Origin of the sequence: Ornithinibacillus massiliensis, from assembly GCF_018310345.1 — a bacterium.
GTDB lineage: Bacteria > Bacillota > Bacilli > Bacillales > Amphibacillaceae > Ornithinibacillus > Ornithinibacillus massiliensis.
Map to the genome: position 1 here is coordinate 807401 of NZ_JAGXBY010000001.1, position 57671 is coordinate 865071.

A 57671-nucleotide genomic window follows, 5' to 3' on the forward strand; every position below is an offset into this window, starting at 1 on the left:
ACTTTTGGTCATTGACTTTATTGATATTATTTATTGGATCTATATTACATGAAAGGTTTAAAAATAAATTTGTTGATTACTTATAAGCAATTAATTAAGCAGAGCTTGTTTTATAAAATAGATGAGCTCTGCTTAATTAATGGAAAATTTTAGATTTTAATAAATTCATTCGAATATTATTAACTTAATTTTAAGAGATTTTCAGTTAATAATATTGTACGCATTAATCTATTAATTTGAGGAAGTAAGGGAATCCGTTAAGTTTAATATATCGTGTACAAATACAGGTAGGAGTAGAAACCCTCTGAAGAGATAAGGGGTTGCATTAATAATGAGAATATTATTTATGTTAATAAAAAGTTGATTCTGACAATGAAAGTTAATTTATATTGGTTAAGTTAGTTAGATAAAACAGGTTAGAAAGTTAAGCATTAATATAATATCCAGTTGGGGAAGGTTATTAGTATCGTAACGTAACTATAAAGAATTTTTAACCATCAACTAGATACTTATGTTATATTGAAAATAAAAAAGCATCAGTTAGGGGATCTAATAAATTATGAATTTCGAGGAAACATTAATAGACATAAATGATTTAAAAGATTATAAAATACCATCTTCTTCAGATCCATTTATTTTATCAATTAATAACAATAAGGTAAAATTTGAATTCTTAATTAAGAATATAGAAGAGGCGAGTAATATACTTATTATGGGGTCAGGTTCTTATGATCCAAATAAATTTAACCCGCCTGTTTTCCAACGCCATGCATGGATAGAAGACTTTTCACATACAGTTATTATCTATAATGATCCTACGCTTTATTTAGGGAAAATTACAATTGGTTGGGGTAATGGGACAGAGGACCGGCATTATTTAAAAGAGGTATCGGAAATTTTGGAAATCCTTTTGGGAAAATTAAATTATAAGAATGAAAACACATACTTTTACGGAAGTTCCGCTGGTGGATTTATGTCCCTCGTATTATCTGGTTTCTTAAAGGGATCGACAGCTATTGTCAATAACCCGCAAACAGTTGTTGCAAACTTTTGGCCTGTTCCTGTTAGAGAAATGATTGAGGCTAGTTATCCTTCTATGGAGTTAGAAGATGTTGTAAGTCGGTTTCCAGAACGAATGAATGTAATTGAGTTTTATAAATCGATTAATTATGTTCCGCCCATCAATTATTTACAGAATGTAGCAGCAACACGAGATGTTGAAAAGCATCTGATTCCTTTTATTTCCGAAATAAATACTTTATCATCAGAAATTTTCACTAAAAACGTTAAAATTGAATTATATTCAGATGAAGAAAAGGGTCATAAACCTGTATCAAAGAAAGAAACTATTAAATATATAGAAAATATCATAGCTGGACGATGAATTGGTCAATTACTTAAAAGCATCCTAACGGGTGCTTTTTATTATGTGTGTGGTTCTGTTTATGGGAGTTGAGTAATCACATTATTAGGCCTCAATTTATCTAATAGCTTGAAATCTGCTAGAAATATAAGTATTTACTTACTTGTTAATATATGTGAATATAATTAATAGTGAATAGTCTAAGGGAGGATTTGTATTGAATTCATACTCACATTTGCTGTTTAAAAGAGGATTTTTGTTAACGGACTCTTTACATTTAGAATTTAAAGATGAATTAACACAAAATACTGTTGGTAAGTGGAAATTATATAATATAGGGAAATTCAGATTGTATTATGATGGTTGTTTACCTATGTCAGTTGTAGAGAACAACAGATATAAGGTTGCCTTACTTGGTTTAGTACTTAATCCGTTTGATGAGGTAAATGACATACACTTAATAGCCAAAAAACTATTATCTAAAATGAAAAAGGGCGAAGAGGAATTCTTGGATTACTTAGATGAACTTTCAGGAAGGTTTGTAATTATTACCCAAACCCCATATAAAACAGAAGTTTATAATGATGCGTGCGGAACGCGTACAGTGTATTACAATACTAAAGGTATTGGAACTACAATATCTTCTCATTCAAGTATAATTGCAGATTTATTTGGGTATAAAAAATCTAAAATTGCATCTGATATATTAACCAGTAAAGATTTTATAGGTCGAAAATACTTACCTGGTCTAATGTCTCCATATGATGAAATTAAGCCTCTAAGTCCAAATACCAAGTATCATATTGAGAAACGTTCTGTAATAAGAATTTTTCCTAGAGATCCATTACCTGAAAACGTAGACACAGAAGAACTCGTAAGTGACCTTACTTCCATTATGAGAAAACAAGCGAGTTTGCTGTGTGAAAATCATAAAATCAGCATTTCTTTAACAGCGGGACTCGATAGTAGATTAACTTATTCTACCTATAACAGTATTGATGGCGATATTAACTACTTTACTCATATGAATATTAATTCCACAAGTGCGTATAAAGAAGACATAAGAATCGGTTCCGAATTAGCAAAACTAAAAAATGTACCATATACAATTTATGAATACCCGTCTAACAATAATAGAGATGAAATTTCAGACTTTAAAGTAGTATGGGAGAAAAACTTAGGATTTAATAGAGGGTCGATGCTACTCTATAAAATGTACGCTGATAAATTCCCGGAAAACAGGGTGCATGTAAGATCTAATATTGCTGAGATAGCTAGGGTGTTTTACAAAAACAGAACTGAAACTTTAAACCCTAAAAAATTAGCAAGATTATATACTAGATCTACAATTGGACAAGATCCTCATGTGATTTCTAGCTTTCAAGACTTTATTAATACTGCCAAGTTTAGAAAAGATAATTTTTTTAACTTTGAATATCAGGATTTATTTTACTGGGAGCACAGAATGCCAATGTGGCATAGTTGGATAGTAAATGAGAGTGATGTTGCCTATGAAACCTTCGTTCCTTACAATAATAGAGTTTTACTTAAAATGATGCTCTCAGCGCCTTTTGAAATTAGAGGATCAGGAGAATTATTTGTTAGAATGATAAATGAAATGTGGCCAGAAACGCTTCAGTTCCCAGTAAATAAAGAAATTATGGTTTAAGAAACTTCACAACAATCATACTAAATTAAGTATAAAATTAGTTGTAATAAGGGAATTTACTTTTATCCAACTGCTCAATTTGAGGGAAGAAGAATAAAAGTTACTAATTTACTAGTTAATTTTTTTTAATTGTGCGCTAATAATAAATGAGCAGTTAGTAAATTGTTGTTTAATATATATATCCACTCAAGAGTTTTTTATTGATTTCGAAGGAAATGAATGCATGATATAATTAGAACCTCTCACTTTAGAGACAAAAGACATCAAACGTATAAAGGTATTGGTCGATGCGTAATTTGAATCATGATTGGAAATGTGGAAATTATGTTTTTGTAATATCTAATAAATAAATGATTAAGTGGGTAAAAACTATGAAAAACCTAATTTCAATTTAGGAGATTATGAAATACATAGTGAATTAGCTAAATATTTTCCGTCTTTTTCAGAATATATTTAGATTTAATATTTTAGGAGAGAGAGGATTAATTAAGGACGTTCTACTACATTCAAATGAATGAATTATGACCGATAGAAAGAAGGAATAGCCCAAACCTTGTTTAGTACCGACCTTTGAAAAATAATTGTAAATCTATTTATCGGAGATTACTACCATTTTGGGTATGGGCTATTTTTATCTATATTTAAATAACTAAACTATACTCTTGCCCTTTAATATTGATTGTCAAAACATCATTATCCTCGTTAACACTTACATTTTCAAGTTTCTTTTCACCTTTATCCAATAAAATTGCAGTTAAAAATTTCACATTAGACCCTTTGGTAGAGAATACAATTTGAGTGTTATCAATAATCTTACCAAATTTTTCTGAAATTACAGCTCTAGGAGTTTCTCTATCGCCATTAAATTGTTGTACTTGACCAGTTTTTATAAATTGCTTGAATACTATTTTACTGTTACTTGAATTACAAACAACTTTTTCTCTATTCTTACTTAAAACTTCTATATGTGGTGCAAGATTAAAATTTTGTTGGAATATTCTAACCTCATTACTAATTGCTTTATCGTAAATAAGAATAATATCTGGCTTGAAAAAAATAATTGATCTCTCTAATGAAAAACCATCATAGCCTTTATGAATCCCTTTAACATAGTCATACAATGAATTAGAGGAATAATTTACTGTTTTTATAAGCTCTTTATTTTCGTGAGGTGGTTTTATTTTATAATTTTTATTTTTCTGTATTATGGTAGAATGTGATTGTGGAGACAAAATATATTGTCTATATTTATCATATAAATCATAATTATACTGGCCTGAATCAACTAGTATATCTTCCCCTTTATAATACAAATTAATCGATAAATCGTCCCTATGTTTATGTGTTTTGCTTCCATACCCACATATAAAGGAAAGCCAAGTACTGTCTAAATCATTTTTATTTTTACTTTGCATAATAGTTATTCCAGCTTCAGAATCATGAAATGATTTAAAGGTCTTTTTAACGTTTAATTTGCTTAAAGCAGTATCACCAATAGTTGGTAGATATCCATTAGGCTTTAATATGTATTTCAGATAATTCTTAGTCATTTTTAGTTTTTCACTAATATCATCACCAAGTGTTAGATTATGTTCTATAAGGAAACCTTGAATTTTTTCGAACATAGTTTTAACCATTTTATGATAAGCTGGAGAATTTTCTAAATGTACACCTTGGAAGCTAAAGTCTCTTAGAAATGCATCTCTTACACGTAGTTTTGCTTTTTCGAACCATCTTGGAGATTCATCATGATTATTAAGGAATACTGACAAGACTAACAAGGAACGATCAACCATAATTCCATGATTGTTTTTAACATAATTCTTATCGTCGTATAAAAAATGCCCATGTTGAATTAAGATGTCAGCAATTATTGATTCGTCGATATTAATTTCATTCTTAGATAAGTTAAAGAAATAAATAATATTTAGTGTCCTATTAGCTACTGTGTGATCTACCCATTTATAAAGATTTTCATGTTTATCAGTTTTGATGTATAGTATCCAATCCAATAATAAAGTATAAGCTTTATACAAATAGATAGTCTCTTTGGTTTCTACAAAAGCATCACATAGATAACTAATTACATTTAAAGTTTGTATGTATAGTTGATATGTATTAGCTGCATTACTATGTTGATAATTCCAATCGATTTCCGTACCAAACTGAATCTTTTCCAGATTTCCGAGAAAGAAAAATTCATTTTGTAAAATACCATCTGCTATCTCAATGCTCTTATGACTAATCTTAGTAGTTTTAATCAGTTTCTCAATCGGGATTTCCTGGTAATAATCAAACTGATTGTTATGCTGTGTAAGATACTGAACCTTCTCCACATATTTTGGAACAGCTTGTTTTAATTCTAGACATAAAGTTTCTTTAGCACTTTTTTGCATGGATTAATTAGCTCTCCTATTCTTATGATTGACTTAATTCAAGTTATTTTGATAGATGAGTATATGTTATCATGTTTTTATTACTTATTCCAAACACTACATATATTTATAAAGTACTTATCGCTTTTAGTATATCGGCATATATACTAAATAGTTTAGAAACAGTAACCTAGTAATAGTTATGTGATATAATGTTTTTTGCAATCTATCCAATTAATAGAATATGATTTTTCTAGAATTATGGAGGTCCAGAATGAAACATCCAGTAGTGACGTTTAACAATGTTTCCAAGACATATAATTTATTTAAAAAAAAATCAGACCAGCTGTTAGCACTATTTTCTATAAATAAAGGTAGAAGGAGTTTTTCTGCCTTATCTAATATATCTTTCGAGGTTTTTCAAGGGGAAACTATTGGAATAATTGGAGTCAATGGTTCTGGTAAATCAACACTTTCAAGTCTTCTAGCTCAAGTTACTCCTCCTACTTCTGGTGAAATAAAAATAAATGGAGAAACTTCATTGGTTGCAATCTCAGCGGGATTAAATAACTTTTTAACTGGATTTGAAAACATTGAGTTAAAATGTCTTATGCATGGTTTGACAAAAAGTGAAATAGACAAACTTACTCCTTTAATTATCGAGTTTGCTGACATTGGCGATTTCATTAATCAACCGATAAAAAGTTATTCAAGCGGAATGAAATCTAGATTGGGGTTTGCTATATCTGTTCATATTCAACCAGATATATTAGTAATTGATGAAGCTCTATCGGTTGGAGACTCAACATTTTATCAAAAATGTTTAGATAAATTTGATGAGTTTAAGAAAGAAGGGAAAACTATCTTCTTTATTAGCCATTCACTTTCGCAAGTACAATCTATATCTGATCGAATCATGTGGTTGAACTTTGGACAAATTCAAATGTTTGATAATAAAGAAATTGTAGCGAAAGAATATAGTAACTTTATTAATTGGTTTAATAAATTGGATAAAAATGAGAAGAAAGAGTATAGAAAAAAGATGCTTGAAACTCAAATAGAGAGTACTCCGCTCAATTTTTATAGAGATAAAAGACTGGGTAAGAAAGAAAACATATGGAAAAACTTTAATGTAAGCTTTCAATTTACTTTAATTCTAATATATTTTATTATTGCTACTGTATTAATGTTTATAGACAATCCTATTAACATTATTCATGGAGAAAAAACTAATAATGGAAATACTGAAGAAATAATTGGTGATGAAAAGGAATTAAATAGTAATTTAGAATCTAATTCAATAGAGAGTTCCACGGTCGAGAAAAATGGTTTCATCATAAGTGGTGATGATGTAAGTGTATATAGTAATACGAATCTTAGTAACTTGGTAACTAATCTTCCTTTTTCTACACAAGTATACATAATAGAAGAAATTAATGAAACAATTTACAGAATAGAATTTCCAGGTGGTATGGGTTACATTGAAAAAAGTAAAGTAACTCTTTTGGATGAAAATGACTTAATAGTAAATATTTCTTATGAGGACTTACTGCCTTTATTACCAACTTCTTTCCAAAACTCCCATAGATTTTTCTTTAGTTTCCTGGACGAGGATATCGAATCTATAAAAGGGTCCTTACAAGGACTGTCAGATGAGTATCAAAATGATAATGGAGAAGTTGTTATTGAGTATGGACAAGAAGGGGTTTCGTATCAAATAAATAATAATTCTCGTGCATATGCGATAGAGATAAGTGACATTAATTTGGAGAGCGCAGAGGCTGAGTGGGTGTTATCTAATGCTTCATTAGTTTCTTATGAAGAAGACTTTCTTTTTTATCTTACTAATAGTTATAAGATAGTAGTAAATGTGGAAGAGAGAGTAATAAGATTTGAATTGTTACAGTAATAACTATTATAATTTTAAGGTGAAATTTTTCAGAGCCTCGCTAATATTAATCTAAAAAAATACAATTTATAACTTCATTAATAAGGATGCGTCTTTTTGATATATCTAGTTTGATATAATTTTGATGAAGTGTAAAATAGTCCACATCGGGAGTGTAAACTAAACTGCTCTTACTTCGCAGTTTAGTTTTTTTTATTGCTAAACTATAAATGGATGGGAAGTTATTTATATTAGAGAAAATGAAACATGATCCAAAATTAATGGAGTTAGTAATAGAATTATAGGACAATACAAATTGAGTCCTTACAAGACATGCAGAATACACTAATAGATATATTTAATTCTATGTTTGAAGCAATGTTAAAAAGGAGAAATGAACCATCACTTAGGCAATAACTCAAACGATAATGGGGAAAAACAACACAGAATAGGCGATTGGGGACGGAAGAAAAACGGTGAAAACGAGTACTGGCGAGAGCGAAACGGCGGTACACCCTTTCACCAAAGAGACAACGAATACATTACAAAAGAATAGTTTCTTCCTCAATAAATTTATTCAATATAATAACATATGGGTGTTAAGATTACAGTTTGTTGAAACTAGTTGATCTATTAATCTTTCTAATAAAGAACATGAACCTAAAAAAACATAGGAACCTCAGTAATTGCACAAAATTACTTAAGCAGTTGGAGTTTGTTCCAAACGGTGGGGCATCTCTTCATCAACAATAGCTTTTTCATAGAGTATAGGTTTTAAAGGCATAGGAATAACCGAAGATTTAACTTGTATTGCTACTCTCTAAATGAAATTATTACTAAAGAATAAAGTGACTTTTGTCTTTTACTTTTATCAATAGATAAAATGATAATAAGAATTTCACTTGAAAAAATAAAAGACTAATGATGATAATATATTTGTTTCATAGGATCAAATCCCCACAATGTATAAATTTGGTAAAATGCTCGATGAATAGTTATATAGCGATGTTCTAAGCATAGTGAAGTAATATTTTCTCACAAGATCCTCAGCCCCCAAAACCACGAGGCGGGACAAGAAACCTGTCTCCGCGTCCCATCTATTTCTGAAACAAAAATGAATTAATAATAGCAAAGTATTCCCGAATATGCGTTTGAACAAGAATGTGTTTTGGTGTTTTGGATGGTGCTGCATATACGGTAAAACCAACTCGGCTACCAATCATTTTGGCCCGAAACATATGAAAATCATTCGTGACAACAATGATTTCTGGATTTAATTCAGAGGGCGCGAGTAGTTCCTTCGAAAAAAGAAAGTTCTCATGTGTGCTCGTTGACTTATCTTCTACTAAAACATCCGTTGGTTCTACCCCAAGAGAAACTAAGTACCTTTTCATTGCTTCACCTTCGGAAATTTGCTCATTGTAATCCACTCCTCCAGAGGTCACAATAGTGGTTGGATTCTGCTGATAGAGTTCATACGCTTTATTTAATCTCCTTTTTAATGTTGGAGATGGTTCTCCGTTAATCAAACCAGCACCAAGTACTAAGATTGGAGCATCGGAACTGGGAGGTGGATCTTCTTGTGCCTGATACATTAGAATTTCGAGAAACACAATCATAACTACAGATAGCACGATAAGTACTGTGAGCATGTTTCGTAGCCACTTTTTCTTTCTTATAAAAGAAAAAAATCTTTGATGAAATATAGCTAATAATAGAAAGATAATTCCCATCACCGTAATAACGATAATACCAAAATCAATATTCCCACTTACATAATAAAGGGAAAAAACATAAAGAAAACAACTAATTGCCAATAGGCCGAAAAGAATAGACATAGGATACAACCTTTCGTAGTTTACTAGAATATATGTTAAAGAATATGTAGATCAGGCTAATAGTCCCTATTTATCTCTAAATTGGTCATGCATAATCTCTTTATAGTATTCCGCATAACCAACCATTCCCAGTTCCTTTGCTTCCCTAAGCTCTGTCTCTCTGTCATAAGGGACACGTACAAAGTTAATCGAATTCGCCCCATACGAACCATCAACGATGACATAGGTAGCGTCCACCACATCTAAACCGACACTTCCAACATTGCAAAGGATTCCAATATCGTAGGTTCTAAGCCAGGTCAGGTGAATATCACCATAAAACACCATATCAGGCTTACGAGTGGAGTGAAGGGATTCGGTTTCTTCACTATTCTCAAAAAGGGACAAACACTTTTCAGTTGGATGATACTCCGGGGCAATTCGTTCAAAAACGCTCCTCGGTGATGCATGGAAACAACGTGCTAGTTTGCCGTTCAATTCAAATTCAATATAGAAAGGCAAGGAAGCAAGATACTTATAATCCGCTTCTGTTAAGCGATTCTGAATCCAATTAATCGATTCATGATCAATCTCATCCCGAATAAATACATCCCAATTACCATAAATAACTTGATCGCAATGCTGTTGAACAAGTTCAATACATTCCGAACCACGTGGCCCCTTTCCAACCAAATCCCCTAAGCAAAATATCTGATCAACACCACGCTTTTCAATATCTGCAAGAACCGCCTTTAGAGCCGTTAAATTACCATGAATATCTGAAATGATAGCAATCTTTGACAAACTAGCTTCCCCCTTTGATAGCCTTGATTTTAGTTTATACTAATTTTTGGAAAAATTGAAGAAGGGACAGAGGTTTAGGTTTCTCGTCCAGTAGGACAACTAACCTATCCCTATGTCCCACCGTTTACTTCGCCTACCCGAATCAATTATAATGTATTAATTAGGAGGGGATGGTTATTCAACACGAGAAACATTATGAGGTTATGAAGAATCCAACAGGTAAGCAGCGGTTAGGGTTGGCCTTTTTGCTTGGTCTGTTATGTATGTTAGGGCCATTTAACATAGATATGTACTTACCGAGCTTTCCAGACATTGCCCAAGATCTGAATGTCCAACAATCACTTGTGCAGTTAAGTTTAACTGCATGTTTAATCGGCCTTGCTGTGGGGCAACTTATTGTCGGACCAATTAGTGATGCAAAGGGAAGAAGAAAACCGATATTATTATTTATTAGTTTATTTGCTTTAGCTTCTATTCTTTGTGCACTTGCACCGAATATTATAGTTTTAGTGATTGGTAGATTTCTACAAGGATTTACTGCATCAGCTGGTATTGTTTTGTCTCGGGCTGTTGTACGTGATGTCTTTACTGGTAAAGAACTTACGAAGTTTTTCGCATTATTAATGGTTATAAATGCAACAGCACCAATGGTTGCGCCAATTAGTGGTGGTGCATTATTACTTTTACCATTTACTTCATGGCATACGGTCTTTATCTTTTTAAGCTTACTGGGTGTTGCAATAGTTATTACCGTAGCTTTTAAACTAAAAGAAACGTTGCCAGAAGAAAGACGACAACCTAGTTCGATTGGAAATTCGCTAAGAACGATGGGGAGTTTGTTTCTTGACCGTTCGTTTATTGGTTATGCTATTGTTGTCGGCTTTGTTCAAGGGGGAAGTTTTGCTTACGTTGCTGGAACACCATTCGTATACCAAGGGATATATCATGTTTCACCACAAGTATTTAGTATTTTGTTTGGAATAAATGGGTTAGCTATTATATCAGGAAGTTTTTTAGTTGGACGTTTGAGTGATATTTTTGAAGAAAGAAGCTTACTTCGTACAGCAGTATTAGTCTCCGTTAGTGCGAATGCAGTCTTACTTTCGATGGCTATTCTAAAAGGACCGCTATTTATGATTGTTATACCGATATTTATTCACATGATAACGATTGGAATTATTTTAACGAGCACATTTACATTAGCAATGAAAAATCAAGGTCATCGTGCAGGAAGTGCCAGTGCTTTATTAGGCATGTTTCCTCTAGTAATTGGGGCAATCGTAGCTCCCATTGTTGGAATTGATGAAACAACAGCAATTCCAATGGCAGCTATTCTATTTAGTTGTTCCTTCATAGGGTCCATCGCATTTTTTGCATTAACTAGAAAGTTGGACAGCCATACAGAAAGTGCTGAATTAGTTGCAGAGGGTTAAAGTATTGAAGTGAAGCATAGGGGAGGTCCCTGTGCTTCACTATTTTTATTAGGGGGACAGTCCCTCCCTGCTTAAGCGGTAAATCGTTGAGGGGATTGTCACCTCTCATCAACTTCTAATCTTCTTCTCGTTTTTCTCTAATTATGATGGTCTAAAGTTAAGATATCGAATATGAAGGAGGAAATTAAAATGAATAAGAAATTAGTTACAGGTGTGTTGATTATCGGTTTATTATTAAGTGGTACGACAATTGCAGCAGCAAACTTGAATGATAATGCAACAACAACGAAGAAAGATGATACGGTGAAAACAGAAGTAGTGAAGGAGAAGGAAGGGATAATTTCCCTAGAAGAAGCGATAGAAATTGCATTAGCTGAACATGATGGATATGTGGAAAGTATTGAGTTAGAGAGAAAACGTGGTAAAGTTTATTACGAGGTGGACTTCGAAAACCCCGATGTGGATGTATATATTGATGCTTCTACCGGTGAAGTATTACGAGTGGATTGGGATGACGATGATGATCGTTATGACGAAAACCATAAGCCAAACATGGAGAACATTATATCAATAGAAGAGGCGAAAGAAATTGCTGTTGCTGAAGTTGGTGGAAAGGTTATTGAAATCGATCTAGATAAAGATGATGGTCGATATGAGTATGAATTGGAATTAAGAACAGATCGTGGCGAAGCAGAAATTACGATTGATGCGGAGTCTGGAGAAATTGTAGAACTGGAATTAGACTAACGTACCCATGGTTCCGCCAGAAGAGTTTGGCGGAACCTTTCTACTGCATTTGTTTATGAAATTAGTAGGGTTTTATAATTGTAGGGTTACTAATAAAAGTCATGAAATAGCGTTCTTATAGCAATAATAGATAAACAACCGCCAACCAAGTGAAAAATGGATTCCCTGAGAACCGGACTATCCACTTTTGTGGTTAATCATTCAATTCCAACGTCTCATTGATATCTGTTGATTTAGAATCTTGCCCGGTCAAGCGTTTATAGTAATAGGCAATCTTCTTTATAAGATTGCCGCTTTCCCAATATTCTGCTGCTTCCGCATTGACTTTTAACAGGATAACGTTAGGATCATCATACGAAGTTTGCATGATTTTCTCGTGTACTTTGCTCCAATATTCTTTTTTCTTATCTGTATCTTCCACGATTTCCGCCTTTCCACGGACGGAAACATAAGATTTACCTACATATGCTACATTAACATCTTGGTTATGTAATATTTCCTCATATTTATCTGTCGCTTTTTTAGTGAAAAACCATAAGTCACCGTCAAATTCTACTTCTTGTGTTTTCATGGGACGAGAAACAAGCCCTTCTTCCGTAGCCGTAGTCAACATGGCCGTGTCTACATCTCTAATTAACTCTCTTAAAGTTTCAATTTCTTCTTTCTTCATCTTGTTAGACATTTTTACCACCTCTTTCATGGTTATATACTAACCTGGATACCAACTTTTATTCAGGTATTACGGATTACTAAACATACGCTTAGATCTTGAAAATGTTTGATCTTTTCCTGTTATACTTCTAGTTTTATTTTGTGAATATTATGTTATTATGGAAGTGATAAAAATTATGGGTTCATTTTTAGTCTTTGTTCTGATTATTTTAACCGTTGTGATTGATTTTTATTGGTTGGATATAGATCGTAAAAGATGGGGTTGGATGAATAATTGGTCTAACAGGAATAAAACATTATTTTTAATCGGTTTTATTGTAGTTTCCAGTTTGATCTATTTCGGCTTGAGTACTAAGTACCTTAGGAGAGGATAGATGTACCTTGGACCCGGGAGGTGATGGGGGAAAGGACCGTTAGACCTGTCCCTATGGTCCATCTTTGAGATAGACGTTATGAAGCTAACGAAGCAATTTAGTGAAAAAGCAATTAGTAGAAATATTTTAATAGTTGCACCCCAACAAAGTTTGGCGAATTTCTTGGTTCCTCCTAATAGTAATATTTTTATATTTTTGGGAAACAGGTCTTCGTTCAAAAATTGGAAATGGATTGTATAATAATCGAGGGCGATTGTTGGAGTGTTGAGCAACTTATATGGTTCACGTGGTCCACGAAAATATCAAGTAGAAATGAGGAATGAACCATGAAGATATTAGCACTATGTAGAAGGTCTCGAACGAAGAACTTTATAGATAGATCAACTTACAGAGGTGAAGTCGTGAAATATACTTGCCCTTGCTGTGGTTATAAAACATTGGATGAAGAACCACCAAACACTTACGACATTTGTGAGATTTGTTTTTGGGAAGATGATGGCTACCAATATAAATATCCTGATGAAACAGGCGCCAATTATGTTTCCTTTAGGGAAGCACAACAAAACTTTATTAAATTTGGAGCTAAAGGTAAAAGAAGTCTAAATTTTGTAAGACCTCCAAAGAAATCAGATAGGAAAGACGCTAATTGGAAACCGTTATAGTGTATAATGTTTTTCTTGTTCAACTATTTCTTATATTAGTGGGACTTTTTTATAAAAGAGTAACAAGATAAGTATGTAGGATTATTTTGGGAGAGTGAATACATATGGGGGAGAATTGGATGGGACAAGGAACCTAGGCCCCTGTCCCATCTCTCTTCCTTTTGCTACTCTAGTACAGGCTCTCTTTTAAAGCTTAGCTTAGCGATTATCACACCAAGTAATGCCCCAACGACTGCTGGAACAACCCATTCAAGGTCAACATCTGCTAATGGTAAGGAGGTGCGAATCTTCTCAATCAGTCCTAACTTCATTCCAAAAGCATTTAACCCACTGATGACAGCAAACACACCTGTAAAGGAAAGGGCACTTACATAGACGATTCTTGAGCCTTTAAACTGGCGATGGAAAAATGTTAGTACAATTAATACAATCGTCAAAGGATAAGCAATTACCAAGAAAGGTACGGAGACTTTTAATATTTGGCTAAGTCCCATATTGGTCAGTGTAAAGCCAATTAAAGCTGTAACGAAGACAACTGTTTTATAATTTGCTTTCGGAATTAATCTAGAAAAATATTGACCACAAGCTGATGTTAGGCCAACCACGGTCGTAAAGCAGGCAAGTGTAAATATTAAACCTATTAGCACCGTTCCACTCTGTCCAAATAAACTCGAAGAAACGGCAGATAGAATTTGAGTACCATCTGCAAATTCACCCGTAACCGCCATTTTACCACCAATAATCCCAAGAGAAACATAGACTACAGTGAGTAGTATACCTGCAATAAGTGCTGCTTTTAGCATGTAGCCTTTTAATTGCTTATCATCAGAAACACCCCGCTGACGAATAGCTGTCAAAATAACAATTCCAAAGGCAAGTGTAGCTAAGGCATCCATAGTATTATATCCTTCTAAAAATCCTTTAAAAAACGCTCCCGACTCATACCCACCAGTTGGTGTTTGAAAGCTTCCATTCAGTTGCATGAAACCAGTGACACATAGGATGACTATTGCCACTAGTAAAATTGGCGTGATAAAGCGCCCTAGATACCTTTCTAGATTAGTAGGATTTAAACTAATGAGATAAACGAGTATAAAGAATACAACAGAAAACACTAGTAAAGCGATGGTTGCTTTCGGTCCATCCATAAAAGGCATGAGTCCCATTTCAAAAGCGACATTTGCATTTCTTGGAATAGCTAGAAAAGGTCCGATAGATAAATAGACAATTACCATAAATACGGTACTAAATACCGGGTGAACTCGATTTCCTATTGCTTGAATTCCTCCCTTAACCCGGGCAATCGCAAATATAACCACTAATGGCAACCCTACGGCAGTAAGAACAAACCCAGCCATCGCTAGCCAAAATGTAGTACCAGATTGAGCACCTAAAAATGGTGGGAAAATTAGATTTCCAGCTCCAAAGAACATAGAAAATAACATAAGACCGATAAAAAATGAATCAAATTTACGCATGGTGTTTCTCTCCTTTAAGTTGTTTTTGAATATAAAAAAACCCGCCCCTTAAAATAAGGGACGAGTTTATACTCGCGTTACCACCCTAATTCCGCAGAAAACTAAAAAACTGCAGCGCTCAAGTCAACGTACTATCATACGCGTTCCATTGTAACGGAGGACAACCCGTCAAAGCTTACTAGATTTTCAGCTTTGCATCTCAGAGATGATTTTCGGATAGGGGCTGAACACCGACTCTCACCAAACGCCGGCTCTCTTTGGATCAGGATTCCTAACTTACTGCTCTCGTCATCGATTTATGTATTAAAAGTAACTTATCAGATAATAATAGACTTGTCAATAATTTTTGAAAAACAAATACGGGGATAGCGCTTTAACTTGAGGTGGGACAAGGAAGCTGTCCCACCTTATTTAACTTTCCGTGTTTCGTGCGTTGGATTTTCCTTTATTTCGTCTTTGCTCATCTGGTCTTTTGGCTTTATTATGTTTTTCCTTCGGTGCGTGTGAGTCCTTAACCATATTTATCCCTCCGTTTTCACCATAATGTCATGAAGGTTCTATAGGTTTATTGTTATCGAATTGTGTGAAAATATGCAGTAGAATGTTGTTGTGTTTTCGAATTATTTTTTTAGCGTAAAGGCAGAGCTAGTACCTTTACGGTGGTTCTCATGCTTTACTTAAAGCACGTTGATGCCTATCGGTGATCTAATCACAAAAGTTGCATTGCTTACTTAACGATATAGAATCTGATATAATGATTGGATATTAGCATCTAGTACTAAAAATGAGGTGATATTGTTGAATAGAGAAGATTTAATTGCACCGGAAAATTATAATATCGTGATGGAATTTGAAAAATATGCTACTGAACCTAATCGTGTTGCCGTAATTTTGGAAGACGAGCAGGGGGACCAACGAAAAATAACCTATCAAAACTTAATTAAAAATGCGAATAAGATCGGAAATATATTTAAGGAACAAGGTCTTAAAAAGGGAGATAGATTACTAGTTATGTTGCCCCGTCTCATTGAAACATATGAAGTATATATTGCAGCATTAAAAACTGGCATTATCATTATCCCTAGTTCAGAGATGTTGCGAACAAAAGATTTGCAGTATCGAATTTCGCATGGAGAAGTAAGCGGAGTCGTATGCCATTCAGATTATACGGACGAATTTAGGGCGATTGACCAGTATGAGGAGCTTACGAAATTTACTATAGGTAATTCTATTGATGGATGGAATCATATAGATAGTCTAAAGACTTCTGTATCCGATCAATTGGATATCGTTCCAACATCCAGAGATGATCTTGCATTTTTACCATATACATCAGGTACAACGAGTAATCCAAAGGCGGTTATGCATACCCATGCTTGGGGCTATGCCCATATGAGTTCTGCACCAGTACATTGGCTTGGAATCCATGATGGTGATACCGTTTGGGCGACGGCAGCTCCAGGCTGGCAAAAATGGGTATGGAGTCCATTTTTATCTGTATTAGGAACGGGTGCCACCGGGTTTGTATATAGCGGAAAATTTGAACCAAAGAAATATCTATCATTAATAGAGACTAATAAAATCAATGTATTTTGTTGTACACCAACTGAATATCGTCTCATGGCGAAACTAGATAATCTACAGGACTATGATTTATCAGCAGTCCACAGTGCTGTTTCCGCTGGAGAACCTTTAAATCGTGAAGTTATCGACCAATTCGAAAAGCATTTTAATATTACGGTTAGAGATGGTTATGGTCAAACGGAAAATACATTATTATTAGGATTTTTAAAGGGTATGAAAGTAAAAGCGGGCTCAATGGGGAAACCAACTCCAGGAAATAATGTACAATTAATTGACGAGGACGGAAATCCTGTCAAAGTTGGAGAAGTTGGCGACATAGCAATTCCACTAGATACCCCAGCACTATTTAAAGGGTATTACAAGGATGAGGACCGTACGAAGAAAACCCGTCGTGGTAACTTCTATATTACAGGTGACCAAGCTTCCTTAGATGAGGAAGGCTATTTCTGGTTTGAAGGTAGAAATGACGATATTATCATTAGCTCAGGCTATACAATCGGTCCCTTTGAAGTAGAAGATGCTTTGGTCAAACATTCAGCGGTAAAAGAATGTGCTGTCATCGCTAGTCCAGATGAAATTCGTGGAAATATCGTGAAGGCATACGTTGTTCTACAAAGTAACGTGGTAAATAAAGGGGAGGAGTTAGTGAAAGAATTGCAGGATCATGTGAAACAATTAACTGCTCCATATAAATATCCAAGGGAAATTGAATTTATTGATGAATTACCGAAGACATCATCAGGTAAAATCCGCCGTGTTGAGTTAAGACAGCGTGAAAAAAATCAAGCATAAGAATAAACTTCCATCTATTGAGGTACTATCCTTTAAAGATGGAAGTTTTTTATTGGTTATGAGGGAAGGGGAGCGTAGAAAGGTAACAGAGAAAGGTGATCCGTGCCCTTTGACGGGATTGGAAACAGGAAAAGGTAACAGAGAAGGCTGATCCGTGCCCTTTTACCGGAAAGGAAGCAGGAGAAGGTAATAGAGAGGAAGCCTCAGTGCCCTAAATGCCGGGGGGAAAGCGGGAAAAGTAATAGATAGAGTGTGTCCGTGCCCTAAATGCCGACGGAAAGCAGAAAAAGGTAATAGATAGACTGCATCAATTCCCTAAATGACGAAGGGGAGCGAAAAAAGGGCACAGATGGCTACGTGGTGGATATGGAGTAAGTTCATATAAGTGACATCCCTTCTTTTTGAATCAGTACTAGTTTAATATAATAAAAATCGCCATGCCAATATCATGACAATTTAACGGTTGGAGCGCCTTTATTTCACTATTGTATAGGTAATGAGCATCCTAATCAGAGATTACTTTTACCAAAAAATCAATCGATTGAAAAAATATTTCTAATATTATGTTACAAATCTATATAAAATGTGACAAAAAATGGTATAATTTTCAATGAAAACTTAATTGAAAGAAGAGGTTAACATGTCAAAAGTGACAAAACCAAAGAAAAAGATGGCTTTATGGAAAAAGATAGTGATCTCGGTGCTTGCCGTGTTATTAGTTGCTGTAGTTGGTGGGGGTGTTTATGCATATTCCATCTATAGTAATGCAAAGAAAACCGTTAATGAACATATGTACAAAGAGGTAGTTAATATTGATCGGGAAGTAACGAAGCAGAAGGTAGAGAATCTAGATAACTTGAATATTCTATTAGTAGGGTTAGATGCTCGTGCAAATGAGAGGGGACGTTCCGATACGTTAATGATCCTATCGTTATATCCGGATAAAGACCAGATGCAGCTTGTAAGTATTCCGCGTGATACACGTACTATGATTGTTGGTAAAGGGTATGAGGACAAGATTAACCATGCGTATGCTTTTGGTGGTATTGACATGTCAATTGCCACAGTAGAGAATTTACTCGATATAGAACTAGATTATTATGTTGAAATGAACATGGAAGGGTTAACGGAATTTATTGATGAATTGGGCGGAATTACCGTACAGAACGAACTAGATTGGAAATCTGATGGTTACCATTATAAGAAGGGTGAGCTTAACTTAAATGGTAAAGAGGCTCTAGGCTATGTGCGTATGCGTAAGCATGATTCTACTGGGGATTTTGGTCGTACGGGACGTCAACGACAAGTAGTGGAAGCGGCGATTAATAAGGGGGCGAATATCGCTTCTATTGGGAAGATTAATAGTTTTATAGACATTCTTGGTAATAACATGCATACCAATATGGATTTTGACGATATGAAAAACCTATTATTGAATTATAAAGATGTTCGACGTAACACGACAGAGTATATGTTACAGGGTAGCGGTAAGATGATTGATGGAATCTATTATTACCTAGTTCCGGACGAGGAATTGCAGAAGGTTCATGGAATGATTGTTGGGGATAGTAGTTTGGAATAATCATAGATGGATATAGGGTAGCATTAATTGTTGATATTAGTGCTGCCTTTTCTTTAGGCATGACTCTGATTAATTAAGTAGATGCTACTTATTTGAGAGGTACTTACTATTCTATTGAATTGCAGTGGCTAGTCAAAGTAAGTATAAAGGCTATATTATTCGCAGTAATCGTATTGTTTAGTATTTCAGGAATTTTATACTATATTATATATAATGAAATTTAAACCGTTTAGAAAGGAGGATGAAATTGGAGGTAAAGAAGGAAACCATTGGAATATTGGCATCATTTCTATTGGCCCTTCCTCTTCTAGGTGGAGGGTATTGGGTGATTAATAGTTTAATGAATCAGCCTGCGAAAACGATAACAGATCAAACGTCACCTCAATCTATAGAAGAACCAGAAAGCAATGTAGACGGCACTCATATTTTTGTTAAAGATGAGATATCCATTACCGATTTAGACGATAGCTACCGGTATAATTCAGAGGAAGAGACTGAAGCGATGGTTTTAGAAGATACAGAGGATACGGAAGATAATTCAATGGAAGAGGAAGTTGATGTGTCGGATAGTATCCACGAGGACAATGTAGGAAATGAGAATCAAAACTCTTCAGTGGCAAACAGCACAGAAAGAACTAATGTAAGACAAGATAAACAACCTGTTCAAGACAAAACGAATAACAAGCCAGCTACTACGCGACCAGAAAAGAACGAACAAAAAGAAAAAACGACAGATTCTAAAAACAAAAAAGATGACAAGCAAACGTCACCACCTAAAAAAGAAGAAAAAGTCCCACCAGAAGATAATAAAACGGATTCTAATCCAAAGGAAAATGAAGAAAAACCAACAACACCTAGTGATACCAATGAAGATAATACAGGTTCACAAAAGCCACCATCAACGGATAAAGGTGATCCAACAGATGAACCTGGAGGTGGAGATGCTAGTGAAGTACCGGAAGCACTGGGATAGTACGGTTAAATTAGCCTTCTAGCGTTAGACTAGAAGGCTTTTAACATTATTATTTGGGTTAGTTCTTAAATATGAATATTACCCTTGGAATTGAATGGGATTTATCCGGTGATGATGAGTTTTACGGTATAATTTTAGTGTGGTTGAGACAAATCGTTTTAATTCCAATTTTATATAAAGGGAGGAACAATCCCTCGCCACTATAACGTGATAAACCACTAATCACGGTTCTTCACTAGGTTACTATTCCCCCTTATTCCCTTGCACCTTCGTAATGCCAATTCCACTAAAGATATAAATCAAAGCAAAGATTATTCCAAGATAAGTCATCGGAGCATAAAGGAAGAATTCTCCAGTTGATACTTGTAGTGTTTCCGCTACAAATGCTCCTGTAACGCCCCACGGAATGAGTGGGGCTAGAGCGGTTCCGGTATCCTCCATCGTACGAGACCAGTTTTTACGATGTAGACCAAATTTGTCATATAGTGGACTAATAATTGGACCGATGACAGCATATGTCACATAGTAACTTCCTGTAATGGTGAATAGAATACCGTGTAGAGCTAAACTAGAGCTCATCATAGCCTTACCACTTTTAGCTAATGCGACAATTTTGTCTAGTAGAATTTGAACCACTCCGGCTGATTTTAATGGGGATCCAAATACCGCAGCACTAATAAGCAAAGCAACGGTACCCAACATACTCGAGATTCCGCCTCGTTGTACAATCTCATCCACGATTGGTATGTTTGTTGCTTGAGAATACCCATTATTTAATGCTGAAAATACTTCCAAAACATCTCTTCCTTGGAAAATAACCGCCAATACACAACCAGCAATAATACCTACACCGAATACAGGGAGTGTTGGCTTTTTAAAATAAATTAAGAGTAAGACAAGTAGTGGTGGAATAATTAATATCGGGTTGAGATTAAAATTCTCGCTCAACGTGGATAGAATCAGATTCACATTCTCACTATTCTCGATTTGCCCACCGAATTGGAAGCCTAGAATCAAATAAAGGACTAATGAGATAAGATAACCTGGAATCGTTGTCCAGAGCATATGTTTAATATGGTCAACAAGCTTCACCCCAGCCATGGTTGGTGCCATAATCGTGGTGTCAGATAAGGGAGAGAGTTTATCTCCAAAGAAAGCCCCAACGACAATAGCTCCAGCCGTGTAATGTACGGGAATACCAAGTCCAAGCGACACACCCATTAAGGCAACCCCTACTGTACCAATGGTTCCCCAGGAAGTTCCTGCCATAATAGACATAAACGAACAGACAAGTGCAGTAATAATTAAGAAAAAGGACGGGTCAATGCTTACCAAGCCATAATAGACAATTAATGGAATGGTTCCAGACAGCATCCAAGCACCGATTAGCATCCCAACAGCTAGCAAAATCAAAATAGCTGGAAGCATCGATTTAATTGTTTCAATTAAGTCTTCTTCTATCTTTTCCCAGGATATTCCCCAGATAAGTGATAAGGTGATCACGACTACCCCAGCTGTAATGAGTGTAATAGTGGTAGGGGTTCCAAGATATATGATGCCGCCTAAAACGACAGTAAATGATAACACAAGCAGTAGAATCGCTTTCCAAGTTGATAGTTTCATAGTTTTTTCTCCTTTTTTATGAACTTGCTTTGTAACGATGTATGTAGCCTTTTATAATTCGCACAGTAAATCAAGTGCGCTTTTGTCGACTATTCTCGTTGAGCTAGTTTATTCATTTACCTTACCTCCAATGCCTAAAAAGTAGCCTGTCTTAAAAATGGAGATAGAAAAAAAGACACAAAAAAACAATGATAGAAAATAACCTATCATTGTTTCCAATATGGCATCTTCCATTCGATCAGTAGTTCTCCATGCAGACCTGCATGACAGTATGCCTCTTATTCAAAGACATCCCAGCAATAATAAGATTGACCCTTATTACGCTTCGGCGAGCATTCCTTTCCACAATCATCATCGATGTCATACTCCGATTGATTACTCATAATGTTCGCGCCTCTACCTCACCGACCTGGTAAGGTATTATTAAATTTTTCAACAAATTATACTATACTAGATAATTTGGTATGTTTGCAAGTATTTGGAATCATCAGGGTATTGGATTGTATGCAAGCAGGAGTATGTTAGCATTCTACTATATTGGTAGCTGGTAGGGCTTGTTTTACAACTCCAATTCAATTCGTATAATTGCAATTAGATGTACACCTCTATCTAACATACCTGAAACCAAATCCATCCAACATCCGTATATAAACTAAAGGAGTTGCTTTTTATGAAAAAACTGATCGTTACGATCATTTTCCTATTTACCTTTTTCATTTTTGTAGAGCCAGCATTTGCCGAAGTGGATTATGTTATTAAGGATGTTCAGATAGATGCCTATTTAATGGAAAGCGGGGATGTTGCGGTAAAAGAAAGGTTCACGTATGATTTTGAAGGTGAATTTAATGGTATTACTCGCACGATAATTCCGAAGAAAGGTACCGCTATTGAAGATTTTGTAGCAAGTGAAGCTGGATCGCCATTGAAGGTAGAAAAAGAGGATAGCGAATATAAAATCTATCGAAAAGGTAATGAAGAAACGGTAACGATAGAACTCGGTTATACGATTATGAATGGGGTAGAGGTGTATCAGGATGTTGCCCAGTTCTACTGGCCATTTTTTGATAGTAGTAATGAATCGGTATATGAGAACATGACGATTTATGTACATCCACCTGCTAGGGCGGTTCAGGTTACGGCTTATGGTTATGATGAAGCATATGATACAGCAGAAGTAACAGCGGATGGTGGTGCCGTATTTTCATTAGGTTATGTGGAAGATGGGAAGAATGGGGACATTCAAGTAGTATATGATGAGACACTTTTTGGTGCTGCTCCATTAACCAGTGAAAAAATGATGAAAGATTCGATTCTGGAACAAATAGCAGATAATGAAGCTAAGCTAGCCGCGTTCCAGGATAGGAAAGCATGGTTAAATCGTATCGCTCCTTATATAGTTGGTGGCTTTGGACTATTTCTTGTTCTATTGCTCTTCGTCAGCATACGGCAAAAAATGGAGCTAAAACATGATGTGCAACGCCGTATAAAAGAGGAGTTAACGATACCTAAGCTTAACATGAGCATACCAGCAACAATCTATTATACTAATTCATTCACACCGAAAGACCAGTTACTAACGTCATCTTTATTAGAATTAGTTCGGAAAGGTTATGTGCGAACAAAAAATCAAGAAACGTTCTTGTTAGTCGATCGTTATACCGAGTATGACCATGAGTACATGTTAATCAACTTTTTATTTGATACAATTGGTAATGGAAAAACATTTAGATTTAAAGAACTGCAAACATTTTTAGAGGATGAATCGAATCATAATGATTACAACGAACATGTTCAAGCATGGATATACGCAATAAAGCAAGAAGTAAAATCGAAAGAACTTACTAAAGCAAAGAAAGGCTTTAGATGGACGGTTGCCCTCTTGAGCTTGCTACTTGTTCCATTAGCCGTTTTCTTTGGTATTCATGAACTGTTTATGTGGATGGCAGTTTCTATTATTCTGTTTCTTGGATTACTTGCTTTTAGTATTTTTTACAATCCGAAGACATTAGAAGGTGCGAAGATTTGGGAGGAATGGAAACAGTTTAATAAGAACTTCGATAGAATACCACCCAATCAATTGGAGAAATGGAGCACAGATGAGCAAATCATCGCTGTTAACTATGCATATGGTATGAATGATAAGGGAATAAAAATATGGAATAACCCAATATTCACATCGAATAAAAGCATGGATTCATCGAACGTTATGATGTATCTGCTTCTTGCATCAACTGCGAATCTGCACTTTAGTGAGGCAGATGCGGTTACTGCTGCAACTACTAATTCATCCTCCACGACGACTGTAGGGACTGGTACAGGAGTAGGCGGTGGTGGTGGAGGTTCGGGTGCTTTTTAACCATGTAAAGTGCTTAGTGGGAGGATGCCCACTAAGCATTGTTTTTTTGTGCAATAGGGTAACGTGCACATTTGTTTAGCTTGATGAATCGACTTTTAAGATGATTTTCCCGATGTTTTTATTCTCTTCCATGTGTCGATGTGCTTGTTGAACATCCTCAAAAGCAAAGACAGAATCGACAATCGGTTTAAGCTGTTTTGATTCAAATAATTCTATCGTAGCTTGGGAAAAATCAACTGTTAGCTTCGCCTTATATTCATCACTTCTAGGTGTAAGTAATGTGCCTGTTAGTTGAACTCGTTTGCTCATTAGTTCCATCAAGTTCACTTCTACTTGTGCTCCCCCAAGGATACCAATTAATACCCAGCGACCATCCACCTTAATACTAGATAGGTTTTTGTTCCAATAGGATGCACCGACAAAGTCTAGTATCAGATCGACCCCTTGACCATCGGTAATGTGCGATACTTCCTCAGAAAAATCCTTTTCCTTATAATTGATTCCGTAATCTGCGCCTAAGGATTGTGCAAAATCTAGTTTTGCTTTTGAGCCAGCTGTTGTGATAACGTTTGCTGAAGAAATCTGTTTTGCCAGCTGAATTGCTGCAGTTCCGACACCACTTCCGCCAGCATGGACAAGTACAGTTTCCCCTTTGTTCAGGCTACCTAACCAATATAAGGTTTGATATGCGGTTAGAAATACTTCTGGAATGGCCGCTGCCTCTTCAAAGGATAAGCCTTCTGGAATAATCATTGCTCGCTCTGCTGGCATGATTGCATATTCTGCATACCCTCCACCATTCACAAGCCCCATCACCCGAGTACCGACTTTTACTTCTGTATTCGGTCCGACTTCTTCCACGATACCAGCTACTTCAATTCCTAGAATGGGATTCGTCATATAACCGGTCCGACCTTCACGATTAAGAATATCCGTACGATTAATTGCTGCGGCTTTTACATTAATTAATAGTTCACCTTCACGGGGTTCTGGCTTCGGTACATCTGTCACATGTAATTGTTCCGCTCCACCCGGTTGTTTCGTCATAATCGCTTTCATATTGATAACCCTCTTTTATGTGGATTTTTTTAAAATATAATTCCTTTTTAGCGTATCAGATGTTGGTGGGGGGATTCAAGTGAGGGTGTTTGGGGCGCTTTTCGCTGTCAGTATGAACACACTCACTTAACGAATATGTATTTGACGTATACTATTCCTCTTCCATAACCTTATTCGAACTCTTCCGATGATCATAACGTTCTGATATTTGAATTTTATATTCGAGATTCTTCTGATAATCCTTCGAGAAAACACAGGCATAGAGAACGTCTAATAAGAAGCCTATTGAGTTATTGGAGCTAAAGCTGCCTATTTTGGAATATAATTTTTCCCTTGTTGTAATTCGAAATACACAATCGGCTTGTTTGCTTAATGTATTGTCTCCAATGCTTGTTATTGCAATGATAGGTGTTTTTCTTTTTTGTAGTAACGGGAGAATGTTATGAGAGACGTGACTTTCTCCACTATAAGAAATCAGAATAGCCACTGTCTGCGAATTAGAACTTGCTGCTTCAAATTCCGAATCAATAGAACAGATGCTAACTCGCTTCCCAATCCGGTTCATATGTGCTTTAAAATCATGGCAGAGGATGAGGTTGTTTGTAATGCCAAAAATTTTAATTTCTGTTGCCTGATCTAGTAGTGTTGTTGCCTTTTGTAAATCATCAAACTTCATAAGTGACAGTGTGTCTTTGATGGTGTTTTGATGTAATGTTGCCATTTTATTGGCGATATTTAGTAAATGATCATGCTCATGGAATGGGAAATTGGCATCTACATTGGTAAAATGGCTATTTAAATATTCCATTTCATGAAGAAAATGATCTTTAAGCTCAATCCATCCATTATAGCCGAGCTTTTTAGCGATTCGAACTAATGTGGAGGGATGTGTAAATGTTTCTTCTGCTATCTGCTTTGTCGTTTTGTCTCGGATTAATTCAAGCTGTTCAAACATATAGTTGATAATGGCCCTCTCAGAAGGGGAAAAAATGTCATCTTTCATTTTTTCGGTTAGTAACATAGCGCATCACCTCTCTTTACTATACCAATATGTAAATGCTATTTACAAAAATAATAGATTTTTGTAAACGAATCTGTGAATCTATAATGATTATCACCAAAGTCACTTGTTTATCTTATCCTCCTACTTATAATGAAGATGTAATAATGAAAACAGTTACAAACTACCAACTGCAATTAGAATAAGGAGGAAAAAGTAATGACTAAAGGTGTTAAAATAGTAACCATTGGTGGAGGAAGTAGCTATACTCCTGAACTGATGGAAGGTTTTATTAAACGATATGACGAACTTCCTATTCGAGAAATTTGGCTTGTGGATATAGAAGATGGAAAAGAAAAACTAGAAACAGTAGGTACCATGGCACAAAGAATGTGGGATGCTTCCCCTTATGATGTAAAAGTACATCTAACGTTAGATCGTCGTGAAGCATTGAAAGATGCGGATTTCGTTACCACGCAATTCCGTGTTGGTTTATTAAATGCTCGGGTGAAAGACGAACGTATTCCGCTTTCTTATGGAATAATTGGTCAAGAAACGAATGGACCTGGTGGAATCTTTAAAGCATTTAGGACTATTCCAATTATCTTAGGTATAGTAGAAGATATGAAGGAACTATGCCCAGATGCTTGGCTGATTAACTTTACAAACCCTGCTGGTATGGTAACCGATACGATTATACGTTATGGTAAATGGGAAAAAGTTATCGGACTATGTAATGTTCCAGTTGGTGCGATGATGGCAGAGCCCGAACTAATCGGAAAATCTCTAGATGAGCTTGTATACTCATTTGCCGGTATAAATCATTTCCATTGGCATCGTGTGAAAGACTTACAGGGGAATGATGTAACAGGCGAAATCATCGAAAAGATGTACAGTAGTGATGCCGGTATTCCAGCAAATATTCATGATATCCCATTCTTTATTGATCAAGTGAAAAAAATGAATATGATTCCATGTGGATATCACCGTTATTATTACCGTTATGAAGAAATGCTTAACCACATGCTTGAGGAATACAATGATCCGGAGACTGGGACACGTGCACAGCAAGTGAAGCAAACAGAAGCTGAATTATTCGAGCTGTATCAAGATCCTAATCTAGATTATAAGCCAGAGCAATTATCTAAACGTGGTGGTGCACACTATTCTGATGCAGCATGCGAAACAATTGCATCGATTTATGCAAACAAAAATACACATATTGTGGTATCAACGAAGAATAATGGTGCAGTTCCAGACCTTCCAGCGGATACGGTTGTAGAAGTTTCTGCATATATCGGTGCAACCGGTGCAAGGCCAATTGCATTTGGTTCACTTCCACCAGCAGAAAGAGGCTGGCTACAAGTGATGAAGAATATGGAACTAGTAGTAGAAGAAGCAGCTGTGACCGGTGATTATGGTTTAGCTCTTCAAGCCTTTATTATCAATCCATTAATTCCAAGTGGTGAAACAGCAAAGCGTGTGCTAGATGAATTATTAATTGCCCACAAGAAATATTTACCACAGTTTGCTGAAAAAATTGCCGAGCTAGAAGCAGCTGGCGTGACAGTAAAAGATGAGATTGCTAGGGAATTAGTTTAAGGGATAGTATTATTTTATAGCGTAACAGGTGTTCTGGAATGGAGCACCTGTTTTTTCTGTGAAAGGGTCGATTGTAGCTGGTGAATGTATTAGACATGGTTAGTACATTGTTTGATTAGGTTGCTCATAGATTGAAGGTTCTCTTAATATGAACACATAATATAGCCTTGACTACTACTTATAGCAATATATAAAGCTATTAAACGGTAGAAGTAAGGTGGACTTAGAAAATGGACCGAGTTACAGACTACCAAATGAACCAACAGGTGAACTTGCACACGGACCTAAGTACGGTCCCTTTAAATAAACAATACAAAAATAAACCAAACATGTCCTGTCTAGTAGTTGACGAATATAAAAAAGCCAACCAGAAATAAGTCCTTTTCTGATTGACCATTATTAAAAGGCAGATAAATTCAATTAGACATGATACTGAAGGAAACTTCAATTCATCCTGCCCAATCTATTATGTGAGGCTTTCGCTTAAATCTTTGAGCGCCACTTTTTCAATGACATATGCTACGCCGCCTTCATTATTACTAAGTGTTTCAAAATCTGCTACTGCTTTTACCTCTGGTATCGCGTTCCTCATTGCCACGCCACACCCTGCATATTCAATCATGGAAATATCATTTCCGTTATCACCAATACACATAACTTCCTCTTGTTTAATACCAAGTAGCTCTGCTAGCTTTCTTACCGCATTGCCTTTACTTGCATTTGGATGGACGAATTCTAAGAAGTATGGTGAGCTTTGAACGATATTATATTGATCCGTTAGACTCTCTGGAAGGGATTGAATGGTATGGGTGAGCTTTTCCGGTTTATTAATATACATAATTTTTGGTATGGATATATCCTTTGGTACATCACTTACCTGGCGATATCCTAGCGGGATCTTGTTTAAATAGGATTCTAGCACGGTATATTCACTAATATCAGCATTAGGTGTATAAAGTCCATTTACATCAAAGAAGTGCATAGGAGTGTTCAGTTCCAAACTATGGTCGTAAAGGTTTTGCAAATCATCGTGTTTTAGTGATAATTCTGCTACCACTTCGTTTGAATACGTGTTTTGTACAAATGCACCGTTATACGCAATGGCATAGTCACCGTCTTCATCTAAGTTTAGTTCCCTAATATAGCTCCGCATCCCACCAATGGGGCGCCCGGAACAGAGGACTACCTTGATTCCTTGTTTTTTCGCTTGGTGTAAGGCAGCTTTTACATTTTCAGGTACTTCATGATGGTCATTTAAAAGTGTACCATCCATATCAATTGCAATTAATTTGTACATAATAATCTCCATTCTTTAACTGATAACTCTATTATAAAATAATATACGATGTTTAGCATGTGTTTGGTCTTAATGGTTTCATTTCATGTACAGGTGTCTTGTGGTGGGAGAGTGTGTTTTAGGCGGAAAATATTTATGTGAGGAGTATAAGTGGCAGAAAATATGTAAACGTGGCTTGACGGATAAGGGTTCAGTATTTTTTAAATCAATAAATAACGAAGGGACGCTGCCATAAAACGCCCCTTCGTTTCTTACAATGTCTGAACTAGAATACTAGCGATTACAATAGAAGCTGTGGTGACAGTGGTGAAGCCGCCGACGAGCATGGGGGTAAGGATTTCATTGAAAATTGCTTGTCGTTCTTTCTCATTATCAGCTACACTACGGCTGACCTCCTCGCAGATAATATAATCGCCTGGGAATCCAAATAAAGCTGTTAAAGCAACAGGTACCCCTTTATTCAAATCCCATTTCATGAGTTTAGAGGCAATAATTCCTCCAGCAATAATACCAAGAATCCCGACTACCATAATCGTGAGTACAACTGGGATGTAGCCAACAAACATACTCGGTGTAATGTCATTCATCGCTCCTAATGAATAAATAATCAGGCCAACCATAGCGATCCCAAATGAATTGGAACGATCCATCATTTTATCATTGTAGAATCCTAAGAGTGCACCAACGACACCAACAATAAGTGCCCAAAGGCTATAGCTTATTCCAGTAAGATTTCCTAAGAAGATAGCTAATGCTCCACCTATAAATAGCTGTAAGAGAAGAATGACATTGGTTTGGTATTTTTCCGGAATCCATGTTTTTCTTGTCTTCTCCTTGATAGAGCTAGTACTTGTCGCTGCTATTTCGATAGTGCCATTAGAGGATAATTCCCTTTTAATGTGATAAGCATGCCGCCGTAGATAGTGTGTCGCTAGTGGCATGCCGATTAATCCTTGAATGGCAATAACTAATGCAGGTATGGTAATTAAGCTAACCAACCCTAGCTCCTGAAGCCTGTCTGTTGTTAAGATAAAGGCAATCGTTCCTCCTGTAAGCGGACCAATTCCAGCAACTGCTGAGGCGTAGTCAAAGAGTATTGGGACAAGGAGCAATACGAAGACTGCTGCAACAATAATCCCGAATAATGCGATAAATACAGCCCTAATCTGCGCCTTCAGAAGTTTGAAGGGTACCATCGTTCCCATATGTACGATTAATGGTGCAATCATGAGTCCGCCAAATGCAGTTAATGCGGATGAACCGATTAGGTCCTTTGGAAAAATGCCTGTCCACAGAAGTAATAAGTATCCCAACATGACTACTAGAAGCATTGGAATACGTGCTCTAGACTTAATCGATAAAAATTCACCTACACCTAATAAAAGTAAAATAAGCATTGTCGCAACGACAGGTTCATTCATGATGGTCATCCCCTTAAAGTGTATTTAATTTGAATTTTCAAACATCGAAATATATTACGTAGCCATTGCCGCAGTGAATTTCACGCCACTAAACATAATGTTGGGAGGAGAAGCCCTGTTTGAGGGATTCTCCTGTTTCAGTTAGTTACTCGTTGCGGGTACTTTATTTAGCTTATTTTTTACTAATTCGCCATCTTTAAAAACAGCGACAATGTTATCGTTGTTCTCTAATGAGCGGATATCGGTTAATGGATCTGTACTCGTAATGACGATGTCAGCTAGTTTACCAGCTTCTACTGTTCCAATTTGGTCCTCCCAGCCCATGCATTCTGCCGCTGTCTTAGTTGTTGCAACAATGGATTCCATAGGGGACATTCCAATCTCACACATCAGACCTAGTTCACGAAGGTTGGTACCATGAGCCATCACTCCTGCATCTGTTCCCATGGCAATTTTAACGCCGGCTTGATAGGCGAGTGCGATGCTTTCTTTATGGTATTCCACGACTTCGCGACATTTTTGCACACCATATTCTGGCATGGAGCCACTTGCCTCAGCATTCTCTAATACCGATACAGGTGCTAGTAGGGTTGGCACGAGATACGTACCATGCTGAACCATTAGTTTTGCCACCTCATCATCAATGAAAATTCCGTGTTCGATCGAATGTATTCCGGCAAGAACTGCATTTTTAATTCCTTCTTTACCTTGTGCATGGGCCATTACTTTTAAGCCACGCCGGTATGCTGCTTCACGAACCATTACCTCAAGCTCTTCCTGACTATACTGGGTAAACTCTGGATGATCGGTTGGGCTGAGAACACCACCAGTTGCGTGAACCTTAATAACATCTGCCCCAGCTCGAAGTACCTCGCGAACCTTTTTAGTGACTTCTTCAACACCATCACACAAACCGTCCGGGCTTCCCGGATAGCCGTGTAAGGTCAGGTCGATACCAGAACGCATCCAACTGTCCCCATGCCCACCGGTGATGGTTAGTGGAGTGATACTAATTTGCATTCGTGGTCCTGGCACGATACCATCCTTTATGGCCTGTTTGACACCGGCATCCGTTCCTCCTGCATCACGTACAGTTGTAATACCAGCATCGAGTGTTCGTTTCATAAATTGAGTAGCCTGGTAAAACCGGTATGAAAAAGGCGTGGTTACTTGTTTTTCCACCGGTCCAACCTCGAACATCATATGTACATGCGTATCGATAAACCCAGGTAAAATAAATCCACCATTTACATCAACTTCCGTAACATTTTCACTTGGAATTTGAATGTCAGCCAATTTTCCCGCTGCTTGAATCACATTATCTTTTACTAAAACGCAAGCATCCACAATTGGTTGTCCGCCATTTCCATCGATTAATGTACCATTTTTGATAAGTGTATAAGCCATTACCAGCACGCTCCTTTAAATATTATGTTCATTGTAATTACAAAATCGAAACGCTAAACGAAACCCATTTACATCTGCGGAATGTATCACCTTCTAAATTGTTATGTAGTTGAATTAGAAATTTTTGATTTTAAAGGATTCTACCACATGAAAATTCCTTTGACTAGATATTTTCTAAAAATTCCTTTATATATGGTAATTTTAAATATTAAAAGAAAACGCAACCATTACGTTTGTTATCGAAATAATGAAGGTTTTATCAAAATGAAAAATAGGTCTAAATACCTATAAGGGGATGGGAGAAAGGTAAGGGTGCTTATTTCAATAGGAGTTGGCTATTGGAGAGGATGCCAGATTTAGCTCCTATCCTTGTTAGGTTAGCAGCTTCTATATTTTCGCGCGGGTTTATGGAAAAATCGCGCGAGAACGTTCGGTATTCGCGCGAGAGTCAAGGGAAATCGCGCGAACATGTCCAGAAATCGCGCGAGTACTACAGTGTCGCGCGAAATTCATATGAGGTCGCGCGAAACGCAGCCAGCCCCGAGCGAAAAGTAGCCAGTCCCGCGCGAAACGCAGCCAGCCCCGAGCGAAACGTAGTCAAGCCCGCACGAATTCCAGACAGCCCCCTCGAAATCCAGTCAGCCTCGCGCGAAATCCAGCCAACCCCGCGCGAAATCCAGTAATTTTCGCGCGAAAGACCAGGTCGTTTAAAGCAAAAAGGAAAGTGGAATGGCCTAGTCCGAGGAAAATCCAGAGTAAAAGTAGCCGGCCGTTTTGGAGCTTAAGCCGGAGTTGCTTGGGGGGATTAGAGGGGGAATTATTCAAGCAGCGAAAATCGTTTATATGAGTAGACCAGCGTACAGGCAACCATCCTAGAATTAGACTTTAGCAGGATAAATTTTCCTTGCATAGGAGCTACTGGTTGGGGGAAATTTAGCGAGGAAAATAATATTTTTTTGTATGGTTTAATGGCTATAGCGCCTATGTGGTAGCGGTTTCGACAAAAAATGACAAAAGTCGTTTATTTTTACGTTTGATATTTTATTACCTATAATTATTATGTATTACATAAATAGGGGGTAGATGTAAGATGCAAATTAAAGGTGCAGTTGTTCACGAAAAAGGACAAGAGTTCAAAATTGAAAATGTTGAGCTTGCTGAACCAAAGGCAAATGAAGTTCTAGTTAAAGTTGTTGCAGCTGGTGTATGTCATACAGATGCTGTTGCGCGTGATCAAATTATTCCGGTGCAACTTCCAGCGGTGCTAGGGCATGAAGGTTCTGGTATTGTTGAAAAGGTTGGCTCTAGTGTTACAACCGTTGAGCCAGGTGACCATGTTGTTTTATCTTTCTCATCTTGTGGACATTGTGAGAATTGTTTAACTGGCCATCCTGCTTCTTGTATCTATTTAACAGAGTTCAACTTCGGTGGTAAAATGCAAGATGGTACGCATCGTATCTCTCAAGGAGATCAAGAGGTTTCTACTTTCTTTGGTCAGTCTTCATTTGGTACGTATGCTGTTTCTAACGAAAGAAACGTAGTAAAAGTGGATAAAGAAGTTGACCTTAGACTTCTTGGACCATTAGGATGTGGAATCCAAACTGGAGCAGGTACTGTTATCAATAAATTACAACCAGAATTCGGATCATCAATTGCTGTATTTGGATGTGGAGCTGTAGGCTTAAGTGCTGTAATGGCTGCTAAAATTAGAGGCTGCTCTAAAATCATTGCTGTAGATGTACATGAAAATCGTTTAGAACTTGCGAAAGAATTAGGCGCAACACATGTCATCAACGGATCTAAAGTAGATACAGTAGAAGAGATTAGAAAAATCACAGATGGCGGAACTCATTATGCAGTTGAAACCACTGGCGTTTCACCAGTAGTTGTGCAATCTGTTCAATCACTTCGTAGCTTAGGTACAGTTGCTGTTGTCGGTGCAACTGGAGAAGTAACATTAAACGTACAACAAGACTTATTGAACGAAGGAAGATCAATTGTAGCGGTAGTTGAAGGAGATGCTATCCCACAATTATTCATTCCACAACTTATCGAGTATTATAAAAATGGCCAGTTCCCATTTGATAAATTAGTAAAATTCTATGACTTAGAAGAAATAAATGAGGCATTCGCTGATTCCGGAAAAGGAATTACTATTAAACCAATCTTGACTATGTAAGGCTATTCTAAGTTTAACTACTAGTAAGTAGTATTGGCTGCTATGAAGTCGGTATTAGGCCGAAATCATAGCAGCCAATTTTTCTTATTATAGGTCGTGGTTAATGATTTGAGACAAACTTTGTTTCCAGGCTATGTTGTAGATAGAACAAATAATGCTATCAATGAAATAGAGACTTGCTGTGTTTATTTTAATGAATTGTATTGTTTTCGTTTTCATCATTCTCATTAATGATAGAAAACAAAGAATGTACTAAGCTTAATCGATTCGCTTTCAACACAATTTCCTCCCTTGGAAGTTTGCTTTTCTTATGTCTCGCAAGCACTTTCATTATCTACCTTTATTGTAGCAAGCTCAAATTTAGGATGGGGTGCAAGATTTGACACCTTGTGTAAAATAGGTGTTGGTGCTTTATAATAGAACCTTATTTAAAAAGGATAGTTTATAAAATAAGGGAAGTTCAAAGCGATTAATAGTTAAGGATGAGTGTAAAAAAATTGAAGTTTGCTTGTTAAATGGGATTCGATATGTAATTAAGATGATAGATTATAATAGACACAATTCCTTAATTATTAGAAGATTTTAGCAAAACTATAGGAATATAATAGCTTATAGTGTATAGATGAGGTTATGACATAAGCGAGATGAAGTGATTTTACTCGTATCCTATTAAAGAATATTGTTAGCTAGTTTTACTGGTGACGAAACAGAACCAAATGAAGAAGGACTTCAATTTTATGAGGAATTATTTGATGAACTATTATGCTATGGAATTAAACAGTTAGTTACACTATCCCACTTTGAGATGTCATGTCAAAAGTAGTTCAGTTTTCAATTGCTATGGTGGCTCACTATTAAGTTACCATATACAATTACCTATTGGCTTACTTTTAACGAAATTAATAATCAGCGAATACTAGATAATCCTACTTAATTCTTGGACTAACTCTGGAATTCCCTGTCTATTACCCTGGAATTTTGAAAAATAAAGATTATTGAACTTATGCTATAATAAGAATATTATTTTTGGCTACATACCTACATAATTTATATCTAATATCTCGTGAGGTGGAAGATGACAAATTCAAAAGTAAGCGTACAAGTGAAATCGAGCAACTTTATTTGGCATACTCATGAAGGGCAGTTAACTCTTGATGGAGCTCCGATACTATTGTTTTGGGAATCTGCCATTGAACTATTTATGAATACAATTGAGGAAGTTTCAGGATCAGAGGTATCAAAGACGGTATTTGAAGCCACAGGTTATCGAATGGGGCATCTTGTAAGTAGTTATTATGAAGGTCGTACAGATATAGAACAAGTTCTTAAAGAATACAATGATGTTTATAGGAATTCTGGATGGGGTAACTTCATGCTTGCGGATTACTCCTTTAAGGAGAAGCGAGCAGTTATCCGGCTAACAAATAGTTGGGAACACCGGATTTTTAAACATTCGGACCGTGACAAAGCAGGTGTTCTATTACCAAGTCATTGGGCAGGTATTTTTGCCGGATTATTGAAGGAAAATATGTGGTATAACATTAGAAAAAGTCAATTGAACGGTGATCCGTACGATGAAATTGAAATCTATCCTTCTTCCATCACCGTTACCCAAAATATTCATGAATTAACTAGGCAGACCGAAACCAGATATATTCAAGAATTAGAGAAAAAGGTGAATGAAAGAACAGCAGAATTAACCTCTTTGGTTAGAGAGTTATCCGCACCAATCATTCCAGTTTTACAGGGGATTTTAGTTACCACTTTAATTGGAAACTTTAATGAGGAACGGATATCAGATTTAATGGAAAAGGCATTAGTAGAGATTTCTAGACAACAAGCGAATTACCTTTTGATTGATTTAACTGGATTAACCAATATTGATGCATATACCATTAGCTGCATTCAGAGCTTAGTTCAGGCAATTCGCTTGCTCGGGGGAGAGTGTGTTTTAGTTGGGATATCGAAGGAATTAAGTATTAAAATTAGCCAATCAGAAATTGATATGTCAGCTATTACTTCCTTTTCTACTCTTCAACGGGGAGTAGCATATGCTCTAGAACAAACAGGGTATGAATTAATAAAAAATAAAAGGATATAGCGATTTTTTAGGGCCAGATGAATAATAGTAGTTATTGAAAACGGGATATGAGTAATACAACAATCCACCTTGTAATCGTATTTGTTGATGCGATTACAAGGTGGATTGTTAGTTAAATGGTATTAAACTAAAGTGGCTTCGGTTTATAGAAGAGTGGTAGTTGATAAAACCTTATTAATGTAGAGGTAACATTACAAACTTATATGTTTGAAGAATAAGATACCATCTCTATTTCTATCTGCCGAATGGCAAATATTCAATCCATGTATAAGGAATAGGAACACTCGAATTTTAGAAAAAGTTATATGCAGTACTTTTTGGAGAAGGTAGGTTAACCAAAGCACGATTATAGACTGATATACATCATCACAAACTAATCGTAGTTCACAAAAAGGGGTGAAACAGTAACCTGTTCCGTTCCACCATAATTTGTTAATACCACTTTCCTAATAATTTTATGATTTGATTTCTTCAAGTTGTTTGATAATAGCATTTAGCTCTTCTTTCATTGCTCATGTTGTTTTATCATAGAATAACGGATTGCTTTGAGAGGATATGATTCTTTATTCATGCAATTAAAATCGAAAATAGTACTTAAACCGCATTATAATCACCAAATACCTAACCAAGTAATCTTTAAATACAATCAACCATATGATAGTACTAAATACAAATTTAAAACTGCTCAAACACCAGGAGGGGAATTATGAAAAAAACAAAAATCAGTTTCCACCACCTCATCATCATCCTAATTCTCATCTTCATCAGTTCCATCATCATCTGGTCGTTATATAAGAATATCGTTTTATCCCCTGAGCATGTTGCTTTAATCATGCTCATCGCATTAGTTGGTCTTAGTTTTTCCTTTGATAAGTTGAGCTTGGGAAGGATATTCTCTGTGGAGAAGAAAATGAAGCGGGTGGAAGAAAAACAGGAGGAATTAACAGAAGTCAATAACAGACTAAGCGTAGAATATAGTCATTTCAAACAAGAAATGCTTACATTTATGGTGAATTCCATGAATCAGATATCCAACCAACTGAGCAACCAAACGGTTACGATAAACACGGCAGCTAATGTTGTCCCCGCTTCGGAAAAGGAAAAAGAAAATGACGATGAAGTCATGTCCTACTCCAGTAAGGAATCCCCTACTAAGACCCCAGAAGAAAATGAAGCCATTCCTACATTTAAACAGGAACATAGTAAGCTAATTAAAGGAACGAGTACGGATCTAGAGGAAAACATTGAACGACAAGCTCTGAAACAGGTTGCTCACAACCTAGGACTCCCACTAGAAGATATCGCTTATCATGTAAGAATTGATATTCCGGATCAACACATCATTGAGAAGCGAAGAATTTACAATGCCTTTCTACATGTAGACGGAATGCATTACTTCTTTAAGATGATGTATTCACCATTCAGCATGGCAAATGTGGACCGAATTCAAAACATGCTTAATGATATTAACCTCTATACTGGAAGGAATCATGTAAGAGCAAAGTTAATTCTCATTTTAGTAAACTGCAATAAGGAGGAGCTTCAAAAAGAGAAGGACTACCTAGAGAAGTTTCAACGACGGTATATGCACTACTTCCAGCCAGCTTTGGAGAGAGGGTATTTGATTATTGATACATTTGAGGTGAAAGATTAACAAGACGATTATTCCGAAAGAGATAAACTATGACAGAATGTTAGAAAGATGTGGCAGAATGAATGTGTTGAAGGTAACGACTAATCGGCTAGTATAAAACGGTGACCAACCGGATTTATAGTAGTCGGTTTTTCATGTAGTAATAAATTTAAATGAGGGTTAGCAAATCAGAAATTTTATGGAATTAATCGATAAAAAGGCTCAATCCAGTTAATAGAGTAGGTGTCTTCCTTATTGGATTGATAAAGGGAATTTTTCTCCTAATCATTCACATGTCTTTTCTATCGAGACGATTAAAGAGAGTGGGAGGACTTTGTTTATAGTTGACTAAAAGCTATTCGTATTCGGTGCAGTAGTATAACGACGAATTTTATAAAATGAAATTAAAGGGATTTTACGCAAAATAGTCGAATAAATAGTGATAAATTGGATTAGAGGAACACGATTATTTAGGGAGTTGGCAGATATTAAACGTTTCTAAAGTTGTGGAAGTAAGGTTCTAAATGGAAGACAGTCAGATGGGAGAGGACATCTTGAAAAAGCTTTATATCATTTTACTAGTAGTTATGTTCATGTGGGGTTTAAATGTCTCTGCGTTAAAAATGTTAGTCATTAGCTTTGATCCGATATTAATAACTGGATTTAGAATTTTAGTTGCAGGAGTTGCGGTATTAATTGGATGTTATGGGTTAGGGATTTTTCGTCTCCCGTATAAAAATGAATGGAAGATTATTTTATCCATATCCGTTTTTAATGTTGTGCTCCATCATATATTTATTGCGGTTGGCTTAGAAATTACGTCTGCTGTCAATGGTAGTTTAATTATCGGGATGGCTCCATTAATTACGATGATTATTTCAGGAATACTATTAAAACAGTTTGTATCACGGTGGAGAGTATTTGGGTTTATCCTCGGATTTGTAGGTGTGGTGATTACGACATTAGTAGGGGAAGATGGATTTGCAGCTGTCTCTATAGGGGATTTGCTTGTGTTTTTAGGTATCGTTGTACAAGGCTTGAGTTTTGTGTTTATAAGTAAGTTAAAGCCATCATTTGATCCAAGACTACTTACTGGTTATATGATGATGGTTGGTTCAGTTTGTATTATATTGTATAGTTTTATATTAAAGAAAGACTTTACCGAATTAGCGAGTTTAGTAGATTGGAAAATGGCTTCTATCTTTATCTTTAGTGCTATCTTTGCTACGGCATTCGGTCATATGACATATAACTATGCGATAAAGAAGGTAGGACCTGCAGAGTCAGCCATTTTTCTCAATTTAAACACCTTATTTGCGTTAATTGGTGCAGCTATCTTTTTGGGCGAAATGATACATCTGTTTCATGTAATTGGATTTATCTTTATTATCGTTGGGATTGTTTTCGGTACGGGAGCTAGTGAGAGTATGTATAGGAGATACAAGGTTAGAAGGGAGGTGAGTTAAGGAAATCAGAATGCTATTTTCAAGAATTATAGTCGATACGATGGAAAGTGCTTTAACTTATATAATGGAAGAAGAATGTATTAACAAATCCCACTAGGAGATGCTTAGTGGGATTTGTTTTTGTAAAACAATATCGCTATTTAAAGGAATCTGTCTAATTATGTCGAATTAACAAATGTAATAGTGCGGAAATTTTGTGCTACAAGCAAATTATCTAATGTCTCTGTCAAATGGCCAGTATAAAGGAGGAATGGGGAATGAGCGAACTTTTCCATACAGGAAGATTTTATTCGCGAGTTGTTCAAGAAGTACAGCGCTTAATTAATGAGGATGTCATTTTGACGGATCAAGATGGGATTATCGTTGCTAGTAGTGATCCATCAAGAATAAATGATTTTCATGAAGGTGCTTTGTTAGCTATGCAAACGAAGCAAAATATGTTTATGACAGAGGAATTGACATCAACATTAAAAGGTGTACGCAAGGGGGTTGTTTTACCAATTATTATTGAGGAAAAGCCAATTGGTTGTATAGGAATTACTGGGGAGCCTAAGGTAGTACAGCCTTTTGCCATGTTGGTACAAAAGGTTGCGGAGCTTTTTGTACAGGATTCTATTATTCAAGCAAATGAAGAGAGACAAGCACGTGAGCTAGAGTTTTTTGTGTTCGATTGGATAAATTCTAAAGAAGTGACCAAATCTCTTTTGGAACGAAGTCGTTTTTTTAGTATTCATATGAGTAAATATGAACGAGTATTAGTATTAAAGAACAATCTATCCACTTTACAATTCTCCTACAAGGATATCAATCTATTACATACGGTTTGGGATCAAGATGGGGACACACTATTTATCAGGTGGGGGCAGGATAAGCTATTAATGCTGCTAACTGATAAATTCAATCAAAATATCCTACAACAAAAATTGGTGAATTTTATCCGAGATATGGAGAAGACATTGAAAATAGAGATGGTAGTGGGTGTTGGACAAGTTACATCTTATGAACAATTGTACCTCTCATTTGAACAAGCAGACCGGGCGTGTGAGGCAGCCTCCAATGAGAAACCAATTGTATTTGAGGAAGAACTACGCTTCGATATTTTACAGCAGGCATTAGATGATGTCACTAAGAATAATTTTATCAAACGAACGATAGAACCACTAAAAAGTGAAGTGATATTGCTACAAACACTGACAAGTTGGTTTCGAAATGATATGTCTAATCAAGTAACGGCAAAGGAATTACATATTCATAAAAATACATTGCTTTATCGCTTAAAACGAATAGAAGAATTAACAGGATTAAAGACTAGTAAAATACATCATCTAGTCATTTTGTATATTGGTTATCGTTTTTTAAGTGAATAAGTCTGATAAATTGTGCTGTAGCACAAAAAATATTCTTAAAACCCTTATTATATTTGTTCTCTGGTATATAGATTTCTATGATTCTGAATAATATAATAAATTTCAAGGCGCCAATATATTGAGATAGAGGGGGATATCTATAATTACGGAAAACTTAATTCAGTCCTTTCAAGCAATTTGTGGGATTGAAAATGTAGAATATTCCAATGCAGCAAGACTAGCATATTCCTATGATGCAACTGCCAACTTCCAAGCCTTGCCGGATTTGGTTCTTGCACCTCGGAATAGAGATGAGGTAGCTGCGATTGTAAAAATGTGTGCGGAGCATCATATCCCGATTGTTCCAAGAGGATCTGGTACTAACTTATCAGCAGGAACAAGCCCATCAAGTGGCGGGGTGGTGTTACTCTTTAAGAATATGAATCAAATTCTGGAGTTGGATCAAGAGAATTTGACGGTAACCGTACAACCAGGCGTTATAACGAAAACGCTAATTGATTATGTAGAAGGACTTGATTTATTCTATCCTCCTGATCCGAGTTCACTGAAAATTTCAACTATTGGAGGAAATATAAGTGAAAATTCTGGTGGGCTACGTGGTCTCAAGTATGGTGTAACTAAAGATTATGTTTTAGGGTTAGAAGCCGTTTTACCCAATGGGGATATTATTCGAACTGGGGGCAAACTAGCAAAAGATGTTGCAGGTTATGATTTGACTAGTTTACTAGTTGGATCAGAAGGAACACTAGCTGTTATTACCGAAGCTACGTTGAAATTAATTCCAAAGCCACCATTTAAAGAGACAATTCTTGCGATGTTTCAAACATTAGAAGAGGCAGCCGAAGCTGTGTCGGCTATCTTAGCAGCGAGAATCATTCCAACGACACTGGAGTTTATGGATCAAGGAACTGTTCAGGTGATAGAAGATTATAAGCAAATTGGCCTTCCTACTCATTGTGAAGCGGTTCTATTAATAGAACAAGACGGCCCACTTGAATCGGTTGAAAAAGATATGGATAAAATGTATCAAATTTGTTCAGAACATGGGGCAATCGAGTTGCGAAAGGCAGAGTCGGATGAAGAGGCAGAGGATTTGCGCTCTGCAAGACGTGAGGCATTATCCGCATTAGCAAAACTTCGTCCAACAACGATATTGGAGGATGCCACTGTACCGAGGTCTAACATTGCACCAATGGTTCGAGAGATTATCCGAATTGCTGCGAAGTACAATGTAACCATCCGTACATTCGGTCATGCTGGTGATGGGAATTTACATCCGACTTGTTTAACGGACTTACGAGATAAAGAGGAAATGGAGAGGGTGGAACAGGCATTTGAGGAAATATTTCACGCTTCGATCGAACTCGGAGGAACTATTACGGGAGAGCATGGGGTTGGCGAGATGAAAGCTCCTTATTTAGAGTGGAAAATTGGTGAGGCAGGAATCCAGGTTATGAAAGCAATCAAGCAAGGTATTGATCCAATGAATATCATGAATCCTGGAAAGATGTTTGCTAAATCAACTAAGGAACGTTTGGTGATGTCTAATGTCTAACTTAGCATTGTCCGAGCAAATTCAAAGAGGATTTCAAGAGAACTTGGAAGAAGAAAAGCTATTAGATTGCATGCGCTGTGGATTCTGTTTACCTGCTTGTCCAACCTATATTCATTCCAATTATAATGAAGCCCAATCACCTAGAGGTAGAATCGCGATGATGAAAGCAGTTCGGGATGGTGATATTCCGTTTGATGACTCGATAGCGGAATCATTAGACTTATGCCTAGGGTGTAGAGCATGTGAACCTGCATGTCCGGCTGGTGTGGAATATGGACATTTGTTAGAACATGCGAGAGATGTAATCCAGCGGGAAAAGAAGCCATCTATTAAAGAGAAAGTTGTTAGAAAGGTTGCCTTTGATCACTTATTTCAAGAACCAAATAAAATGGAAAAAACCGTGGGATTAGTGCGGTTTTATCAAAGGTCTGGAATGCAAGCGCTTACTCGGAAGATGAATATCCTTTCCTTTTTCCCTGATATATTGAAAGGCATGGAAAGGGTGTTACCGCCAATAGAAAAGAAACGAACTATTCAAGGTGGAGTATTTCCTGCGGAGAAGAAGTCGACTAGGGTAGCATTTTTTACTGGGTGCTTAATGAATTCGGTCTTTTTCAAGACAAATGAAGCAACCATTAAGCTACTGCAAAAGGTAGGTTGTGATGTTTGGGTCCCGGAAAACCAGGTATGTTGTGGTGCACTACATGGACATAGTGGAGAACTAGAAAAGGCAAAGAAAAACGCAAGAAAAAATTTAGACAGTTTTGATGTGAACGAAGTGGATTATATCGTGAATAATGCTGGAGGCTGTGGAGCATTCTTATCCGAGTATGAGCATCTCTTGAAGGATGAACCAGATTATTTGGACAAGGCAAGGGCTTTTTCTAGAAAAACGGTTGATATTACATCACTGCTATATAAGCAAGGAATAATGGATTTATCTTTACGTTATACCGGAGGCGAGAAGATTACCATTACTTATCAGGATTCTTGCCACCTACGAAATGTAAATCATGTTGTAAATGAACCTAGGGAAATCTTAAAATCTATTGAAAATGTAGACTTTGTCGAGCTAAAAGGGGCAGATCAATGCTGTGGCTCAGCAGGTATTTATAATCTGATACATGAAGATATGTCTATGAGGATTTTAGATGATCGAATGGAGAATGTGAAAGATACGGATTCACAAATTATTATTACGACCAATCCAGGGTGTTTGTTACAGATGAAGTTGGGGATTGATAGAGCTGGGCTTTCTGATAAAATGGAAGCGCTTCACATTGTGGATTTTATTTATGAATACTTAATAAAGGATTAAACTATGGGGGGTAATGTTATTGAATAAGATTATTAGTATGCTAGTTTTCGCGTGTGTCATTTCTCTTGTAAGTGCCTGTTCATCGGGTTCGAATTCAGATGGAGAGAAGGAGTATAAGCTCCAAATGTCTGTTACGGTTACTGATACTTCGACTTGGTATCAAGCGGCTGAGAAGCTTGCAGAAGATTTAGAGGCAGAAACCGATGGCCGTATTACAGTGGAAGTGTTTCCGAATGAACAATTATCTGGAGGGGATTCGGGAAAAGCAGTAGAGCTTCTTTCTAAGGGAAATATCGATTTAACCTTTAACTCAACTATCATCTATTCGATTTTAGATGAGCGTTTCGGTGTAGCAAGTGCACCATTTCTATTTAAAGACTTAGATGAAGTGGATGAAGTGTTTAATGGTGATGGTGGAGAAGCATTGAAGGAGATTTTAAGGGAAATTGGTGTAGAGCCTCTTGGTTATGGTCAGAATGGCTTCCGTCAAGTAACCAATAGTGTTCGCGAAATTAAGACTCCGGAGGATATTAAGGGGCTTAAAATTCGAATCCCTGGAATTACGATGTACACAGACTTATGGCGTGAACTTGGAGCAAATCCATCAACCATGACATTCTCAGAAGTTTTCACATCGCTTCAACAGAATACAATTGATGGACAGGAAAACCCAATTGATGTCATCCACTCTTCTCGATTAGAAGAAGTTCAAGATTATATTTCTATGTGGAACTATTCTTATGATCCATTAGTGTTAGGGATTAATAAAAAACTATTTGATTCCATGAGTGAAGAAGATCAAGAATTAATTACGAGATTAGGGGCAGAAGCTGCTAACTATCAGGTGGAACTAGCACGAAAGGTAGAGGCAGAACAAATTACTGAATTAGAAGAAAAAGGGATGCAATTCTACTATCCAACTGAAGAAGAACTTGCGTTGTTTAAAGAAACTGTTCAACCAGTCTACGATAAATATGAAGCTATTTGGGGTGCGGATTTATTAGAGGCATTTACCCCTTAAATCGAAAGGAGGTAACGACGTGGCTAAATGGTTTAACCGTTTGGAAGAAATTATAGTTGTTCTTGCTTTAGTGGTTATGTCGATTATCGCTTTTAGTAATGTTATCACTAGAAATTTTTTCGACCTTTCATTGTCTTTTACGGAAGAGGTAACTATCAATTTATTTGTCTTGTTAACGTTTATTGGAACATCTATTGGGGTGCGTAAGAACGCGCACCTTGGATTTTCCTTGATTTATGATAAATCGCCAGAATCACTGAAGCGAATACTTACGATTATAATCGGTGTAATCTCGGTTAGTATCTTTGGACTATTTAGTTATTTTGGTTTTGAAATGGTTCAATTTCAACTGGATATGAATTCAACGACTCCAGCATTAGGTTGGCCACGTTGGATATTCTCTTTGGGATTACCTATCGGAGCATTATTATGTGCGATCCGTTCAGTTGAAGCGGTTATAAAAGAGTGGAAAGAACTAAGCCAGGAGGGGACAACATGATTGCATTATTACTATTCGGCGTATTCTTTTTACTTATTTTATTAAGAATACCGATTGGCCTTTCTCTTGCTGTTTCCTCGATGATGGTTCTATTCGTTACGCTTGGTACAAGAGGGTTTAACCTGATAGCGGATATTATGTACGCAAGTGTTGCTAAATTTACATTACTTGCGATTCCTTTTTTCATTTTAGCTGGTGTCATTATGGAGCATTCCGGCATCTCCAAAAGATTAATTAATTTTGCACAAGCTTTAGTTGGACATTATAAAAGTGGCATTGTATTTATTACCGTTATTGTAGCGGTATTCTTTGCGGCAATCTCTGGTTCAGGGCCAGCGACAGTTGCAGCTATTGGGGGAATTCTCATCCCTGCTTTAGTGAAAAATGGTTATAAGAAAGAAACAGCTGCAGGTTTAGTAGCTAGTTCTGGTTCGATTGGCATTATAATTCCACCGAGTATCGCGTTTATTGTCTTTGCGGTTGTAGCGGGAGACCAAATTCCAGTGTCGATTGGTCGATTGTTTATAGCTGGTATTGTACCAGGTGTTTTATTAGGAATTGGATTGGTTCTAGCGATGATATATGTTCGCTGGAGAAGTGATCGCAGTGAACGGAAGCTTACTACAGATGAGGCAAATCTGGATGGAGAAATAGCAGCAACGACAGAGCGTGCGTCACTACCTGAAGTCGGTAAATCATTTTATCAAGCATTATGGGGATTATTGATTCCAGTCATTATTTTAGGTGGGATTTACGGAGGTAAATTTACTCCTACTGAAGCAGCAGTAGTTGCGGTGTTCTATGGACTTTTTGTCGGGGCTTTTATTTATCGTGAATTAACTTGGAAGAAGCTTTACAAGATCTTTGTTGATGCGTCGGTACAAACAGCAGTCGTGATGTTCATTGTTAGTACAGCATCTATTTTTGCATATATCATTACGACGGAACAGATAGCTAGAGATATTTCAAATGCTTTATTAAGTATATCAGAAAATCCTATTGTGATTTTACTTTTGATTAACATCATCCTCCTAATTGCAGGAGCTTTTATCGATGCGATATCTGCATTGTATATATTCGTGCCAATATTGTTACCAGTTATTTTATTTTTTGACATTGATCCAACGGTATTTGGTGTGTTTATGACGGTTAATTTAGCAATCGGATTATTTACTCCTCCAGTTGGACTGAATTTATATGTTGCAAGTGGAATATCCAAATCATCTCTAGTAGATGTATCGAAGGCAATTATTCCATTCGTTATCGTAGCAATAATGGTATTGCTGTGCATTACGTATATTCCTGCTATATCTAACTTCTTACCAGATTTATTAAATGTAGATTAATAGTTGAAGGGAGAGATTTTACTGTGGATTTAAAAGGGCAAGTGGCTATTATAACGGGTGCCGCAGGTGGTATTGGAGGTGCATCTGCATGCAGGTTAGCAGAACGAGGTGTGAACATCACATTAGTAGATTTGAAGTCTTGTGAAGAAACGATAGCGAAAATTCGTACCATTCGTGAGGATGTTAGGATATTGGAGAAATTAGGTGACATTCGGGATGCCTCTTTTGTCCAAGAAGTGGTGGCTGATACGATAAGGGAATATGGTCAGGTTCATATTTTAGTAAATAATGCTGGAACATGTGGGAGAGTTGATTTAGAAGAGACGACAGAGGAAATCTGGCATCGTGATATGGATACAAATGTTAAGGCAGCGTATCTATTCTCGCAGGCAGTGGTGTATCCGCATATGTTGGCAAATAAGTATGGTCGAATTATTAATATTAGCTCCGTTTCTGGAATCAATGGTGGTGTACTATCTAGTCATCAAGGCTCGAAAAAAGGCCGTTCAGGGCCAGCATATGCCGCTTCAAAGGGTGCATTAATTGCATTAACAAAATGGATTGCTAAAGAATTAGGCGAGTATGGCATTACCTGTAATTCGGTGGCGCCTGGTGCTACTGAAACAGGTATTACCCAAGGTCTTGACTATAATTTTGATCAGCAAGTGATTAAGCGGATGGGGACACCAGATGATATTGCCGAAGCGGTATGTTATTTTGCTTCTCCTTCAGCTGGTTATACGACGGCACAGACATTACGTGTGGATGGAGGTGTCGATATTGGCTAAAACCTATTCTGCCGAACAAATCCAAAGTGTTGTCGGTACGAACGACCAGTGTGTAATGGGTAGATTGACGAAAGATGTGGATTTATTCGAAGGCATTATTCAAGTATGTGAAGAGCATGGTATTCAAACAGCAACCTTTCAGTGTATCGGCTCCTTAACCAGAGTAGGATTAGTCCAGATTGCGCTAAATGAACAAGGGGAAATCGGTTATTCTGAGCCGATTTATTTGGAAAATCCAGTGGAGTTGTTGGCAGGTACGGGATTTATCGGATTAGATGCAAAGGGGGAGTTGGATATTCATTATCATGGCCTTTATGTAGATAGTAATGGGACGATTTCTGGTGGCCACTTCCTGCGTGGTGAGAATCCAACGGCTGTCACGATGGAGTATGTCATTCAACCTACAAGTGATATTCATTTACAACGAAGGATTGATCCTATGTGGAATCTTCCAGTATTTCAATTTACACAAAGGGGGGAATGAGCATTATGGAGACAATAGGATCACAAGCGTATAAAGTTATTCGTGCCTATTCGAATAAAATTGCAGTAAAGTTTGGAGACAAATCGATTAGCTACCGTACACTGTACACACGGGCTATGGCAATCACATCATTTCTTAAACGTAAGGGACTAAAAAAAGGAGACCGTTTTGGGGTTCTCATGTCGAATCGGCTAGAGTATGTAGAGCTGGATCTTGTTGCTGCATATGGAGGGTTTATTAAAGTACCACTTAATTATAAGCTTCATCCAAATGAGCATAAATTTCAGGTAGAGGATGCGAATTTAGCTATTTTAATTGGAGAAAAAGATCTGATTAATCCGATTGAGGTAGAGGTGGAAAGTCTTTATGTTGGTGAGGACTATGAACGAGTGTTGGCAGAATATGAAGGGGAAGTTGTGACGGAAACTGTAGATGAGAATGATATATTTGCTATCATGTATACCTCTGGAACAACTGGGAATCCAAAGGGAGTTATGCTTAGTCATAAGAATATTTTAGCAGGAGCACTATCGTTGAGTTTAGTATGTGAAGTTAATAATCAGGATGTGATTGGACATGTTGCACCGTTAACCCATGGTGCTAATTTCTTATCCCATGTCGCTTGGTTACACGGGACCACACAAGTTATCTACAATAAATTTAACCCAGAAGATTTTATTGATGATATTGCTAGGGACAATGTATCCGTCATTTTTCTAGTACCAACAATGGTAAATTTGATGATTCAACATCCAGGATTTGATCCTAGTAAAATGGTTGGGGTGAAATCAATTAATATGGCGGGCTCTCCAATCGCTGCTAGTAAATTGAAGTTAGCACTAGAGAAGCTTGGAACCAAGTTTGTTGAGACTTATGGGCAGGTTGAAGCGCCCATGTGTATTACGGTCATGCCAAGAAATGAATTATCCAATCGTTTGGAATCCTGTGGAAGAACAGGTCCCTTTGTAGAAATGAAGATTGTTGATCAAGATGGAAAAGAACTACCCACCGGGGAAGTTGGGGAAATTGTGTGTAAAGGTCCCTTGGTTATGCAAGGGTATTGGAATAATAAAGAAGCGACAGAGAAGACGCTGGTTAATGGTTGGTTGCAGACTGGAGATTTAGGCTGGGTTGATCAAGAAGGGTATTTACATATTGTCGACCGAATTAAAGATGTAATTATATCTGGTGGTGTCAATATTTATCCTCGTGAAGTAGAAGAGGTATTGAATAAACATACCGGTGTGAAAGAAACGTGTGTGATCGGTGTTCCTGATGACAAATGGGGAGAATCTATTGTCGCTTATGTTGTGCCAAATGGAACAGAGATTGTCGATGCAGACGAGTTAATTGAGCTATGTAAGCAACACTTAGCTAGCTTTAAGAAACCGAAAGAAGTGTATATTGTTGAAAGTCTTCCAAAAAGTTCATATGGAAAGATACTGAAGAGGGAGTTAAAGAAACAGCATCTTGAAGCGGTGGGAGTTGTGAAAGAATGAGTGTATATGTTCATGGTATTGGAATGACTCAATTTGGAAAATTAGAAAGCCGCACGTTAAAGGATTTATTGTTAGATGCATCTATAGAAGCGTTACATGATGCTGGAAATCCTAGAGTAGATGCGGTATTTGTTGGGAACTTTATGGGCGGTTCGATTTATAACCAGGAAATTCTAGGGGCGATTATTGCGAACGACTTAGGTCTGGGTTATATCCCGACGGCAAAAGTGGAAGGTGCATGTGCATCAGGCGGAATAGCAATAAGGCAAGCTATTTTAGGAATCATGAGTGGTGAGTATGAGACTGTATTAGTCGCTGGAGTGGAAAAGATGAAACATGTGTCCACCTCTGAGGTAACGAAAGCAATTAATGCAGCTATGGATAATGATTCCAATGAAAAACATGCTGGATTAACATTCCCAGGTTTCTTTGGTGTACTTGCTAATCGGTATATTTATGAAACCGAAGCAACTAAAGAACATCTTGCCATGGTAGCGTTGAAAAATAGAGAGAATGCGTTAAATAATCCACTAGCTCAGTTTAAAAAGGCAACTTCTATGGAGGAAATTATGGCTGCGCGAATGATTACTGAGCCACTTGGATTGTTTGATTGCTCGCCGACAACGGATGGAGCATCAGCAATCGTACTTTCTAAGAAAAAATCGGATATTCACGTATTGGCAAGTGCACAAGCTTCCGGTCCAACACAAATGCAAGATACGGTCGAACTTTTATCGATTCCTGCTGTAGGAGAATCTGGTCGAATCGCGTATGAGAAAGCAGGACTTGGGCCGAAGGATATTGATGTAGTCGAAATTCACGATTGCTTCTCGATGACGGAGATTCTTTCCTCTGAAGAATTAGGATTTTTTGCAAAACGAGAAGGATATTTAGCTGTAGAACAAGGTAAAACAAAGCCAAATGGTGAGGTACCGATTAATACAAGTGGTGGCTTATTATCAAAAGGTCATCCTATCGGGGCAACAGGGATTTCTCAAATTTATCAAATCGTACTGCAATTACGTGGAAAAGCACCGAATCAGGTTGATGGGGCTAGGATTGGATTAGCGCAAAATTTAGGCGGAACGGGATCGTATTCCACCGTTCACATCTTGGAGAGGGTGTAACGATATGGAAGCATATAAATGTAAGAAATGCGGATATGAATCTATTACGAGTAAATACTATTGTCCCACATGTCGTTCTTCAGAATTTGAAAAGGTGGACGTACCCAACAGTGGCACTGTCTACAGCTACACAACGATTCATATCGCTCCACCAGAATATGTTGATTTAGCACCTTATCAAGTGGTGTTAGTTGAGCTAACTGAGAAGCTAAAGGTGACCGGATTTATGAAGGAACGTGTAAAAATTGGTGACCAGGTTATGTTTAAAGATGTTAAAGATAGTGCTTATATGTTTGAACGGGTGGGATAAAAGTTGGAGAAGTTGTGGGCTTAGGCTCACAGCTTCTTTGATGGTAAAGGATTGGAGGAGTGACTTTCCCCCTCCCTTAGTAGTATTACTCTATTTATACTAAAGAAAATAGTCTATAAAGAGAAGTAGGAGATTTGCCTGTACTTACACAGATTGGAGACAGTAATCCTGTCCCCAATCACTTAATCTTACGCCATAGTGTACTTCTACTTATACCTAATCTATTTGCTGCTTTCGTTTGGTTGTAATTTTCTTCTATTAGGACCTGTTCAATGATTTCCTTATTTAGTTGATCTAATGTTTTATTAGTATGGATTAGTGGATTCGTAGATTCTGGAGTTGTAATAGTAATGCTGTTTAAAACGATTTTAACTGTATCTTCATCCACATAAAAATCATTCGTTAAAACAAATAATTCTTCAACTGCCCTTTTTAATTGGTCTAAATTATAAGTCCAGTGAAAGTTCTGTAATCGATTAAGTGCCTCAGGCTTTAGTCCTAATATCTGATTGCTGTATTTGGGCGCCATTTCACTTAAGAATAGACTGACAATGCTTGGAATATCTTCTTTTCGTTCATTTAAAGAAGGTAAAGTTAATGGAAATACAGCTAATTCATTTCTTAGGTAAAGCATAAATGGCCCTTGTTCCATGGCTTTCGAATAATTGCTATCACATGTGAAAACTAACCGGTTCCTTTTGTGCACAAATGAATTACTAAAATAGGACTCCAATAATAGCTGGTATTCATCGTTTAGAAGATGTAAGTTACGGATGTAAATTGTCATATCTTCTTCTAAAAAAGGTGAGTTGTCAGATTCGAAAAGCAACTCCCACTTTTTATCATTCATATACATGACATCAATGATTACCATTGGTTTATTGCGATAGCGGCTTCTTTGAAAAATTGCATGGGCTAACGTATCTTTTCCGGTTCCTTTTTCACCATACAGCAGTATCGGTGTGTCCGTTTCAGCCAGTGACCTTGCATTTTCAATGACATTGGTAAATAGTTTATTGGATGTCGTGAACGTATCTAGATCTACTTGTGGTGAATCGGTACTATTTTTATAGAGAATAGACTTATCCATCGGTTTCAAAGGTGAATGAAGCTTTTTCAAATAGTACGTAGGATAGGTTTTACCCACTATGGAAAGCTTCTTTCTAGTAATATGATAAGAATCTTGTTGGATTGACTTCACTATAACAAGGTCGTCCTCATCTTCTATGTTACTGCACGCTGAAGCGCATTCCTTTACTAGAATAGAGGAAATCTCATCGTTTTCTTTCATGCTTGAATAAATAACCTCTTTCCCCTCATTAAAGACTAAAACGCTTTCATTTGAATGGCGTATGATATTCTCTGTTATAATCGTTTTCTCCTTGGTTGCTGATAAATAATGATTGACCGAAATAATATCGGAAAATGCATTCATCACCGTTTCTCTACCAGATGTAACAAGGATAGAATGCAGTCCCATTTTCTTAGCGTGTCTAACAGTGATAACATCGCCTACTATCAAGCTAACTCCATTTGCTTTTAAATGAGCGATGGCTTTTTCTATTTCGGCGATAGAGTGCAACGTTTGAATTTCAAGATCGTCGTTATTAAGTTGTCCAATTATATTTGCGGTATCTGTTATACTCTTAAATCCTACTATTCCAAACCTACCAGAATAGTTCTGTGCAAGTTTAATCGCTCGCATCATATCAATAATAGATAGCTTCATGTCGATAACCGGTAAGTCCGTTATCTTTTGAATTAATTCTGCCGTCCCAGCCCTGGAAAGAATAAAATCATAATCCAGATCTGCTTTCGATTGTACAAGCTTTACACCATTCAACATATCCCCAACAAATGTGTGAACCTCTAACTCATTCATTTCACCTGCCACTTTATCAATGAGATCCTTTAAGCCTTGATAAGGGGCTATGGCGAGAACCTTTATCTTTTTCAAATGCAACACCTCTAGTTCCATAATCATACTCACATTCTATCATATTTTAATTTTCAAACAAGAGAACGTTTTAAAATGATACTAAGAACAGTTTGCTAATAATTAGAAAAATGTAAAACGTTTCAAAATGAAACGAATATGAATATTTTAATAGTTGAAAGCGCTTCAGGATGTGTTAATATGAAAAGTAAGTTTTCTAATAACAACTTGGGGGGAGCAATTTGAAAGCAGCAGTAGTAGTAGAACCAACAAAAATTGAAATACAGGATATAGAGGTTCCAAAGATTAAAGCGAACGAAGTACTTATCAAAGTGAAAACGGTAGGTGTCTGTGGTTCGGATTTACATCTATTTAAAGGGACCCATGCATTCCGTAAGCCACCTGCAATACTAGGACATGAAATCGCGGGTGAAGTGGTTGAAGTTGGACCAGATGTAACCAAATTTCGTATCGGTGATCGTGTAACAGTAGAGCCGCATATTGGTTGTGGTGAGTGTGAGTTTTGTGAAAAGGATTTATTAAATCTATGTACCGGTAAAAAGGCACCTGGTGTCCCAGGATGGATTGGAACATTCTCTGAATACTTTAACGCACCTGAGGATATTGTCTATAAAATAGCAGATGATATTAGCTATGAGATTGGTACATTAGTAGAACCACTAGCGGTAGGTATTCATGCGATTGAACGAATTACCGTACCAGAGAAAGATACGATTGCTATTTTAGGTTCTGGAACAATCGGATTGTTAACATTAGTAGCGGCTAGAGAAGCAGGCTATAAAAATATCATTTGTACCGATACACAGCCTTTTAACTTGGAAATGGCTAAAAAGCAAGGAGCCATACTAGCATTAAATCCAATCGAAGATGATGTTGAGGCTAAAATTAAAGAATTTACTAATGGTAGAGGTGTTGATGTGGCAATTGTAGCTGCTGATGCTCCAGGTATCATAGATCAAGCATCGTCTATCGTAAGAAAACGTGGAGAAGTAGGAATTGTTGCAATGATTACGAAGCAAATACCAGTGGATACGTATAGCTTTGTATTCAATGAAATATCCTTATTTGGCGCAATGACGTATGAAACAAAGGATTTTGAAAAAGCTAATCAGTTAGTTAATGAGGGACTAGATTTAAGCGATTTCATTACACAACGTGTCCCATTAGAGGAATCACAAAAAGCGCTAGATATACTTAACGAAAAGAAAGAAAATGTCGTTAAAGTAATTGTAGAAGTAGATAAATAGAAAAGGGGAATGGAAAAAATGAAAAGAACTTCAACGAAATTAATTGCACTACTTATCATCATAGGCTTTGTAATGGCAGGGTGTTCAGATGATTCATCTTCTAAAGGAGGAGATGCGGTAACACTTAAATTAGGACATATTCAATCAGAGAATGATCTTTGGCATGATGGAGCAGTGAAATTTAAAGAAGAAGTAGAACGACTTTCAGAAGGTAATATGAAAGTTGAAATCTATCCAAACTCTACACTTGGTGGAGATAGAGATATGGCAGAAGGTATGCAAATTGGTACGGTTGACTTTGCTTTAGTTGCAGGGGTTTTAGGAAATTTTGAAGACTCTATTCAATTGTTAGAACTTCCGTATTTATTTAGTAGTCAAGAAGAATATAACAAAGTAATTCATGGTGAAGTAGGACAAGAAATTGCTAATCGTGTCTTAGAAGCATCTGATATTAGAATCTTAAATTGGTGGGATCGCGGACCAAGACATATTACGGCGAACAAACCAATCGAAACAGTAGCCGATATTAAAGGCTTGAAAATGAGAATACCGGAAATCAAAGCGATGGAACATACATGGCAAGCAATGGGAGCTTCCCCAACAACAATGGCATGGAATGAAGTGTACACTGGTTTAGAGCAAAATGTTATCGAAGCACAAGAAAATCCTATTCCATTTATTTTTGGTGGACGTATCCATGAGGTACAAGATTATTTATCTCTAACAGCACATAAGTACGAGTATGTGACACTAGCAATGAGTGATATGACTTGGTCTAAGCTATCAGCTGAACAACAAGAAATTATACAAGAAGCAGCAGATATCGCGACAGAATATGAGAATCAACTTGTAAGTGAACAAACAGATGAAATTCTTGAAACAATGAAAAGTGAAGGGCTAGAAGTAATAGAGCCTGATGTAGAAGCGTTCGCTGAGGAAGCTAGAAAATCTCACAGCGAATTTGCAGAGACAATTGATATCGATCTTTATAACCGAATTGTAGAAGCACTTAAATAGAAAAAAGAAGTAGGAGTGAAGAGTTTTCTTTGCTCCTCCTTTATTACAGATGAGAGGTGTTAACAGTGCAAAAGCTGGATAAGATTCTGGTGAAGACATTGTATTATGTTTGTGGATTCCTGATGTTTTTAATGGTATCCGTTGTTACTGCGCAAGTAATATCTAGGTATCTATTTAATAGCCCGTTGACATGGACTGAGGAATTAGCCCGTTATACATTTGTTTGGGTTTCATTTTTAGGGATGGCTGTTGCGATAAAATATGGATCCCATATTGCATTAGATATGTTAGTTCGAAAATTAACTGGTGTTAGTCGTAAAACGCTCATGGTGTTTAATAATATGCTAGTTTTAATTTTCTCAGGAATATTAACTTATAGTGGATTTGAATTTGTTAAATTAGGAGCTAGACAATCCAGTCCATCTTTATCATTACCGATGGAGCTCGTTTACATTGTTATTCCGATTTCAGGAATACTATTAATCTATTTTGTTTTAAGTGAAACCATACAAATCATTAGAAAGGCAGGGGATGAGCAATAATGGGTGCTATTTTATTTGGAACGTTTGTAGTACTTCTTGTGTTAGGCGTACCAATTGGTTTTGTTCTAGCACTTTCCTCAATCGGAGCGATGCTGGCTAGTGATTATCCAATTGTTGTCTTAAGTCAACGATTATTTACAGCACTTGATTCATTCCCTTTTATGGCCATTCCTTTATTCATGCTAGCTGGGTCAATTATGGGGCATGGTGGAATTACTAGAAGAATCATCGATTTTGCATTATCGATTGTTGGGAATATTAAAGGTGCTTTAGGGCATGTTGTTGCCACAAGTGGAATTATGATGGGTGGTATTTCAGGCTCTGGTGTAGCAGATACAGCTGCTTTAGGTTCTGTTATGGTGCCAGAAATGAAAAAAAGAAAGTATGATGCCGGATTCTCTGCTGCTTTAGTAGCCGCATCAGGAAGTATTGGGCTAATCATACCACCAAGTATAGCGTTAATTATCTATGGTGTAACAACACAATCCTCGATTGGAGACTTATTCGTAGCTGGTATTATTCCCGGTGTGTTAATTGGATTGGGATTCTTTGTGTATTCTTATTTTGTAGCGAAGCGAAAGAATTACCCGAAAGAAGGGAAAGTTAGCTTAAAAGGTGTATGGACTAGCTTTAAGCGAGCTGCTTTCGCGTTAGCGATGCCTGTTATTATTATTGTAGGTATTAGAGGTGGCGCATTCACAGCTACAGAAGGTGGAGCAATCATTGCTGTTTACGCCTTTATCATTAGTGCATTTGTTTATAAAGAAATTAAATTAAAGGACTTACCGAAGATATTTTTTGATGCAGCATTAAGTACAGCTATTATTTCTACTATTATTGCTGCTACGTCACTATTTGGATGGTTATTATCAAGTGAACAAATTCCACAACAAATAACCTCTACATTATTGAGTATTACAGATAATCCAATTTTATTATTACTAATTATCAACTTAATCTTATTAGTAGTAGGGATGTTCTTAGATAGTGGCCCGGCCATTATGTTATTAGCACCGATTTTAGCCCCTGTAGCAGGAAGTTTAGGTGTAGATCCTGTACAGTTCGGTTTAGTCATGGTTATTAACTTGACGATTGGTTTATTAACTCCACCTGTAGGAACTTCTATGTATGTGGCAAGTAATATTTCAGGAGTCCCTATTATGGAATTATCGAAAAAGCTATTACCGTTTTGGGTAATTATGATCGCTGTTTTAATGCTCGTGACATTTGTTCCTGAAATAACAACTATTTTCACAAAATAAGTATTGGCATAGGTAAATAAATAGGTTAAGAAAGGAATTTAGATATGGGGAAGATTATTTTAGGTATCGTAGCAGATGATTTTTCAGGTGGGAGCGACGCGGCTTCCTTCCTGGCTAAACAAGGTATCAAAACGTATCTATACAATGGGATACCGGCAGAAGATTATCAGGTAGATGAGGAAAATATCGCCGTTGTCATTGCCTTGAAAACAAGAACAGAAGAGAAAGCAAAAGCTGTATCAGAATCATTAGAGGCTTTCCAGTGGTTGAAGAATCATGGCGCAACACAATTATATAGTAAGTATTGTTCTACATTCGATTCTACTGAAGAGGGCAATATTGGTCCTATCATTGATGGGGTATTAGAAAAGTACGATATTCATTATACAGTTCTTGTCCCAGCTCTTCCGGTTAATGGAAGAATCGTGAAGGATGGGCAATTGATTGTGAATGGTGTGCCTCTAAATGAGACGCACATGAGACACCATCCGTTAACACCAATGTGGGATGCTAACATAGCGAATTTAATGGAGCCACAAGGGAAATATCCAAGTCTTAAGATTAACCATGAACAATTAGAATTACCTAATGAAGAAATTTTATCCTTAATTGAGGATTTTGGGAAAGATAAAGAACATTTTTATGTGATTCCTGATTATGTGGAGGAAAAACACGCACAAAAAATAGTAGAGTTGTTTGGTGATTTACCGTTATTAACCGGTGGATCAGGTCTAATGACGGAACTTGGTCGTAAATACCTTCATGAGAATTCTCAGGTGGAATTTCAAAGAAGCTCCACTAATGGAAAGGCGATTATTCTAGCGGGAAGTTGTTCGGTAGCAACCCTACAACAAATAGAAGAATTTAAGAAATTAAACAAGCCTTCATTTAGAATTGACCCATTCCAATTGGCTGATGGGACACAAACAAAAGAAATGTTATGGGAACAAATTCAAGCTTCAGAAGAAGATGAAA

General features: G+C 36.7%; 44 protein-coding genes, 2 pseudogenes, 1 riboswitch and 1 other annotated feature (2 of these 48 running past the window's edge). Of the genes and pseudogenes, 34 read left to right on the forward strand and 12 right to left on the reverse strand.

All coding sequences use genetic code 11. The features are described from left to right. The 3 genes from KGF86_RS03815 to KGF86_RS03825 form a co-directional block, all read left to right on the forward strand. Positions 1-86, forward strand: the 3' end of a protein-coding gene (locus KGF86_RS03815; RefSeq protein ID WP_186868409.1) for an ABC transporter permease. The gene continues 718 nt to the left of window position 1, outside the view; 86 of the gene's 804 nt are visible here — the last part of the coding sequence; its start codon lies beyond the left edge, outside the window; it ends in the stop codon at positions 84-86. A gap of 473 nt (positions 87-559) precedes the next feature. Next, entirely contained in the window at positions 560-1384 is an 825-nt protein-coding gene (locus KGF86_RS03820) for a glycosyl transferase family 2 (RefSeq protein WP_186868410.1), read from the forward strand. A 196-nt stretch (positions 1385-1580) separates the two neighbouring features. After that, positions 1581-3032: a hypothetical protein gene (locus KGF86_RS03825; RefSeq protein WP_246521275.1), complete on the forward strand. Its 1452-nt coding sequence runs from the start codon at positions 1581-1583 to the stop codon at positions 3030-3032. Between the two features lie 641 nt (positions 3033-3673). Here KGF86_RS03825 and KGF86_RS03830 read toward each other — a convergent pair. Next, entirely contained in the window at positions 3674-5428 is a 1755-nt protein-coding gene (locus KGF86_RS03830) for a heparinase II/III domain-containing protein (RefSeq protein WP_211741161.1), read from the reverse strand. Positions 5429-5681: 253 nt separating this feature from the next. Between KGF86_RS03830 and KGF86_RS03835 the strand changes: the two genes are divergently transcribed. Together KGF86_RS03835 and KGF86_RS19650 are read left to right on the forward strand one after the other, a co-directional pair. Beyond that, positions 5682-7316 (forward strand): ATP-binding cassette domain-containing protein, encoded by a 1635-nt coding sequence (locus tag KGF86_RS03835; RefSeq protein ID WP_186868412.1) that lies wholly within the window; start codon positions 5682-5684, stop codon positions 7314-7316. 209 nt (positions 7317-7525) lie between these two features. Further along, a pseudogene (locus tag KGF86_RS19650) lies at positions 7526-7807 on the forward strand (transposase); the annotation flags it as partial. Between the two features lie 585 nt (positions 7808-8392). On the opposite strand, the gene KGF86_RS03840 reads toward KGF86_RS19650, so the two are convergent. After that, positions 8393-9133, reverse strand: a complete 741-nt coding sequence (locus tag KGF86_RS03840) for a YdcF family protein (RefSeq protein ID WP_186868413.1) — start codon at positions 9131-9133, stop codon at positions 8393-8395. Positions 9134-9199: 66 nt separating this feature from the next. After that, positions 9200-9916: a metallophosphoesterase family protein gene (locus tag KGF86_RS03845; RefSeq protein ID WP_211741162.1), complete on the reverse strand. Its 717-nt coding sequence runs from the start codon at positions 9914-9916 to the stop codon at positions 9200-9202. A gap of 170 nt (positions 9917-10086) precedes the next feature. On the opposite strand from KGF86_RS03845, the gene KGF86_RS03850 reads away from it, so the two are divergent. Both KGF86_RS03850 and KGF86_RS03855 read left to right on the forward strand, forming a co-directional pair. Continuing rightward, positions 10087-11349 (forward strand): Bcr/CflA family efflux MFS transporter, encoded by a 1263-nt coding sequence (locus tag KGF86_RS03850; RefSeq protein ID WP_186868415.1) that lies wholly within the window; start codon positions 10087-10089, stop codon positions 11347-11349. A 189-nt stretch (positions 11350-11538) separates the two neighbouring features. Beyond that, entirely contained in the window at positions 11539-12096 is a 558-nt protein-coding gene (locus KGF86_RS03855) for a PepSY domain-containing protein (protein ID WP_211741163.1), read from the forward strand. Positions 12097-12289: 193 nt separating this feature from the next. Here KGF86_RS03855 and KGF86_RS03860 read toward each other — a convergent pair whose 3' ends face one another. Then, positions 12290-12778, reverse strand: coding sequence for a pyridoxamine 5'-phosphate oxidase family protein (locus tag KGF86_RS03860; protein ID WP_211741164.1), 489 nt, complete (start codon positions 12776-12778; stop codon positions 12290-12292). Between the two features lie 765 nt (positions 12779-13543). Here KGF86_RS03860 and KGF86_RS03865 point away from each other — a divergent pair. Next, positions 13544-13804, forward strand: a complete 261-nt coding sequence (locus KGF86_RS03865) for a CPCC family cysteine-rich protein (RefSeq protein WP_186868488.1) — start codon at positions 13544-13546, stop codon at positions 13802-13804. Positions 13805-13968: 164 nt separating this feature from the next. On the opposite strand, the gene brnQ is transcribed toward KGF86_RS03865, so the two are convergent. Then, on the reverse strand, positions 13969-15282 hold the full coding sequence (gene brnQ, locus KGF86_RS03870; protein WP_211741165.1) for a branched-chain amino acid transport system II carrier protein: 1314 nt from the start codon (positions 15280-15282) through the stop codon (positions 13969-13971). A gap of 53 nt (positions 15283-15335) precedes the next feature. Next, positions 15336-15583, reverse strand: a binding site (T-box leader). A 497-nt stretch (positions 15584-16080) separates the two neighbouring features. On the opposite strand from brnQ, the gene mbcS reads away from it, so the two are divergent. The 3 genes from mbcS (at position 16081) to KGF86_RS03885 (ending at position 20213) form a co-directional block, all read left to right on the forward strand. Continuing rightward, the gene (gene mbcS, locus KGF86_RS03875; protein ID WP_211741166.1) at positions 16081-17658 is read left to right on the forward strand and encodes an acyl-CoA synthetase MbcS; all 1578 of its coding nucleotides are present in this window, start codon (positions 16081-16083) and stop codon (positions 17656-17658) included. Positions 17659-18298: 640 nt separating this feature from the next. Further along, positions 18299-19240 carry an LCP family glycopolymer transferase gene (locus KGF86_RS03880; RefSeq protein ID WP_186868420.1) on the forward strand — a complete coding sequence of 314 codons (942 nt, stop codon included), beginning with the start codon at positions 18299-18301 and terminating at the stop codon, positions 19238-19240. 247 nt (positions 19241-19487) lie between these two features. Further along, on the forward strand, positions 19488-20213 hold the full coding sequence (locus KGF86_RS03885; protein ID WP_211741167.1) for a hypothetical protein: 726 nt from the start codon (positions 19488-19490) through the stop codon (positions 20211-20213). A 243-nt stretch (positions 20214-20456) separates the two neighbouring features. On the opposite strand, the gene nhaC is transcribed toward KGF86_RS03885, so the two are convergent. Further along, a complete protein-coding gene (gene nhaC, locus KGF86_RS03890; RefSeq protein WP_186868422.1) occupies positions 20457-21836 on the reverse strand; it encodes a Na+/H+ antiporter NhaC in 1380 nt (459 codons plus the stop codon). A gap of 234 nt (positions 21837-22070) precedes the next feature. Beyond that, a riboswitch (Lysine riboswitch) is annotated at positions 22071-22243 on the reverse strand. Between the two features lie 263 nt (positions 22244-22506). Here nhaC and KGF86_RS03895 point away from each other — a divergent pair. After that, positions 22507-24192 (forward strand): DUF2207 domain-containing protein, encoded by a 1686-nt coding sequence (locus tag KGF86_RS03895; RefSeq protein WP_211741168.1) that lies wholly within the window; start codon positions 22507-22509, stop codon positions 24190-24192. 75 nt (positions 24193-24267) lie between these two features. Here the strand turns inward: KGF86_RS03895 and KGF86_RS03900 are convergent, their stop codons facing one another. Together KGF86_RS03900 and KGF86_RS03905 are read right to left on the reverse strand one after the other, a co-directional pair. Continuing rightward, positions 24268-25251 (reverse strand): NAD(P)H-quinone oxidoreductase, encoded by a 984-nt coding sequence (locus tag KGF86_RS03900; RefSeq protein WP_186868424.1) that lies wholly within the window; start codon positions 25249-25251, stop codon positions 24268-24270. Positions 25252-25402: 151 nt separating this feature from the next. Further along, positions 25403-26272 carry a MurR/RpiR family transcriptional regulator gene (locus tag KGF86_RS03905; RefSeq protein ID WP_211741169.1) on the reverse strand — a complete coding sequence of 290 codons (870 nt, stop codon included), beginning with the start codon at positions 26270-26272 and terminating at the stop codon, positions 25403-25405. 198 nt (positions 26273-26470) lie between these two features. On the opposite strand from KGF86_RS03905, the gene KGF86_RS03910 reads away from it, so the two are divergent. Beyond that, positions 26471-27853, forward strand: a complete 1383-nt coding sequence (locus tag KGF86_RS03910; RefSeq protein ID WP_211741170.1) for a 6-phospho-beta-glucosidase — start codon at positions 26471-26473, stop codon at positions 27851-27853. A gap of 466 nt (positions 27854-28319) precedes the next feature. Here KGF86_RS03910 and yidA read toward each other — a convergent pair whose 3' ends face one another. From yidA to KGF86_RS03925, 3 genes are all read right to left on the reverse strand, one after another. Then, positions 28320-29150: a sugar-phosphatase gene (yidA, locus tag KGF86_RS03915; RefSeq protein ID WP_186868428.1), complete on the reverse strand. Its 831-nt coding sequence runs from the start codon at positions 29148-29150 to the stop codon at positions 28320-28322. 251 nt (positions 29151-29401) lie between these two features. Beyond that, positions 29402-30571 (reverse strand): hypothetical protein, encoded by a 1170-nt coding sequence (locus KGF86_RS03920; protein WP_246521276.1) that lies wholly within the window; start codon positions 30569-30571, stop codon positions 29402-29404. Between the two features lie 141 nt (positions 30572-30712). Further along, positions 30713-31978, reverse strand: coding sequence for a metal-dependent hydrolase family protein (locus KGF86_RS03925; RefSeq protein WP_211741171.1), 1266 nt, complete (start codon positions 31976-31978; stop codon positions 30713-30715). A 1090-nt stretch (positions 31979-33068) separates the two neighbouring features. On the opposite strand from KGF86_RS03925, the gene KGF86_RS03930 reads away from it, so the two are divergent. From KGF86_RS03930 to KGF86_RS04005, 16 genes and pseudogenes are all read left to right on the forward strand, one after another. Beyond that, a complete protein-coding gene (locus tag KGF86_RS03930) occupies positions 33069-34157 on the forward strand; it encodes an NAD(P)-dependent alcohol dehydrogenase (RefSeq protein WP_186868430.1) in 1089 nt (362 codons plus the stop codon). 697 nt (positions 34158-34854) lie between these two features. Continuing rightward, positions 34855-34965: pseudogene (locus KGF86_RS03935) on the forward strand (family 1 glycosylhydrolase); the annotation flags it as partial. A gap of 267 nt (positions 34966-35232) precedes the next feature. Continuing rightward, entirely contained in the window at positions 35233-36258 is a 1026-nt protein-coding gene (locus KGF86_RS03940; RefSeq protein ID WP_186868431.1) for an STAS domain-containing protein, read from the forward strand. Positions 36259-36964: 706 nt separating this feature from the next. Further along, positions 36965-37912, forward strand: coding sequence for a hypothetical protein (locus KGF86_RS03945; RefSeq protein WP_211741172.1), 948 nt, complete (start codon positions 36965-36967; stop codon positions 37910-37912). A 533-nt stretch (positions 37913-38445) separates the two neighbouring features. After that, entirely contained in the window at positions 38446-39357 is a 912-nt protein-coding gene (locus KGF86_RS03950; protein WP_246521277.1) for a DMT family transporter, read from the forward strand. A 257-nt stretch (positions 39358-39614) separates the two neighbouring features. Continuing rightward, positions 39615-40724, forward strand: a complete 1110-nt coding sequence (locus tag KGF86_RS03955) for a CdaR family transcriptional regulator (protein ID WP_211741174.1) — start codon at positions 39615-39617, stop codon at positions 40722-40724. A 139-nt stretch (positions 40725-40863) separates the two neighbouring features. Then, on the forward strand, positions 40864-42279 hold the full coding sequence (locus KGF86_RS03960) for an FAD-linked oxidase C-terminal domain-containing protein (RefSeq protein ID WP_186868491.1): 1416 nt from the start codon (positions 40864-40866) through the stop codon (positions 42277-42279). Next, positions 42272-43597, forward strand: coding sequence for a (Fe-S)-binding protein (locus tag KGF86_RS03965; protein ID WP_186868435.1), 1326 nt, complete (start codon positions 42272-42274; stop codon positions 43595-43597). The genes KGF86_RS03960 and KGF86_RS03965 overlap by 8 nt, the downstream gene beginning before the upstream one ends. Positions 43598-43610: 13 nt before the next feature. Then, positions 43611-44618, forward strand: coding sequence for a DctP family TRAP transporter solute-binding subunit (locus KGF86_RS03970; RefSeq protein ID WP_186868436.1), 1008 nt, complete (start codon positions 43611-43613; stop codon positions 44616-44618). A 19-nt stretch (positions 44619-44637) separates the two neighbouring features. After that, on the forward strand, positions 44638-45117 hold the full coding sequence (locus KGF86_RS03975; RefSeq protein ID WP_211741175.1) for a TRAP transporter small permease: 480 nt from the start codon (positions 44638-44640) through the stop codon (positions 45115-45117). Beyond that, a complete protein-coding gene (locus KGF86_RS03980) occupies positions 45114-46463 on the forward strand; it encodes a TRAP transporter large permease (RefSeq protein ID WP_211741176.1) in 1350 nt (449 codons plus the stop codon). The genes KGF86_RS03975 and KGF86_RS03980 overlap by 4 nt, the downstream gene beginning before the upstream one ends. Positions 46464-46486: 23 nt before the next feature. Further along, a complete protein-coding gene (locus tag KGF86_RS03985) occupies positions 46487-47251 on the forward strand; it encodes an SDR family NAD(P)-dependent oxidoreductase (protein WP_211741177.1) in 765 nt (254 codons plus the stop codon). Continuing rightward, complete coding sequence (locus tag KGF86_RS03990; protein WP_246521279.1) at positions 47244-47735, forward strand: PPC domain-containing DNA-binding protein; 492 nt, start codon at positions 47244-47246, stop codon at positions 47733-47735. The genes KGF86_RS03985 and KGF86_RS03990 overlap by 8 nt, the downstream gene beginning before the upstream one ends. A 5-nt stretch (positions 47736-47740) precedes the next feature. Next, positions 47741-49234, forward strand: coding sequence for a class I adenylate-forming enzyme family protein (locus tag KGF86_RS03995; RefSeq protein ID WP_211741179.1), 1494 nt, complete (start codon positions 47741-47743; stop codon positions 49232-49234). Beyond that, entirely contained in the window at positions 49231-50361 is a 1131-nt protein-coding gene (locus KGF86_RS04000; protein WP_211741180.1) for a thiolase C-terminal domain-containing protein, read from the forward strand. The genes KGF86_RS03995 and KGF86_RS04000 overlap by 4 nt, the downstream gene beginning before the upstream one ends. Before the next feature lie 4 nt (positions 50362-50365). After that, the gene (locus KGF86_RS04005; RefSeq protein ID WP_186868443.1) at positions 50366-50671 is read left to right on the forward strand and encodes a Zn-ribbon domain-containing OB-fold protein; all 306 of its coding nucleotides are present in this window, start codon (positions 50366-50368) and stop codon (positions 50669-50671) included. A 178-nt stretch (positions 50672-50849) separates the two neighbouring features. Here KGF86_RS04005 and KGF86_RS04010 read toward each other — a convergent pair whose 3' ends face one another. Next, complete coding sequence (locus KGF86_RS04010; protein WP_186868444.1) at positions 50850-52628, reverse strand: sigma-54-dependent Fis family transcriptional regulator; 1779 nt, start codon at positions 52626-52628, stop codon at positions 50850-50852. A gap of 221 nt (positions 52629-52849) precedes the next feature. On the opposite strand from KGF86_RS04010, the gene KGF86_RS04015 reads away from it, so the two are divergent. The 5 genes from KGF86_RS04015 to otnK form a co-directional block, all read left to right on the forward strand. After that, positions 52850-53875, forward strand: coding sequence for a zinc-dependent alcohol dehydrogenase (locus KGF86_RS04015; protein ID WP_186868445.1), 1026 nt, complete (start codon positions 52850-52852; stop codon positions 53873-53875). An 18-nt stretch (positions 53876-53893) separates the two neighbouring features. Beyond that, positions 53894-54892: a TRAP transporter substrate-binding protein gene (locus tag KGF86_RS04020; RefSeq protein ID WP_211741181.1), complete on the forward strand. Its 999-nt coding sequence runs from the start codon at positions 53894-53896 to the stop codon at positions 54890-54892. Between the two features lie 65 nt (positions 54893-54957). After that, positions 54958-55434, forward strand: coding sequence for a TRAP transporter small permease (locus KGF86_RS04025; protein ID WP_211741182.1), 477 nt, complete (start codon positions 54958-54960; stop codon positions 55432-55434). Next, on the forward strand, positions 55434-56696 hold the full coding sequence (locus KGF86_RS04030) for a TRAP transporter large permease (RefSeq protein ID WP_211741183.1): 1263 nt from the start codon (positions 55434-55436) through the stop codon (positions 56694-56696). Before KGF86_RS04025 ends, KGF86_RS04030 begins: the two co-directional genes overlap by 1 nt. Positions 56697-56740: 44 nt before the next feature. After that, on the forward strand, positions 56741-57671 hold the 5' portion of the coding sequence (otnK, locus tag KGF86_RS04035) for a 3-oxo-tetronate kinase (protein ID WP_186868448.1). Its footprint extends 347 nt past the window's final position; the window shows 931 of its 1278 coding nt (coding positions 1-931); it begins with the start codon at positions 56741-56743; the stop codon falls past the right edge of the window.

What these genes read in the sequence shown, in the direction of transcription:
- KGF86_RS03945 (WP_211741172.1), top strand. Translation starts at nt 36,965, where the DNA reads ATGAAAAAAACAAAAATCAGTTTCCACCACCTCATCATCATCCTAATT.
- KGF86_RS03835 (WP_186868412.1), top strand. Translation starts at nt 5,682, where the DNA reads ATGAAACATCCAGTAGTGACGTTTAACAATGTTTCCAAGACATATAAT.
- KGF86_RS03895 (WP_211741168.1), top strand. Translation starts at nt 22,507, where the DNA reads ATGAAAAAACTGATCGTTACGATCATTTTCCTATTTACCTTTTTCATT.
- KGF86_RS03930 (WP_186868430.1), top strand. Translation starts at nt 33,069, where the DNA reads ATGCAAATTAAAGGTGCAGTTGTTCACGAAAAAGGACAAGAGTTCAAA.
- KGF86_RS04020 (WP_211741181.1), top strand. Translation starts at nt 53,894, where the DNA reads ATGAAAAGAACTTCAACGAAATTAATTGCACTACTTATCATCATAGGC.
- KGF86_RS03820 (WP_186868410.1), top strand. Translation starts at nt 560, where the DNA reads ATGAATTTCGAGGAAACATTAATAGACATAAATGATTTAAAAGATTAT.
- KGF86_RS03925 (WP_211741171.1), bottom strand. Translation starts at nt 31,978, where the DNA reads ATGGCTTATACACTTATCAAAAATGGTACATTAATCGATGGAAATGGC.
- KGF86_RS03860 (WP_211741164.1), bottom strand. Translation starts at nt 12,778, where the DNA reads ATGTCTAACAAGATGAAGAAAGAAGAAATTGAAACTTTAAGAGAGTTA.
- KGF86_RS03905 (WP_211741169.1), bottom strand. Translation starts at nt 26,272, where the DNA reads ATGTTACTAACCGAAAAAATGAAAGATGACATTTTTTCCCCTTCTGAG.
- KGF86_RS03965 (WP_186868435.1), top strand. Translation starts at nt 42,272, where the DNA reads ATGTCTAACTTAGCATTGTCCGAGCAAATTCAAAGAGGATTTCAAGAG.
- KGF86_RS04000 (WP_211741180.1), top strand. Translation starts at nt 49,231, where the DNA reads ATGAGTGTATATGTTCATGGTATTGGAATGACTCAATTTGGAAAATTA.
- KGF86_RS04030 (WP_211741183.1), top strand. Translation starts at nt 55,434, where the DNA reads ATGGGTGCTATTTTATTTGGAACGTTTGTAGTACTTCTTGTGTTAGGC.
- KGF86_RS03980 (WP_211741176.1), top strand. Translation starts at nt 45,114, where the DNA reads ATGATTGCATTATTACTATTCGGCGTATTCTTTTTACTTATTTTATTA.
- KGF86_RS03955 (WP_211741174.1), top strand. Translation starts at nt 39,615, where the DNA reads ATGAGCGAACTTTTCCATACAGGAAGATTTTATTCGCGAGTTGTTCAA.
- KGF86_RS04005 (WP_186868443.1), top strand. Translation starts at nt 50,366, where the DNA reads ATGGAAGCATATAAATGTAAGAAATGCGGATATGAATCTATTACGAGT.
- KGF86_RS03970 (WP_186868436.1), top strand. Translation starts at nt 43,611, where the DNA reads ATGTTATTGAATAAGATTATTAGTATGCTAGTTTTCGCGTGTGTCATT.
- KGF86_RS03855 (WP_211741163.1), top strand. Translation starts at nt 11,539, where the DNA reads ATGAATAAGAAATTAGTTACAGGTGTGTTGATTATCGGTTTATTATTA.
- nhaC (WP_186868422.1), bottom strand. Translation starts at nt 21,836, where the DNA reads ATGAAACTATCAACTTGGAAAGCGATTCTACTGCTTGTGTTATCATTT.
- KGF86_RS03910 (WP_211741170.1), top strand. Translation starts at nt 26,471, where the DNA reads ATGACTAAAGGTGTTAAAATAGTAACCATTGGTGGAGGAAGTAGCTAT.
- KGF86_RS03880 (WP_186868420.1), top strand. Translation starts at nt 18,299, where the DNA reads ATGTCAAAAGTGACAAAACCAAAGAAAAAGATGGCTTTATGGAAAAAG.
- KGF86_RS03920 (WP_246521276.1), bottom strand. Translation starts at nt 30,571, where the DNA reads ATGAATGAACCTGTCGTTGCGACAATGCTTATTTTACTTTTATTAGGT.
- KGF86_RS03830 (WP_211741161.1), bottom strand. Translation starts at nt 5,428, where the DNA reads ATGCAAAAAAGTGCTAAAGAAACTTTATGTCTAGAATTAAAACAAGCT.
- KGF86_RS03940 (WP_186868431.1), top strand. Translation starts at nt 35,233, where the DNA reads ATGACAAATTCAAAAGTAAGCGTACAAGTGAAATCGAGCAACTTTATT.
- KGF86_RS03850 (WP_186868415.1), top strand. Translation starts at nt 10,087, where the DNA reads ATGGTTATTCAACACGAGAAACATTATGAGGTTATGAAGAATCCAACA.
- KGF86_RS03900 (WP_186868424.1), bottom strand. Translation starts at nt 25,251, where the DNA reads ATGAAAGCGATTATGACGAAACAACCGGGTGGAGCGGAACAATTACAT.
- yidA (WP_186868428.1), bottom strand. Translation starts at nt 29,150, where the DNA reads ATGTACAAATTAATTGCAATTGATATGGATGGTACACTTTTAAATGAC.
- KGF86_RS03995 (WP_211741179.1), top strand. Translation starts at nt 47,741, where the DNA reads ATGGAGACAATAGGATCACAAGCGTATAAAGTTATTCGTGCCTATTCG.
- KGF86_RS03840 (WP_186868413.1), bottom strand. Translation starts at nt 9,133, where the DNA reads ATGTCTATTCTTTTCGGCCTATTGGCAATTAGTTGTTTTCTTTATGTT.
- brnQ (WP_211741165.1), bottom strand. Translation starts at nt 15,282, where the DNA reads ATGCGTAAATTTGATTCATTTTTTATCGGTCTTATGTTATTTTCTATG.